This is a genomic window from Pseudomonas sp. 58(2021) (genome assembly GCF_017491585.1).
GTDB classification, from domain to species: Bacteria; Pseudomonadota; Gammaproteobacteria; order Pseudomonadales; family Pseudomonadaceae; genus Aquipseudomonas; species Aquipseudomonas fluorescens_BT.
In genome coordinates, this window is record NZ_JAFGYZ010000008.1 from 1 (window position 1) to 57035 (window position 57035).

The 57035-nt window shown below is 57.5% G+C and carries 52 protein-coding genes and 1 pseudogene (1 of these 53 running past the window's edge); 30 read left to right on the forward strand and 23 right to left on the reverse strand.

Annotation, left to right across the window (positions count from 1 at the left end; genetic code table 11):
- The first annotated feature begins 98 nt into the window (after window positions 1–98).
- The 7 genes from J5M72_RS10915 to J5M72_RS10945 all read left to right on the forward strand — a co-directional run bounded on the left by J5M72_RS10915 (window position 99) and on the right by J5M72_RS10945 (window position 7576).
- On the forward strand, window positions 99–968 hold the full coding sequence (locus J5M72_RS10915; protein WP_207865453.1) for an SDR family oxidoreductase: 870 nt from the start codon (window positions 99–101) through the stop codon (window positions 966–968).
- Between the two features lie 3 nt (window positions 969–971).
- Window positions 972–2588, forward strand: coding sequence for a geranyl-CoA carboxylase subunit beta (gene atuC / locus J5M72_RS10920; RefSeq protein ID WP_207865454.1), 1617 nt, complete (start codon window positions 972–974; stop codon window positions 2586–2588).
- Between the two features lie 28 nt (window positions 2589–2616).
- Window positions 2617–3774, forward strand: coding sequence for a citronellyl-CoA dehydrogenase (atuD, locus tag J5M72_RS10925; RefSeq protein WP_207865455.1), 1158 nt, complete (start codon window positions 2617–2619; stop codon window positions 3772–3774).
- Window positions 3771–4568 (forward strand): enoyl-CoA hydratase-related protein, encoded by a 798-nt coding sequence (locus tag J5M72_RS10930; protein WP_207865456.1) that lies wholly within the window; start codon window positions 3771–3773, stop codon window positions 4566–4568. Before atuD ends, J5M72_RS10930 begins: the two co-directional genes overlap by 4 nt.
- A gap of 68 nt (window positions 4569–4636) precedes the next feature.
- Window positions 4637–6598 carry an acetyl/propionyl/methylcrotonyl-CoA carboxylase subunit alpha gene (locus J5M72_RS10935; protein ID WP_207865457.1) on the forward strand — a complete coding sequence of 654 codons (1962 nt, stop codon included), beginning with the start codon at window positions 4637–4639 and terminating at the stop codon, window positions 6596–6598.
- 69 nt (window positions 6599–6667) lie between these two features.
- On the forward strand, window positions 6668–7210 hold the full coding sequence (locus J5M72_RS10940) for an exonuclease domain-containing protein (RefSeq protein ID WP_169431291.1): 543 nt from the start codon (window positions 6668–6670) through the stop codon (window positions 7208–7210).
- Between the two features lie 81 nt (window positions 7211–7291).
- Window positions 7292–7576, forward strand: coding sequence for a pyrimidine/purine nucleoside phosphorylase (locus J5M72_RS10945; RefSeq protein WP_007940055.1), 285 nt, complete (start codon window positions 7292–7294; stop codon window positions 7574–7576).
- Window positions 7577–7647: 71 nt separating this feature from the next.
- Here J5M72_RS10945 and J5M72_RS10950 read toward each other — a convergent pair whose 3' ends face one another.
- Together J5M72_RS10950 and J5M72_RS10955 are read right to left on the reverse strand one after the other, a co-directional pair.
- Window positions 7648–8454: an MOSC domain-containing protein gene (locus J5M72_RS10950; RefSeq protein WP_169431292.1), complete on the reverse strand. Its 807-nt coding sequence runs from the start codon at window positions 8452–8454 to the stop codon at window positions 7648–7650.
- Window positions 8455–8544: 90 nt separating this feature from the next.
- Window positions 8545–9480: a chemotaxis protein CheV gene (locus J5M72_RS10955; protein ID WP_085710725.1), complete on the reverse strand. Its 936-nt coding sequence runs from the start codon at window positions 9478–9480 to the stop codon at window positions 8545–8547.
- Window positions 9481–9937: 457 nt separating this feature from the next.
- On the opposite strand from J5M72_RS10955, the gene J5M72_RS10960 reads away from it, so the two are divergent.
- The 3 genes from J5M72_RS10960 (at window position 9938) to J5M72_RS10970 (ending at window position 12450) form a co-directional block, all read left to right on the forward strand.
- Complete coding sequence (locus J5M72_RS10960) at window positions 9938–10408, forward strand: hypothetical protein (RefSeq protein ID WP_207865458.1); 471 nt, start codon at window positions 9938–9940, stop codon at window positions 10406–10408.
- Window positions 10409–10900: 492 nt separating this feature from the next.
- Entirely contained in the window at window positions 10901–11794 is an 894-nt protein-coding gene (locus J5M72_RS10965; RefSeq protein ID WP_207865564.1) for a sensor histidine kinase, read from the forward strand.
- Window positions 11791–12450 carry a response regulator transcription factor gene (locus J5M72_RS10970; RefSeq protein WP_096821098.1) on the forward strand — a complete coding sequence of 220 codons (660 nt, stop codon included), beginning with the start codon at window positions 11791–11793 and terminating at the stop codon, window positions 12448–12450. Before J5M72_RS10965 ends, J5M72_RS10970 begins: the two co-directional genes overlap by 4 nt.
- Here J5M72_RS10970 and yegS read toward each other — a convergent pair.
- A complete protein-coding gene (yegS, locus tag J5M72_RS10975) occupies window positions 12434–13351 on the reverse strand; it encodes a lipid kinase YegS (RefSeq protein ID WP_207865459.1) in 918 nt (305 codons plus the stop codon). The two genes, J5M72_RS10970 and yegS, sit on opposite strands and share 17 nt — an antisense overlap.
- A gap of 316 nt (window positions 13352–13667) precedes the next feature.
- On the opposite strand from yegS, the gene J5M72_RS10980 reads away from it, so the two are divergent.
- Window positions 13668–13976: a hypothetical protein gene (locus tag J5M72_RS10980; RefSeq protein ID WP_169431295.1), complete on the forward strand. Its 309-nt coding sequence runs from the start codon at window positions 13668–13670 to the stop codon at window positions 13974–13976.
- Window positions 13977–14018: 42 nt separating this feature from the next.
- Here the strand turns inward: J5M72_RS10980 and glp are convergent, their stop codons facing one another.
- Together glp and moaB are read right to left on the reverse strand one after the other, a co-directional pair.
- Complete coding sequence (gene glp / locus J5M72_RS10985) at window positions 14019–15245, reverse strand: gephyrin-like molybdotransferase Glp (RefSeq protein WP_169431296.1); 1227 nt, start codon at window positions 15243–15245, stop codon at window positions 14019–14021.
- Window positions 15229–15768: a molybdenum cofactor biosynthesis protein B gene (gene moaB, locus J5M72_RS10990; protein WP_207865460.1), complete on the reverse strand. Its 540-nt coding sequence runs from the start codon at window positions 15766–15768 to the stop codon at window positions 15229–15231. The genes glp and moaB overlap by 17 nt, the downstream gene beginning before the upstream one ends.
- 81 nt (window positions 15769–15849) lie before the next feature.
- On the opposite strand from moaB, the gene mobA reads away from it, so the two are divergent.
- Together mobA and J5M72_RS11000 are read left to right on the forward strand one after the other, a co-directional pair.
- Complete coding sequence (gene mobA, locus J5M72_RS10995) at window positions 15850–16452, forward strand: molybdenum cofactor guanylyltransferase MobA (protein ID WP_207865461.1); 603 nt, start codon at window positions 15850–15852, stop codon at window positions 16450–16452.
- A gap of 78 nt (window positions 16453–16530) precedes the next feature.
- Complete coding sequence (locus J5M72_RS11000) at window positions 16531–16752, forward strand: YgdI/YgdR family lipoprotein (RefSeq protein ID WP_085710733.1); 222 nt, start codon at window positions 16531–16533, stop codon at window positions 16750–16752.
- A 70-nt stretch (window positions 16753–16822) separates the two neighbouring features.
- Here the strand turns inward: J5M72_RS11000 and J5M72_RS11005 are convergent, their stop codons facing one another.
- From J5M72_RS11005 to J5M72_RS11015, 3 genes are all read right to left on the reverse strand, one after another.
- Entirely contained in the window at window positions 16823–17716 is an 894-nt protein-coding gene (locus J5M72_RS11005; RefSeq protein WP_207865462.1) for a pseudouridine synthase, read from the reverse strand.
- 67 nt (window positions 17717–17783) lie between these two features.
- Window positions 17784–18101: a transcriptional regulator gene (locus tag J5M72_RS11010; RefSeq protein WP_085730606.1), complete on the reverse strand. Its 318-nt coding sequence runs from the start codon at window positions 18099–18101 to the stop codon at window positions 17784–17786.
- A gap of 155 nt (window positions 18102–18256) precedes the next feature.
- Window positions 18257–18493, reverse strand: a complete 237-nt coding sequence (locus tag J5M72_RS11015) for a glutaredoxin family protein (protein WP_169431300.1) — start codon at window positions 18491–18493, stop codon at window positions 18257–18259.
- A 202-nt stretch (window positions 18494–18695) separates the two neighbouring features.
- Between J5M72_RS11015 and J5M72_RS11020 the strand changes: the two genes are divergently transcribed.
- Window positions 18696–20408, forward strand: a complete 1713-nt coding sequence (locus J5M72_RS11020; protein ID WP_207865463.1) for a monovalent cation:proton antiporter-2 (CPA2) family protein — start codon at window positions 18696–18698, stop codon at window positions 20406–20408.
- Here J5M72_RS11020 and J5M72_RS11025 read toward each other — a convergent pair.
- Window positions 20405–21613 carry an ammonium transporter gene (locus J5M72_RS11025; protein ID WP_207865464.1) on the reverse strand — a complete coding sequence of 403 codons (1209 nt, stop codon included), beginning with the start codon at window positions 21611–21613 and terminating at the stop codon, window positions 20405–20407. The genes J5M72_RS11020 and J5M72_RS11025 overlap by 4 nt on opposite strands.
- A gap of 316 nt (window positions 21614–21929) precedes the next feature.
- On the opposite strand from J5M72_RS11025, the gene J5M72_RS11030 reads away from it, so the two are divergent.
- The 6 genes from J5M72_RS11030 to J5M72_RS11055 all read left to right on the forward strand — a co-directional run bounded on the left by J5M72_RS11030 (window position 21930) and on the right by J5M72_RS11055 (window position 26595).
- A complete protein-coding gene (locus tag J5M72_RS11030) occupies window positions 21930–22244 on the forward strand; it encodes a YqjD family protein (RefSeq protein WP_134827653.1) in 315 nt (104 codons plus the stop codon).
- Window positions 22245–22246: 2 nt separating this feature from the next.
- Window positions 22247–22633, forward strand: a complete 387-nt coding sequence (locus J5M72_RS11035) for a phage holin family protein (RefSeq protein ID WP_065257074.1) — start codon at window positions 22247–22249, stop codon at window positions 22631–22633.
- Window positions 22630–22968 carry a hypothetical protein gene (locus J5M72_RS11040; RefSeq protein WP_169431304.1) on the forward strand — a complete coding sequence of 113 codons (339 nt, stop codon included), beginning with the start codon at window positions 22630–22632 and terminating at the stop codon, window positions 22966–22968. Before J5M72_RS11035 ends, J5M72_RS11040 begins: the two co-directional genes overlap by 4 nt.
- A gap of 124 nt (window positions 22969–23092) precedes the next feature.
- A complete protein-coding gene (locus tag J5M72_RS11045; protein ID WP_207865465.1) occupies window positions 23093–24256 on the forward strand; it encodes an EAL domain-containing protein in 1164 nt (387 codons plus the stop codon).
- A gap of 68 nt (window positions 24257–24324) precedes the next feature.
- A complete protein-coding gene (locus J5M72_RS11050) occupies window positions 24325–25653 on the forward strand; it encodes a deoxyguanosinetriphosphate triphosphohydrolase (RefSeq protein WP_169431306.1) in 1329 nt (442 codons plus the stop codon).
- 360 nt (window positions 25654–26013) lie between these two features.
- Window positions 26014–26595, forward strand: coding sequence for a response regulator transcription factor (locus J5M72_RS11055; RefSeq protein WP_207865466.1), 582 nt, complete (start codon window positions 26014–26016; stop codon window positions 26593–26595).
- 116 nt (window positions 26596–26711) lie between these two features.
- Here the strand turns inward: J5M72_RS11055 and J5M72_RS11060 are convergent, their stop codons facing one another.
- The 5 genes from J5M72_RS11060 to J5M72_RS11080 all read right to left on the reverse strand — a co-directional run bounded on the left by J5M72_RS11060 (window position 26712) and on the right by J5M72_RS11080 (window position 34128).
- On the reverse strand, window positions 26712–27590 hold the full coding sequence (locus J5M72_RS11060; RefSeq protein WP_207865467.1) for a hypothetical protein: 879 nt from the start codon (window positions 27588–27590) through the stop codon (window positions 26712–26714).
- 667 nt (window positions 27591–28257) lie between these two features.
- Complete coding sequence (locus tag J5M72_RS11065) at window positions 28258–31179, reverse strand: cold shock domain-containing protein (RefSeq protein WP_207865468.1); 2922 nt, start codon at window positions 31177–31179, stop codon at window positions 28258–28260.
- 773 nt (window positions 31180–31952) lie between these two features.
- Complete coding sequence (locus tag J5M72_RS11070; protein WP_207865565.1) at window positions 31953–32495, reverse strand: recombinase family protein; 543 nt, start codon at window positions 32493–32495, stop codon at window positions 31953–31955.
- Window positions 32496–32644: 149 nt separating this feature from the next.
- Window positions 32645–33418, reverse strand: coding sequence for a hypothetical protein (locus J5M72_RS11075; RefSeq protein ID WP_207865469.1), 774 nt, complete (start codon window positions 33416–33418; stop codon window positions 32645–32647).
- A 488-nt stretch (window positions 33419–33906) separates the two neighbouring features.
- Window positions 33907–34128, reverse strand: a complete 222-nt coding sequence (locus J5M72_RS11080; protein ID WP_243433287.1) for a helix-turn-helix transcriptional regulator — start codon at window positions 34126–34128, stop codon at window positions 33907–33909.
- A gap of 112 nt (window positions 34129–34240) precedes the next feature.
- Here J5M72_RS11080 and J5M72_RS11085 point away from each other — a divergent pair, with 112 nt between their 5' ends.
- Window positions 34241–34549, forward strand: coding sequence for a hypothetical protein (locus tag J5M72_RS11085; RefSeq protein ID WP_207865470.1), 309 nt, complete (start codon window positions 34241–34243; stop codon window positions 34547–34549).
- A gap of 30 nt (window positions 34550–34579) precedes the next feature.
- On the forward strand, window positions 34580–34996 hold the full coding sequence (locus J5M72_RS11090) for a hypothetical protein (protein WP_207865471.1): 417 nt from the start codon (window positions 34580–34582) through the stop codon (window positions 34994–34996).
- A 395-nt stretch (window positions 34997–35391) separates the two neighbouring features.
- Here J5M72_RS11090 and J5M72_RS11095 read toward each other — a convergent pair whose 3' ends face one another.
- Entirely contained in the window at window positions 35392–35925 is a 534-nt protein-coding gene (locus J5M72_RS11095; RefSeq protein WP_207865472.1) for a helix-turn-helix domain-containing protein, read from the reverse strand.
- A gap of 461 nt (window positions 35926–36386) precedes the next feature.
- The gene (locus J5M72_RS11100) at window positions 36387–37952 is read right to left on the reverse strand and encodes a recombinase family protein (RefSeq protein ID WP_207865473.1); all 1566 of its coding nucleotides are present in this window, start codon (window positions 37950–37952) and stop codon (window positions 36387–36389) included.
- A 50-nt stretch (window positions 37953–38002) separates the two neighbouring features.
- Here J5M72_RS11100 and J5M72_RS11105 point away from each other — a divergent pair.
- The 3 genes and pseudogenes from J5M72_RS11105 to J5M72_RS11115 all read left to right on the forward strand — a co-directional run.
- Window positions 38003–38086, forward strand: a pseudogene (locus tag J5M72_RS11105) (DNA-binding response regulator); the annotation flags it as partial.
- Window positions 38087–38094: 8 nt separating this feature from the next.
- Window positions 38095–41751 carry a transporter substrate-binding domain-containing protein gene (locus J5M72_RS11110; RefSeq protein WP_207865474.1) on the forward strand — a complete coding sequence of 1219 codons (3657 nt, stop codon included), beginning with the start codon at window positions 38095–38097 and terminating at the stop codon, window positions 41749–41751.
- Between the two features lie 48 nt (window positions 41752–41799).
- Window positions 41800–44745, forward strand: a complete 2946-nt coding sequence (locus tag J5M72_RS11115) for an HD domain-containing phosphohydrolase (protein ID WP_169431309.1) — start codon at window positions 41800–41802, stop codon at window positions 44743–44745.
- Here the strand turns inward: J5M72_RS11115 and J5M72_RS11120 are convergent, their stop codons facing one another.
- Together J5M72_RS11120 and J5M72_RS11125 are read right to left on the reverse strand one after the other, a co-directional pair.
- On the reverse strand, window positions 44746–45228 hold the full coding sequence (locus tag J5M72_RS11120) for a GAF domain-containing protein (protein WP_169431310.1): 483 nt from the start codon (window positions 45226–45228) through the stop codon (window positions 44746–44748).
- Complete coding sequence (locus J5M72_RS11125) at window positions 45225–46115, reverse strand: ATP-binding protein (protein ID WP_085710747.1); 891 nt, start codon at window positions 46113–46115, stop codon at window positions 45225–45227. Before J5M72_RS11125 ends, J5M72_RS11120 begins: the two co-directional genes overlap by 4 nt.
- Before the next feature lie 166 nt (window positions 46116–46281).
- Here J5M72_RS11125 and J5M72_RS11130 point away from each other — a divergent pair, with 166 nt between their 5' ends.
- Window positions 46282–48603, forward strand: coding sequence for a response regulator (locus J5M72_RS11130; protein ID WP_169431311.1), 2322 nt, complete (start codon window positions 46282–46284; stop codon window positions 48601–48603).
- Here the strand turns inward: J5M72_RS11130 and J5M72_RS11135 are convergent.
- From J5M72_RS11135 to msrB, 3 genes are all read right to left on the reverse strand, one after another.
- Window positions 48587–49048 carry a MarR family transcriptional regulator gene (locus J5M72_RS11135; RefSeq protein WP_169431312.1) on the reverse strand — a complete coding sequence of 154 codons (462 nt, stop codon included), beginning with the start codon at window positions 49046–49048 and terminating at the stop codon, window positions 48587–48589. The two genes, J5M72_RS11130 and J5M72_RS11135, sit on opposite strands and share 17 nt — an antisense overlap.
- Complete coding sequence (locus tag J5M72_RS11140) at window positions 49045–49530, reverse strand: glutathione peroxidase (RefSeq protein WP_085730592.1); 486 nt, start codon at window positions 49528–49530, stop codon at window positions 49045–49047. Before J5M72_RS11140 ends, J5M72_RS11135 begins: the two co-directional genes overlap by 4 nt.
- A 101-nt stretch (window positions 49531–49631) precedes the next feature.
- The gene (msrB, locus tag J5M72_RS11145) at window positions 49632–50027 is read right to left on the reverse strand and encodes a peptide-methionine (R)-S-oxide reductase MsrB (RefSeq protein WP_085730678.1); all 396 of its coding nucleotides are present in this window, start codon (window positions 50025–50027) and stop codon (window positions 49632–49634) included.
- A gap of 225 nt (window positions 50028–50252) precedes the next feature.
- Between msrB and J5M72_RS11150 the strand changes: the two genes are divergently transcribed.
- A complete protein-coding gene (locus tag J5M72_RS11150; RefSeq protein ID WP_169431313.1) occupies window positions 50253–51464 on the forward strand; it encodes a pyridoxal phosphate-dependent aminotransferase in 1212 nt (403 codons plus the stop codon).
- Window positions 51465–51768: 304 nt separating this feature from the next.
- Window positions 51769–52656 (forward strand): protease HtpX, encoded by an 888-nt coding sequence (gene htpX, locus J5M72_RS11155; RefSeq protein ID WP_169431314.1) that lies wholly within the window; start codon window positions 51769–51771, stop codon window positions 52654–52656.
- Between the two features lie 54 nt (window positions 52657–52710).
- Here htpX and J5M72_RS11160 read toward each other — a convergent pair whose 3' ends face one another.
- On the reverse strand, window positions 52711–53367 hold the full coding sequence (locus J5M72_RS11160) for a thiopurine S-methyltransferase (protein WP_207865475.1): 657 nt from the start codon (window positions 53365–53367) through the stop codon (window positions 52711–52713).
- Window positions 53368–53470: 103 nt separating this feature from the next.
- Here J5M72_RS11160 and J5M72_RS11165 point away from each other — a divergent pair, with 103 nt between their 5' ends.
- Window positions 53471–54238, forward strand: coding sequence for a class III extradiol ring-cleavage dioxygenase (locus J5M72_RS11165; RefSeq protein ID WP_207865476.1), 768 nt, complete (start codon window positions 53471–53473; stop codon window positions 54236–54238).
- An 89-nt stretch (window positions 54239–54327) separates the two neighbouring features.
- On the opposite strand, the gene J5M72_RS11170 is transcribed toward J5M72_RS11165, so the two are convergent.
- The gene (locus J5M72_RS11170; protein WP_007955707.1) at window positions 54328–56001 is read right to left on the reverse strand and encodes a DEAD/DEAH box helicase; all 1674 of its coding nucleotides are present in this window, start codon (window positions 55999–56001) and stop codon (window positions 54328–54330) included.
- Between the two features lie 421 nt (window positions 56002–56422).
- Between J5M72_RS11170 and J5M72_RS11175 the strand changes: the two genes are divergently transcribed.
- Window positions 56423–57035: the 5' portion of a crotonase/enoyl-CoA hydratase family protein gene (locus J5M72_RS11175; RefSeq protein ID WP_169431317.1), read on the forward strand. The gene runs 179 nt beyond the window's last position; only the first 613 of its 792 coding nucleotides appear in the window; it begins with the start codon at window positions 56423–56425; its stop codon lies off the right edge, out of view.

Below are 57035 nucleotides of genomic sequence, written 5' to 3' on the forward strand. Positions count from 1 at the left end.
TCGACCCGCAAGGCAAGGCTTTCGCCCAACAACTACTGGAAATCCAGATCCCGGTGCCGCAGAGCATCGCCGAACAGTTCGACTAGAGGATTGGCACCATGGCGTATGAATCGATTTTCAGGGCTGACCTGTTCAGCGGTCAGACCGTGATCGTCACCGGAGGCGGCAGCGGCATCGGGCGATGCACCGCCCATGAACTGGCCGCGCTCGGAGCTACCGTGGTGCTGGTCGGACGCAAACCGGAAAAGCTGCAAGCCGTTGCCGCCGAAATTGCAGAGGACGGTGGTCGTGCGCACTGGAAAGCGTGTGATATCCGCGATGAAGAAGCCGTGAAGGCACTGGTCAGCGAACTGATCCGCGAACACGGGCCGATCCACGGGCTGGTCAACAATGCCGGCGGCCAGTACCCGTCGCCCCTGGCCTCGATCAATCAGAAAGGCTTCGAAACCGTGCTGCGCACCAATCTGGTCGGCGGTTTCCTGATGGCCCGGGAAGTGTTCAATCAGTCGATGAGCAAACACGGCGGCAACATCGTCAACATGCTCGCCGACATGTGGGGCGGCATGCCCGGCATGGGCCACTCCGGCGCCGCCCGTTCGGGCATGGACAACTTCACCAAAACGGCGGCGTTCGAATGGGGTTACGCCGGTGTCCGGGTGAATGCGGTGGCACCGGGCTGGATCGCTTCCAGCGGCATGGACACTTACGAAGGCGCGTTCAAGGCCGTGATCCCGACCTTGCGCGAACACGTGCCGCTCAAGCGCATCGGCACGGAATCGGAGGTCAGCGCGGCGATCGTGTTTCTGCTCAGCCCGGCTGCCGCGTTCGTCAGCGGCAGCACCTTGCGCATCGACGGCGCCGCCAGCCTGGGCAGTCGCGCCTGGCCGCTGCACAAGGCGACCCACAGCGAATCGTTCAACGGTTTTCACCGGGCCTATATACCGGATGTCTTGAAGGACAAGGAGTAAGCCATGCCGGTCATTCAATCCCAGCTCGATCCGCACAGCGAAGCCTTCGCCCGCAACCGCGCAGCGATGCTCGCCGCCATCGAGCAAGTCCAGCAGCTGGAACAGAACCTGCTGAACAAGGCTGCCGAAGCCAAGCCCAAATTCGACAAACGCGGACAATTGCTGCCCCGTGAGCGTCTGAATCTGTTGCTCGACCCGGGCGCGCCATTCCTCGAACTGGCGAGCCTGGCCGGCTACAAACTCCACGACGACAAGGACGGCAGCTCGGCCGGTGGCGGCTTGATCGCCGGCATTGGTTACGTGTCCGGCGTGCGCGCCTTGATCGTGGCGAACAACAGCGCAATCAAGGGCGGGACGATTTCCCCGTCGGGCCTGAAAAAATCCCTGCGCCTGCAACAGATCGCCCAGGAAAACAAACTGCCGGTCATCACCCTCGCCGAAAGCGGCGGCGCCAACCTCAATTATGCGGCGGAGATTTTCGTCGAAGGTGCGCGCAGTTTTGCCAATCAGGCGCGCATGTCCGCCATGGGTTTGCCGCAGATCACCGTGGTGCACGGCTCGGCCACCGCTGGCGGTGCCTATCAGCCGGGGCTGTCGGATTACGTGGTGGTGGTGCGCGGCAAGGCCAAGCTGTTTCTCGCAGGTCCCCCATTGCTAAAAGCAGCGACCGGTGAAGTTGCCACGGACGAAGAACTGGGCGGCGCCGAGATGCACGCGCAAGTCGCCGGCACCGCCGAATACCTGGCCGAAAACGATGCCGACGGCGTGCGTCAGGTGCGGGAAATCGTCAGTCTGCTGAACTGGAACGAGCAAATACCATGGCTGCCTGAGCCGCAATTCAAGGAACCGTTGTACCCCATCGACGAGCTGCTCGGCCTGATCCCGGACGACCCGAAAAAACCTTACGACGTGCGCGAAATCATTGCACGGATCGCCGACGAATCGCGCTTCCTGGAGTTCAAGGGCGAGTTCGATCAACAGACCGTTTGCGGCCACCTGAAAATTCAGGGCCGCGCCTGCGGTTTCATCGGCAACAACGGCCCGATCACGCCCAACGGCGCGAGCAAGGCCGCGCAGTTCCTTCAGCTGTGCGACCAGAGCCAGACGCCGCTGCTGTTTTTCCATAACACCACCGGGTTCATGGTCGGCACCGAATCGGAACAGCACGGCGTGATCAAGCACGGCTCGAAACTGATCCAGGCCGTGGCCAATGCGCGGGTGCCGAAACTGACCATTGTGGTCGGCGGCTCCTATGGCGCGGGCAACTACGCAATGTGCGGACGCGGGCTTGATCCGCGCTTCATTTTCGCCTGGCCCAACAGCCGTACCGCCGTGATGGGTGGCGCCCAGGCCGGCAAGGTGTTGCGTATCGTCACCGAAGCCAAGCAGTTGAAGGACGGCCTGGCGCCCGACCCGAAAATGCTCGACATGCTGGAGCAGGTCACCGCACAGAAACTCGACAGCCAGTCCACCGCCCTCTATGGCAGCGCCAACCTGTGGGACGACGGTCTGATCGATCCACGCGACACCCGCACCCTGCTCGGTTACTTGCTGGACATCTGCCACGAAGCCGGCATCCGCACGTTGCAACCCAACAGCTTCGGCGTCAGCCGGTTCTGATCGCCACGGACTCAAGGAGAACAATAAAATGATCTTCACCCCGGAACACGAAGCCCTGCGCCGTACCGTCCGCCAGTTCGTCGAGCACGAGATCAACCCCCACGTCGATGAATGGGAAAAGGCCGGACGTTTTCCGATCCACGAGATTTTCCGCAAGGCCGGCGACCTCGGCCTGTTGGGGATTTCCAAGCCGGAGAAATTCGGCGGCATGGGCCTGGATTACAGCTATTCGATCGTCGCGGCCGAAGAGTTCGGCACCATCCATTGCGGCGGCATTCCGATGTCGATCGGCGTGCAGACCGACATGTGCACTCCCGCCCTCGCCCGCTTCGGTTCCGATGAGTTGCGCGAGGAATTCCTGCGCCCGGCGATCACCGGTGAACAGGTCGGTTGCATCGGCGTGTCGGAAGTCGGTGCTGGTTCAGATGTCGCCGGGCTCAAGACCACCGCACGCAAGGACGGCGACGACTATGTGATCAACGGCAGCAAGATGTGGATCACCAACTCGCCGAGCGCCGACTTCATCTGTCTGCTGGCCAACACCTCGGACGACAAACCGCACGTCAACAAATCGCTGATCATGGTGCCGATGAACACACCGGGCATCAGCCTCAGTTCGCACCTCGACAAGCTCGGCATGCGCAGCTCGGAAACCGCCCAGGTGTTTTTCGACAACGTGCGCGTGCCCCAGCGCAATCGCATCGGCCATGAAGGCGCCGGGTTCATGATGCAAATGCTGCAATTCCAGGAAGAACGCCTGTTCGGCGCGGCCAACATGATCAAGGGACTGGAATATTGCATCGACAGCACCATCGAGTACTGCAAGGAACGCAAGACCTTCGGCAACGCGCTGATCGACAATCAGGTGATCCACTTCCGCCTCGCCGAATTGCAGACCGAAATCGAATGCCTGCGAGCGCTGGTCTATCAGGCCACCGAGCAATACGTGAAAGGCCAGGATGTCACCCGACTGGCCTCGATGGCCAAACTCAAGGCCGGGCGCCTCGGCCGCGAAGTCAGCGACAGTTGCCTGCAATACTGGGGCGGCATGGGCTTCATGTGGGACAACCCGGTGGCCCGCGCCTACCGCGACGTGCGGCTGGTATCGATTGGCGGGGGCGCCGACGAAATCATGCTCGGGATCATCTGCAAACTGATGGGCATCCTGCCGGGGAAAAAGAAATGACCACCCTGCCCGCTTGCCAGACGCTGTTGCTGGAACCCCATAACGGCGTGCTGCACGTCACCCTCAATCGCCCGGAAAACCGCAACGCCATGAGCCTGCAGATGGTCGCCGAGCTGCGATCGATTTTCGCCGCCGTGCGCGATGACCGCAGCGTGCGCGCGTTGGTGCTCAGCGGCGCCGGCGGGCATTTCTGTGCCGGTGGCGACATCAAGGACATGGCCAACGCCCGCGCTCAGGGCAGCGATGCCTATCGCGAGTTGAACCGTGCCTTCGGGTCGATGCTGGAAGAAGCCCAGCACGCGCCACAAGTGTTGATCACCGTGCTGCAGGGCGCGGTGCTCGGGGGCGGTTTCGGACTGGCGTGCGTGAGCGATATCGCGATGGCCGATCATCAGGCGCAATTCGGCCTGCCGGAAACCAGTCTCGGTCTGTTGCCGGCACAGATCGCGCCGTTTGTAGTGCAACGCATCGGCCTCACCGAAGCCCGGCGCCTGGCGCTGACCGCTGCACGATTCGACGGTCATCAGGCACGGCGTCTGGGGCTGGTGCATTTTGTCGAAGAGGATCCACAGGCGTTGGCCGAGCGGCTGGACGAGGTGTTGCAGCATGTCCTGTGCTGTGCTCCCGAAGCGAATGCCACCACCAAGAAACTCTTGCTGGCCAGCGCCGGCCAGCCATCGAACGAATTGCTGGATGAAGCGGCGCAGTGGTTCAGCGAAGCGGTGACCGGTGCCGAAGGCATAGAAGGCACGATGGCGTTCGTGCAAAAGCGCAAACCCGGATGGAGCACCTGACTCTGTGGGAGCGGGCTTGCCCGCGATGAGGCCCTTCAATCCACCGCCAACATTCAGGAAAAACCACCATGCCCGTCATCCACAAAATCCTGATCGCCAACCGCGGTGAAATCGCCTGCCGCATCCAGCGCACCGCCCAGGCTCTGGGCTATCGCACGGTTGCGGTGTTCAGCGACGCCGACGCCAATGCGCTGCATGTCCAAATGGCGGATGAGGCGGTGAACATCGGCCCGGCGTCCGTGCAGCAGTCCTACCTGAACATCCCGGCCATCCTCGACGCCGCCCGGCGCAGCGGTGCCGACGCGATCCATCCCGGTTATGGCTTCCTCTCGGAAAACGCCGAATTCGCCCGTGCCTGCGAACAGGCCGGCCTGACGTTCATCGGCCCCAGCGTCGAAGCCATCGAACTGATGGGCAGCAAACGCCAGTCGAAAATCGCCATGCTCGCCGCCGGTGTGCCGTGCATCGCCGGCTATCAGGGCGCCGAGCAGGATGACGCAACGCTGACCCGCGAAGCCGAACGCATCGGTTACCCGTTGATGATCAAGGCCAGCGCCGGCGGTGGCGGGCGCGGCATGCGTCTGGTGCACAGCGCCGAGGAACTGCCGGCGCAGTTGCGCACGGCCCGCTCGGAAGCCTTGAACGGCTTCGGCAGCGACGAACTGATTCTCGAACAGGCGCTGATCGAACCGCGTCACGTCGAGGTGCAGTTGTTCGGCGACCACCACGGCAACCTGATCTACCTCGGCGAGCGCGACTGTTCGATTCAGCGCCGCCACCAGAAAGTGATCGAAGAAGCGCCTTGTCCGGTGATGACCGAAAAACTGCGTCAGGCGATGGGCGAAGCGGCGCTCAAGGCCGGGCGTGCGGTGAACTATGTCGGCGCCGGCACCGTGGAGTTTTTGCTTGATGCCGATGGCCGGTTCTACTTTCTGGAGATGAACACCCGGTTGCAGGTCGAGCACCCGGTGACTGAATTGATTACCGGGCTGGATCTGGTGGTTTGGCAACTGTCGGTCGCCGAAGGCCAGCCGCTGCCGCTGACCCAAGCGCAGGTGAAGCTCGATGGCCATGCCATGGAAGTGCGCCTCTATGCCGAAGATCCGGCCCAGGATTTTCTGCCGCAGACCGGGCGTGTCGAAGTCTGGGCGCCGGCACTGGATCGCGGTGCGCGGATTGATCACGGCCTGATCGAAGGGCAGTCGATCTCACCGTTCTACGACCCGTTGCTCGGCAAACTGATCGCCCACGGCGCAACCCGCGAAGAAGCCCGGCGCAAATTGCTGCGCGCGGTACAGGACAGCGTGTTGCTGGGTGTGCAGAGCAATCAGCGACTGCTGGCCAGTCTGTTGCAGCATCCGCAGTTCATCAGCGGCGAATTCGGCACCGGGTTTATCCCGCAGCATTTCGCCGACCATCCTTGTCTGCATCCCCATAAACCGAGTGCCGAAGAACTCGCGGTTGCAGCGTTGCTGTTTTATCAATCCTGCGCCGGGGCGCATCGTTCCCCCTTGGCCGGTTGGCGCAACAATGCCGGGGCGCCATTGCACTATCGGCTGGGTCTCGACGATCAGGCGTGGAGTGTGCAATTGCTCGTCGCCCCGGATGGCATCGTTCGGGTTCAAGTGGCTGAACGAGCCTTCGAACTGAAGCTCATCGAATACAGCGAACGCTCGATATCCCTGGAAATCGAAGGCCTGCGCCAGCGCCACGCCTATCGCCTGCACGACGACCAGCTCTGGCTGTTCACCCGCCCCGGCAGCCTGCGCCTGGTGGATCGAACTCATGCGGTGATCGACAGTCAGACCAGCGTCAGCTCCGGCACCTTGAAAGCTCCGATGGATGGCGCAATCATCGACGTGCTTGTCAGCGAAGGCAGCCCGGTCAGCAAAGGTCAGTTGCTGGTGGTGCTGGAGGCGATGAAAATGGAGCACCCGCTCAAGGCCGGCATCGACGGCGTGCTCAAGCGGGTGCAGGTCAAGGTCGGCGATCAGGTCAAAAATCGTCAGGTTCTGTTGCAGGTCGAGTGAGTGGTCAAACGCATCCGCAAGGTTTGACTACGCTCTGACTATCAGGACGCGGAAATCAGGAACCCTGCGATGCCCCATTGGCTGGTCATTGATCTGGAAGCCACCACCGATGAGGGTGGCTGGCCGGTTACGGAAATGGAAATCATCGAGATCGGCGCCACCCTGGTGGATCGCGCCGGTCGCGAGCAGGACCACTTTCAGCGCTTCGTCAAACCGGTGCGTCGGCCCCTGCTGACGCCGTTCTGTCGCGAACTCACCCACATCACCCAGGCCAATATCGACGCCGCGCAACCGCTGACCGAAGTCTGGCCGGCGTTCGAGCGCTGGCTCGGTCAGCACCAGACTCGTCTTGAAGGCTGGGCCAGTTGGGGCGACTACGACCGCAGGCAATTGCTTCAGGAATGGCAGCGCCTGCAACTCGACAGTGCGCTGAACCGTGTGCCGCACATGAACCTCAAACAGCGTTTTGCCAAGGCCCGACGCCTCGAACGGCCGCTGGGCCTCAATGGCGCGCTGCAACTGGCGGGTATGCAGTTCACCGGTCAGCAGCACCGGGCGCTGGAAGATGCGCGCAATACCGCACGATTATTACCGCTGGTGCTGCCGCTCTAGCGCAGGTGACGGCGCCATGAGCCTTGTGCATACTGGCCGACCTTTTTGACCCTTTTAAGCCCTTTTCGAGAGGAATCGCCCATGTTTAAAGTCAACGAGTACTTCGACGGCACCGTCAAGTCGATCGCTTTCGGCACTGCTGAAGGCCCTGCGACCATCGGCGTCATGGCCCCGGGCGAATACGAATTCGGCACCAGTCAGCGTGAAATCATGCACGTGGTTTCGGGTGCACTGACCGTCAAACTGCCGGACAGCAGCGACTGGGAAACTTTCGCCGCCGGCAGCCAGTTCAACGTGCCAGCCAACAGCAAGTTCCAGCTGAAAGTGGCCGTCGACACCGCTTACCTGTGCGAATACCGCGGCTGAGATCCCGGTTTTCTTCGGCCATGAAAAATGCCCGTGTCCAAGGACACGGGCATTTTTCGTTTCGGGGCAGATTACTCGAGGATTTCCACAGGCATGCCGACTTCGAGTCGGCCATTGCTGTCATTGACCAGGTTTTGACCGAACATTGCACCGTCGGCCTGGGCGCGGGTCTTCTGCAGCGTCGCCAGTGGCTCGCGATCGGCGCTGCGCTCGCCTGTCTGCGGGTCGATGGTGGTGAGAATGCAGCGTGAACACGACTTGACAACGCGGAACTCGACATCACCGATGCGAATGCGCTTCCAGCCATCCTCGGCGTACGCCTCGCTGCCCTCGATCACCAGATTCGGCCGGAACCGCAGCATTTCCAGCGGACGTCCGACTTCCTGCGACAAATGCTGCAGCGATGCCTCGCCAATCAGCAGCAGCGGGAAACCGTCGGCGAAGGCCACCTGGTCGTCATCGTTGCCATATCCGGCCTGAGTCGTCCGGGCGCGGTCCAGCGGCACTTGCACCAGCCGGGTCGGTTTGCCAATGAACTCGCTGACCCAACGGGCTGCTTCTTCGCCGGCATCCGGCACACGCAGGGTGTCGCGCCAGATGGTCACGCCGCGCAGTTCGGCTTCGTTGCCAGGCAGCGCGATATCAATCGCCGAATGCCCCGGCGCCTCGAGGTTCAGGCCACCGTCGGCATTCCACAGCGCCGACAATTGGCTCATCTTCGCTTCGGCACGCTGAGTCAGGAACCGCCCGCTGGCCTCATCTACCAGCATCCAGCGTCGGTCGCCCTCAAGCCCCAGTTTATCCAGGCCAATCCCTTGCAGGACCTCGCCCTTGGCGGATTTCAACGGGTAACGATAAAGCGCGCTCAGACGCAGCATGGCCAGCTCCCTGGTGGGTGAAAAACGCCACCCTATATGAGCTTTGTCGCCGAATCAAAGTCTGACGCCGGATCAGCCTCGACAAGTTGATCAGGCCGGTACTTCGTCGAGCATCAGACGCTGGCGCACCACATCGACCAGTTTGTCCGGCTGGAACTTGGAGAGGAAGTTGTCGCAACCGACCTTCTTCACCATCGAATCGTTGAAGCTGCCGGACAGCGAGGTATGCAGCACCACATACAGGCCACGCAGACGCGGGTCGTTGCGGATTTCGGTGGTCAGGCGATAGCCGTCCATTTCCGGCATTTCCGCGTCGGTGAAGATCATCAACAGCTTGTCAGTCATGTTGACCCCTGTATCCGCCCACGCCTTGAGCATGTTCAGGGCTTTCAGACCGTCACTGGCAATGTGCATTTTCACGCCCAACTGGCCGAGGGTGTCGCGCAGTTGCGACAGGGCCACATTGGAGTCGTCCACCAACAGCACCTCACGACCGCGAGCCCGCTCCAGAACCGGGTCTTCGAGCTTGTCGCGGGACACCTTGGCGTTATAGGGAACGATTTCAGCGAGGACTTTCTCGACGTCGATGATTTCCACCAGTTGATCGTCGACCTTGCTGATGGCGGTCAGGTAGTGCTGTCGGCCGGCACTGGTCGGTGGCGGCAGGATGGCTTCCCAGTTCATGTTGACGATGCGATCCACGCCACCGACGAGGAACGCCTGCACCGAGCGGTTGTACTCGGTGACGATGATCGTGCTGTTGGGGCCCGGCACCAGAGGACGCATGCCGATGGCCTGCGACAGGTCGATCACCGGCAGGGTCTGACCGCGCAGGTTGACCACACCGCAGACAAACGGATGACGCTGGGGCATCAGGGTCAGCTTGGGCAGTTGCAGGACTTCCTGGACCTTGAACACGTTGATCGCGAACAATTGGCGCCCGGCCAGTCGAAACATGAGAATTTCCAGGCGATTCTCACCCACCAGTTGCGTGCGTTGGTCTACCGTATCGAGAATGCCGGCCATCAAATGACTCCTGGGGCTTGTACTGGTGAATTCATTAAAGAGGGTTATCGGCTGACTCCAGCCGATCTTGATCCCCATACAAATCACCTACAAAATGCCATGAGGAAGCATTGATGTCACATTAACATCATGCTTTACTGGCCCCGTGACTTCATCTGCTACATTCTCTGCGGCGCGACCACGGTTTGCGCGGCAGGTTCCCGTGCCTAAGGGATTCCCCTAGGAACAATCAGGCCCAACCTGATGTTCGCAATATCCAATAGCCATTAATGTGACGCCATTCTCATTGCATGAACGGAGTCAGGCTTTTGTGTGCGATCGCAGGTCAGTGGAACCCTCTCCTCTCGAAACCCCCGGCACCAGCCTCCTCGGCACTGCAGGGCGCGATCTCACGACGGTTCATGATCGTCGACACACACGACATTCGCTCATCAGACATGACGTTGTGGAGATAAGCATGCCGAACGACCGTAAAGAGTGGGCACAGCGGTTCCCCGAATTTCTCGTCGAGGCTGAAATGCTCCTGGCCAAGTCCGAAGAGTGCCTGAGTCACTTGCAACTGATCAGCAATGACAGGGACGCCATTGACTGCATGCTCAGCACCCTCCTCAAGCTGGCGAACAAGGCCGATGCCCTGGCGCTGGAGGCGGTCTCCGAATTCTCTCTGCACCTGCATGGCCTGCTCAGCCAGGCACAGGACCATGTCGACCTGCATGCCGAGGCCCTGGATGCCCTGAAGGACTGCTTCACCTTGATGGCCTGGCAGCTTGAATTGATCGACCCGAGCACCGGCCAGTTGAGCCTGGACGACAGCGAGCAGACGTCCCTCATCGAAGCGTTCGCCTTTCAGGTCGGACAGAGCCAGTTTCAGCCACCACTCAAAGGCAAACCCCTGTCCCTCGTGTCTTACTCGGAGCGACAAGCTTAAACGCGAGCACCTGGCGTCCTTTGCAACACCGTTAGTTTGAAGCATCGAATGTCGCAATTGATTAACTCATGCCTGCCCGCGACACCTCCAAACAAATAATCATGTTTCACACATCCAGACTCACCACCACTGAAGTCAGGGTTTACCCGTGTATGAAAAATGAAAACTTCGGATTACATGGATAATTATCGGGTTCGGCAAATCAACTTTTTCCATTATGGAACTCGCGTCCAACATGGCGTATTTCCTGACTCTTCGGACATATAGGGTGAACGCGACCAACGGTATGTTAAGTGGTATTATGCCGCCCGTTAGTTGCTTTCACTTAATGGCACAGTGACTTCAATGACCGGTCTGCAGCAAAGTTGGCAGTCAATTACCGATCACTGAACCTTGTTGAATCAACAGCCTGAACCACAGTATTTTCAGACAGAGACCGCCAGTCACTCAGACCGGTCTGCCCGCAGCGAACATCCATTGGCTCCATCCGCTATGTACGCCAGCCTCAAGTCAATCATCACATGGCCTCCCTCCCGAGAAAACGCACGCCGGTTCACGCTCATGCTCTGCATTGGCGCGGCGGCCGGCAGCCTGTTGACTTATGGCTTGGCCGCACCGGTGTCGATTGGTTTGCTGCTGATCAATGTCGCAGCCGCAGGTTGCGTCTGGATACAGCATCGCCTGTCGCGAAAATCGATCAAGTTCCAGCCCCAGGAGCTGGCCGACCGCTTGCTCGAAGTGCAGGAAAACGAACGTCATCGTCTCAGTCGCGAACTGCATGACGACATCGGTCAGCTGCTGACCGCCGCCAAACTGCAGAGCGAATGGCTCAGGCGACGCCTGCCGGACGATCTCCAGGAACAGTGCTCGGCACTCTGTGACACCCTTGAGGAAACCCTCGACAAAGTCCGCGACGTTTCGGCCATTCTCAACCCGCGGCAACTGACCAGCCTCGGCCTGGAAGCCAGCCTGCGCGCGCACTTGCTCAAGACCCTGGCCAATACCTCGATTCACTGGAGTCTCGACTGCCAGCAGCGACTCAATGGCATTCCTGAAGAAATGGCGGTCGCGGCCTTTCGAATCACTCAGGAAGCGGTGACCAACATCCTGCGTCATGCGCAGGCCAAAAACCTGCTGATCCGTGTACAGCGTCTTCACCAAGGCCTGAGCCTGCTGATCAGCGATGACGGTCTGGGTTTTGCCCCGGCTGCCGATCCCGGTCGTGAAGGGCAACGAGGGATGGCCGGGATGGCCGAAAGAATCGAGCAACTGGGCGGCACCCTGAACGTGACGAGCGAGCCGGACAAAGGCACTCAAATCGAAGCACTATTCCCCTGGGCGCCAAGGGCACTCGAGCGGGCCAGTACGAATAAGGTTATGCGTTGACTTGTAACTTACTTCTGGTGGATGACCACTCGCTGATCAGAGCCGGCGTGCGCGCTCTGGTGCTGGATATTCCGGGCTATGCGGTAATCGGCGAGGCCAATGACGGCTCGCAGTTGCTTGAAATGGTCGAGCAACTGAATCCCGATATCGTCCTTCTGGACATTTCCATGAAAGAAACCGGCGGCCTCGAAGCCTTGCAGCGGCTCAGACGAGTCCGCCCGCACAGCAAAGTGCTGATCCTTTCGATGCATACCGACCCTGCCCTGATCATGCAGGCGCTGGAGTCCGGTGCCCATGGCTATCTGCTCAAGGACACCACCGCCACCGAACTGGAGCATGCACTGGAAGCGCTGCGCAACAACGAACGCTACCTGAGCCCCGCCATCGCCCACACGGTGATCAATCAGGCGCTGACCCGCAACCAGAAGCTGCAACCGGAAGTCGCCGACTCGCATAACCTCACGGCCCGCCAACTGGAAATTTTGCGCCTGATCGTGCGCGGCAAGTCCACACGCGAGATCGCCAATGGCCTGGGCCTGAGCATCAAGACCGTGGAAACCCACCGCTCGCAAATCATGAAACGCCTGCAGATCTACGACGTGGCAGGACTGGTGCTGTTTGCCGTGCGGGAACAGATCATCAGCCTGGACGACTGACCCGCCGCGTACCGCTCAACAGCGGTGAGTTCTCCGGCAAATGCATACGCAACGCCGCCGGGCGCGCGGCAAACCGCAGATTGTCACCTTCCAGCGGCTCGCCATCGAGATTGATGCAGAGCCCTTCGGCGGCCTTGATTTCAACCCAGGGCAAACGCGCGCGCACAAACATGTTGTCGATGCCGAAACCGTCGCTGAGCAGGCTTTTCAGTGTCCCGACCAACTCCTGCGGTGCCGGCAGGATACTGATATCCAGCAGACCATCGTTCACCAGCGCCTCCGGACACAAGACATGCCCTCCCCCCGCCTGGCGACCGTTACCGATGCCCAGCGCGAGCATTTCACCGCTCCAGTGGAAGCCCGGTCCCTGTAATTCGCCATAGGCGGTACGCAGTTCACTGAATCGCGACAGTCCCGTAAACAGATAGGCCGCGCCCCCCAGCACTTTTTTCAGATCCTCCGAGGTGTTGGCAGTGACCTGGCTGCCAAATCCACCGGTGGCCATGTTCAGGAATATCTGCCCGCCCACTTCGCCAAGATCGATGTCACTTGGAGGTCTATCGAGCAACTCGAGCGCTTCGGCCGGCTCCAGAGGAATACCGGCCGCGTGGGAAAAATCGTTGGCGGTTCCCAGCGGCAACAACACCAGACTGGCCTTGTGTGAATGAGCCGCCAACGCCTCGGCGATATCGCGCAAAGTGCCATCACCGCCGCCGGCGATGATCTGCCTGTATCCGGCCGCCAGCGCTTCTTCCACCAGACGCTGGGCATCACCGGCCTCCCAGGTCAGACGTACCGCCAATTCCCAGCCCTGCTTGCGTTTGTGTTCAACGGCGGCGCGAACCGCTTCGTTAAGTGCCTGCTTGCCATGCAGAATCAGCAATGCCCTGCGCTCATCCATCTTGGCCACTCCCGTTATTAAATCAGTTCGGGACATCTTGACCTTCACAGCACGTAAAAGAGCCGCCGCAATCCCAAGTATTTCCAGCGGCGCGGCTTACTCGTCCTACAAGGCGGTATTTTTTCGTACGAAATGTAAGGAATCGGCTCAATTGACCCGTCCTGACCATTCGTACACTGTGGTTCTGAGGCAGTAATCTTTAACCCGATAACACACAAGGACGTGCAGGTAATGAGTCAAAACATCACCCGGACTTTAGATCATTCGAGAAGCAGTTTCTGCCGGCAGAAACTCATGGCGGCAGGCGGAATTTTCCATGCACAGTCATGAAGCAAGAATGACAGCAAGTCCGGTTGCCCCCCTCTCCGGCAGTCGCGCCTGCCATCAATCCGAATTCAAGAGCAGCGCCAAAAACACTGGAGAAAAAATCATGGACCCTCGTGTCACCGAGCTGGAAACCCACCTCAAATATATCCGCCGTGACATGGACGAAGTAAAAGGAGACGTCAAAGCCATCAAACACCGTCTCGCCTACTCTGCGGGCGCCACAGCAGTGGTCCTTGGATTGTTGGGCTGGGTTGCCAATAGCCGCTTCGACCAGCTCGTGACACTGATCAGCCGATGACTTACAGAAATGCAGGCCCCCGCCGGGCCTGCATTTCAATGTTCAGCCGAGAAGGTCACTCAGAGGAATAAAGGGCACCATCTCTCCCTGGATCAGGGTGCGCCCCTCCTGCACTTCTACCAACCCATCAGCCCAGGCGGCGCTACGCAGAACACCTGAACTCTGGTTTCGGTAGATGGTTGCGTGCCCCTGTTCCATGCGTCCCCGCAGGAACTCACGCCGATTGCCGGCCTGGGGCCAGACGAATCCAGCCGGTACTGGAAACTTGAGAGGTTCTACATCCTGCACACCCTGGCGACGCAGCAGATAGGGCTTGGTCAACAGCGCAAAGGTCACCAGGGTGGATGCCGGATTACCAGGCAGGCCGATGACCGGAACACTTCGAAAGTGACCGACAGTCAAAGGTTTCCCGGGTTTGATTGCCAGCTTCCAGAGTGTCAGCTCTCCCTCTTCCCTCAGCGCAACGCCAAGGAAATCCGCTTCCCCAACCGATACGCCTCCGGTCGACAGAATCAGATCGGCCTCCTTGAGCTCCCCAAGACGTGCGCGGGTGGTGGGCAAGTCATCCGGAAGAATCCCGGCATCCAGCACTTCACAGCCCAATCGCTGCAGCCAGCTGCACAGCACCACCCGGTTGCTGTTGTAAATCTGCCCCGGACCCAGTGCCGTTCCCGGTTCGACCAGCTCATCACCAGTGGACAATACTGCCACGCGGATCTTGCGGACCACATCAAGGCCGGCGCAGCCCAAAGACGCCGCCAGCCCCTGCTCGATCGGACCGAGACGGGTTCCGGCAGACAGGATCAACTCGCCGACGGTGGTTTCCTGTCCCTGCGGACGGATATTCTGACCGGACACCATGGGCTCGATAAACCGCACTCGTCCGTCGGACTCGATCACGGCGTTTTCCTGCATCTCGACGCAATCGGCGCCCGGCGGAACGGGTGCCCCTGTAAAGATACGGGCACAGGTGCCCGGCTCCAGCGGTTCAGGCGCCTGACCGGCAAAAATCTTCTGACTGACAGGCATCGTCTCACCGGTCCGGTCGGCCAGGTTCAGGGCATAACCGTCCATGGCACTGTTGGGCCATGGCGGCAGATCCAGTGTCGAAACCAGATCCTGTGCCAGCACCCGGCCCTCGACCTGCGCCAGTGGCAGATACTCGGATTCGACAATCCGCGAGGCGTCCGCCATTTCCAGCAGACGCGCCAATGCTTCCTCGACCGGCATCAGGCTGCCGGTCTTGCCAGGCTTACCCGCGGGATTCACAGGGAGCCGCCTGTTTCAGATGAGGGACGAAATTGCACGGGCGGTGCCGTGAATCCAGTTGCTCGGCCAGGATGCCGTCCCATCCGGTGCGTACCGCATTGGTCGAGCCCGGCAGGCAGCAGACCAGCGTACCGTTGGCCAGCCCCGCCAATGCCCGCGATTGCACAGTGGAAGTGCCGATATCGGCCACCGAAATCTGACGGAACAGCTCACCAAAACCATCGACTTGTTTGTCGAGCAGGCATGCAACGGCTTCCGGCGTGCTGTCTCGACCGGTAAACCCGGTGCCTCCAGTGATCAGCACCACTTGCACAACGTCTTCGGCGATCCAATGGGCGACTTGTGCACGGATTTTGTAGAGGTCATCTTTGAGCAATACCCGCTCAGCCAGGTTATGGCCGGCAGCGGTCAAACGGTCGACGAACATCTGGCCGGAGGTATCGGTTTCCAGCGTACGGGTGTCACTGACTGTGAGTACCGCGATATTGAGCGGTGCGAAAGGTACATCAGCCTTGGCTTTCATAGGCTCGTCCAGTTGTAGGGGAAACAGCCCGGTGTTATATCACAGCGCTCCATTTTTTCGCCGAACCTGCGGAGAGTCGCCATGACTTCGAATACGCTATTGCCACCCTGCTCCGTCCTCTTGCTGGCCGGCGGGCGCGGCCAGCGCATGGGCGGCCAGGACAAGGGACTCGTCGAGTGGCAGGGCGAACCGCTGATCGCTCATCTGCAGCGCAAGGTACGCCCCATGACGGATGACCTGATCATCTCCTGCAACCGCAATCATGAACGTTACGCATCTTTCGCAGATCAACTGGTGAGCGATGACGTGGAGGACTTTCCGGGGCCGCTGGCCGGTATTCGCGCAGGTTTGCGCGCTGCCCGCCACACCCACTTGCTGGTCCTGCCTTGTGATGTACCGCGAATCGACCTCCCCTTGCTCCAGGAAATGCGCGAGACCGCCAGCCTGCACCCTGAAAATCCGTTGATGCTGCGTCATGATGACCACTGGGAACCCTTGCTTTGCGTCATCCCGGTGGCGCTGCTGCCAGCGTTCGAAGACGCCTGGCACGAAGGAGAACGCAGCCCGGGTCGGCTCATGCGTAGCCTTGGCGCCCAGGCTCTGATCTGCCCGGACAACGACCCGCGACTGGCCAATCTCAATACCCCGGAACTGTTAAGCTCTCATAACACTGTGTCAGACTGACCGCATTCAAGGAACTCTCACGCCTTGCATACGTCTACAAGTTCAGTAACCAAAAGAATTCCCTTCGGAGACAAACACATGACTCAACGGACTCTCGCCACTTTCATGCTCGCACTGGGCCTGGCCACCCTCGCCGGTTGCGCTTCGCCAACGGTGATCACCTTGAATGACGGTCGCGAAATCCAGGCCGTCGACTCGCCTAAATACGACAAGGATTCGGGCTTCTACGAGTTCGAGCAACTGGACGGCAAGCAGACTCGCATCAACAAGGATCAGGTTCGCACCGTTAAAGAGCTGTAAGCGCCCCCTGACACGAAAAAGCCCGCATGATGCGGGCTTTTTCGTGGGCGGTAGAATGTTGCTCTACAGATCACCAGTCCAGAGTGATCCGGCTTTCAAATTCACGTACCTGTCCCGTCACCGGATCGATGAACCGCAAACCCTGCGCCAGAAGCTTGAGTGGTTTTGAGTAGTCATCCTCAACGTCCTTGAGCACCTCGGGATAGAACGGATCATTGCAGATGCTCGCGCCCAGCGCCGTCATATGCACCCGCAACTGATGTTTTTTTCCGGTCACTGGAAACAGGCCATAGCGCCAGAGCTCGCCGTTGCGTTCCCGAACCTCCACTGCAGTCTCGGTATTACTGACGCCCGGAACCTCCTGCATGCGGAAAAAAGGCTCTCCATCAACCAGCCGGCTTTTGTGCACCAAAGGAAAGTCCAGTCCCGGAAGCGCGGCTGCAATCGCCTCATAACGCTTTTCGATTTGCCGTGTCGGGAACAATGACTGATAGGCCGAACGACTCTGGGGATTGGCCGAGAAAATCACCAAACCGGCGGTGTGCCGGTCAATTCGGTGCAGCGGCACCAGATGCGGATTGTCCAGACGGCGAATCAACCTGCGCAGTAACGTCTGCTCCACATATTCACCCGCCGGAGTCACGGGGAGAAAGTGCGGCTTGTCCGCCACGACCAGATGCTCGTCCGCATACAGAATCGACTCGATCACCGGAATCGGTTTTTCATCCGGGACTTCACGAAAATAGTGGATACGCATGCCTTCTTTGTAGGGCAAGTCCACTGCTATCGGTTGCCCCTGACCGTCCAGTACACGCCCCCGGGCAATCCTGTCGAGCCATTGCTCACGCCCGATGGCACTGAAATGATCGCAGAGACAATCGAACACCGTCCGCCAGTCACCGGGGGGCAGATAAAGCGTGCTGGCCTGATTCTGTGCGGCGGAAAATGTTGGTGCGCTGGACATACGGAAAACTCGAACCCTCAAAACAGAGCGGCATTATCCAGCACAGCACACGACGGGCCTAGCGGAATCAGGCAGGGATCGACTTGAGGGCCGCCGCTTCAGTGAATTCCTTCAACCAGCGCAGCACATCGACGGCCTCCCAGCGACCCGGGTCATACAACGCGTACAGCAATCCCTGATAGCCGACCACATCCAGTTGCTTGTGGTAGCCGGCGCGCTGAAACAACGCCTCGATCTCGGCAAAGCAGGTATTGAAATGGAGCTTGTTGAACGGCGTCTTGCCTTCCGTGACCAGACCGTCCAGACGCAACTCGTGGACCGCCTCGCGCACCACGTCGACCGACATCCGGTTCACGCTGCTTTTCAACTGTTCGACATTGACCACGATTCATCCCTCTGGCGTACCGACTGCCCTGCACATTGCCCAGAGAGGACACAGCATGACCAGCCACACTCAATTACTGTATGCGCATACAGTAACCGAATAATCCGGCCAGTGCCAAGGATGGATGATCGCCGCGATGAATGGGCGCAAGAGGATCAACGCAGGAATGCCACCACCTGATCGGCGCTGAATGGCCACCCCAGTTCCGCGCCGGTATCGGTTCGTCGCAGAACCGGAATTCGCAGACTGTAGGCCTCGAACCAGGACTCATCCTCAGCGATGTCCACCAGTTCCACCAGCAGGCCATGCTCGACAAATGGCATCAACTCGGCTTCGGCGACTTCACACAGATGGCACCCCAGGGTGCCGAACAACTGGCATTCAGGAAGCATGTGCGCTGTATCCAGAAATTTGAGTGGTCATTCTAGGCCCGACCCGCAAACCCGTCGAGCGATCGGAAGCTTCAAACCTTCGAGCAGAATCATCCTCGTAAAACCCTGACGCAAATCAGCCCGGGAAAAGGCGAATTGCATGATGCTCCAGTGTTTTTTGCCTCTACGCTTGTTTAGCTCGCCACCATTGCCGGAGTGTCTTGTGTTCGCCAACCTGTTGATCATTCTCGCCTCGTCCCTGGTAGTGATTGCCCTGTTCCGACGCCTGCGTCTGCCGCCAGTGCTGGGATATCTGTGTGTGGGATTGATGGTCGGCCCGCAGGCGTTCGACTGGATCAACGAAAGCGAGCATCTGCCTGACCTTGCCGAACTGGGTGTGGTGTTTCTGTTGTTTTCCCTGGGACTGGAATTCTCCCTGTCGAAAATGATTGCCCTGCGCCAGGTGGTGTTTCGCCTGGGCAGTCAGCAAGTACTGATCAGCACGGCCTTGCTGGGAGGCGTGCTGATGCTGCTGGGCATGCCCTTCACGCCGGCGTTGTTACTTGGCGCGGGCCTTTCGTTGTCATCAACGGCCATCGTCACCAAGGAACTGGGCAGCCTCGGAGAAATCTTCAGCAGCCACGGCCAGAACGCAGTGGGCGTCCTGTTGTTTCAGGATGTGGTGGCCGTGTTGTTGCTGACACTGGTGCCCGTATTTGCCGGAAGCAGCGATCAGGCCTGGTATTGGGCATTACCCCTGACACTGATCAAGACCGTGGTGCTGTTTTTCGGTTTGCTGCTGGCCAGTCGCTGGCTGTTGCCGCGCTTGTTCCAGGAAGTGGCGGCATCACGTTCGGCCGAGCTGTTTGTGCTGTTGGCGCTGGTGATCGTATTGCTCACGGCATGGCTGACTCACCTACTCGGTCTGTCGCCAGCCCTCGGCGCGTTTCTCGCCGGCATGCTGCTGGGGGAGAGTCATTACCGGCACCAGATCGAAGCCGATCTCCGGCCGTTCCGCGACATCCTGCTCGGCCTGTTCTTCGTCAGCATCGGCATGCTGATCGACCTGCAACTGTTCGCCAGCCACAGTCTGCTGATTCTCGCCATGACTCTGGGTCTGCTGGTGATCAAGGGCTCAGTGGTGGCGCTGCTGGTGAAATGGCGTGGCAACGACAATGAAACCGCCTGGCGCAGCGGCCTGGCACTGGCTCAGGGAGGCGAGTTCTGTTTCGCCCTGATGGCGCAGATGCAGCAGAATCAACTGATGCCCGCCGACCTCGGTGCCCTTCTGCTGGCCGCGACATTTTGCTCGATGCTGCTGACGCCGCTGATGCTCCGCGCTGCACCGCGCATCGCCGCCGCACTGCACCGCAAACCCAATCAGGAAGCACAGATCGAGGAAATCAGCGCCCTTAATGCCGGCCTCGACCAGCATGTGGTGATCTGCGGTTACGGCCGTGTCGGTCAGTCGATCGGACGCTTCATGCGCAATGCCGGGCAGCCTTATGTCGCGCTGGACAATGACCCGGTGCGCATACAGGAAGCGGCAACCGTCGAACGCGACGTGCATTACGGCGATTCCTCCCGCGCCGACCTGCTGACCGCGGTCGGCTTGCTCCGCGCCAGATTGCTGGTGATTGCCGTGGATCAGAGCGATGTCGCCTTGCGGGTGCTCAAGGAAGCCCGGCGACTCAACCCGAAAGTGCCGATTCTGGTACGCACCCGCGATGACAGCCAGTGGGCCGAACTGAAAGCCGCCGGCGCCAGCGAAGTGGTGCCGGAGTTGTTGGAATCAAGCCTGATGCTTGCCTCTCATGCCTTGATTCTGCTTGGTCTGCCGGCACACCAGGTGCAGGAGAAAGTCGATCGGGTGCGCATCGACCGCTATCGCCTGCTGCATGGTTTTTACCCGGGTGCCGAAGATGAAGAGACCTAGTCCTGGCTCACCGCGCCGATCTTGTGCAGCGAAAGATCAGCGCCGTAATACTCCTGCTCCTGGCTGAGGCGCAGACCATGCATCGCCTTGATCGAACCATACACGGCGAAACCGCCGACCAGCGCGACCAGCACGCCCAACGCCGTGCCGATCAACTGGCTGATCAGGCTGACGCCGCCAAGCCCGCCCAACGCGGTCGAGCCGAAGATCCCGCAGGCGATGCCACCCCACACGCCACACAAGCCGTGCAACGGCCAGACACCCAGCACGTCGTCGATCCGCCATTTGACCTGCGCTGCCGTGAAGCACCAGACAAACAGGGCGCCAGCAATCACACCGGTCACCAGCGCGCCCACCGGATGCATCAGGTCAGAGCCGGCACACACCGCCACGAGACCGGCCAACGGGCCGTTGTGCAGAAAGCCCGGGTCATTGCGCCCGACGATCAGCGCCGCCACCGTGCCGCCCACCATCGCCATCAACGAATTGACCGCCACCAGCCCGCTGACGCCTTGCAGGGTTTGCGCGCTCATCACGTTGAAGCCGAACCAGCCGACAATCAGGATCCACGAGCCCAGCGCCAGAAACGGAATGCTCGAAGGCGCGAAGGCCACCAACCGGCCATCGCGATAGCGGCCGTTGCGCGGGCCCAGCAACAGCACCGCCGCCAGCGCCAGCCAGCCGCCCATGGCGTGAACCACCACGGAGCCGGCGAAATCATGAAACGCGGCGCCGAATCGCGGGGCCAGCCAGGCTTGCAGACCATAGTTGCCGTTCCAGATCATCCCCTCGAAAAACGGATAGATGAATGCAACGATCAGCGCCGTCGCGCACAACTGCGGAACGAACCGTGCCCGCTCGGCAATGCCGCCGGAAATGATTGCCGGAATCGCCGCTGCGAACGTCAGCAGGAAGAAAAACTTCACCAACCCGTAACCATGATCGGCGCTGAGCACCGCCGCCGGTTGCAGGAACGTCACCCCGTACGAAATCCAATAGCCTATAAAGAAATAGGCCAGCGTCGACACTGCGAAGTCGCTGAGAATCTTCGACAGGGCGTTGACCTGATTCTTCTGTCGAACCGTTCCGACCTCCAGAAAGGCGAAACCGGCGTGCATGGCCAGCACCATGACCGCGCCGATAAGAATGAACAACGTGTTGGAACTGTGAACGAGCGTATCCACCGCGCTTTGCAGATTTTCCATGAAGAGGCAGACCCAAGGCTGAAAAAGGCACCAAATCGGTTCATGCAGACATTTCATGCACCAAGTTGCGACCGCGCAGTCACGAACCCAAGGGGCCGCTGAACCGCTTTGGCGCACGAGGTCGATGTCCTGAGCTGAACCCGTATCATCCGGGCTATGATTTCCCGGTGTCGCGCCCGGCAACAGCGCACTGATGCCGTATGACGCACCACGACACAGCAAAAGATGTACCAGTCATTTGTACTGAACCTTCACGCAAGGCTCATACTCGAAAGTTTCAGAAGCCGCTTCAGACCGCCACTTACGGAGATCCCCAATGGCCAGCACCAAGGCAAAGACTGCTCAAGAAATCCTGATGAACGACTTCCAGACCCTGGTCAGCGACACCGAACGGTTGCTGGAACACACCGCCACGCTGGCCGGTGACCAGGCTGATGAGTTGCGTGAACAGATCCATGAAAGTCTGCTGCGCGCGCGGGAAACCCTGAAGCTGACCGAAGACACCCTGCGCCAGCGTGGACAGGCTGCGGTCACCGCCACTGAAGATTACGTGTCGGCCAATCCATGGCAATCGGTGGGCATCGCCGCCGGGGTAGGCTTTCTGATCGGCCTGCTGGCCACGCGGCGCTGATCATGTCGATCGGTGAATCGGGCCCGACTGCGGGCACTGCCTCTTCCACACGGCGCCTGGGTGCAGCCGTACTCGGTCTATTGCACAGTCACGTCGAATTGTTCGGCATCGAGCTGCAGGAACAGAAGGCACGAACCGTCAGCCTGTTGCTGTTCGCCGGCCTCGCGCTGGTGTTTGCACTGCTGTTGCTGGTGGGCCTGTCGACCCTCGTCCTGATCGTGTTCTGGGACACGTATCGACTTGCCGCCATCATCGGCCTGTGTGTGTTCTACACCCTGGCGGCGATCTTCTGCGGGCTGCGTCTGAAGGCTGCGATCTTCGATGAATCCTCGCCCTTCCACGGCACCCTGGAAGAGCTGGCCAACGACCGGGAGCGCCTGCTGCCATGAGCCTGCCTGAACTTCCGCACAACAGCTCACGCCGGGAAATGCGCAAGGCCCTGATCCGCCTGCGCATGGAAATGCATCGTCAGGAAATCCGCCACGAAACCGGCCAGGTGCTGCAGCCCTTGCATCGCATGCGTGGCATGACGCAAAACCTGCAGGACGGTTTCGGCATCAAGCACGCGCCTTTATGGGGCGTGGCGGCGGTGACGCTGCTGGGCTTTCTCACCGGCAAGGGTGCGAAAAGCGGTGGCGTCGGCGGTCTGAGTCGGTTGATCCGCCTCGGCACCAGCCTTGCGCCGCTGATCAAACTGGTGATGCAGAACTCGGGCAAACGCTGAGCTCCACATCTGGCTGCATTCTTGCACTGCTGGCGGGATTGAATCTCTTCACACGGAGATTCAATCCCGTTCGCCTTTCTGGCGGGCAGGACTCGACCAGAACAACAATGACCAAGGAGGCCCCGTGATCGACGGGCAACCGCTCGCCTGCTTTCAGCCTTTCATCGATACCGCTACCGGACGCATTGCAGGCGTCGAGGCACTGGGTCGATTGCGCCAGACGCAGGGGCAACTGACATCGGTCGGGCCGCTGTTCGCCGACCCGCGAACCCCCGCTACCGCTTTGCGCCGCCTTGACCGGCAGATTCGTGACAATGCGTTGAGCCGATTTCACGAAGCACCGCCGGACTGGTTTCTCAGCCTCAACATGTCACCGCGCTGGATCAGCCGCTTGCGCGCAGACCAGGCGCTGCCCAGTCTCAAACAACTCGCCCGGCATGGCGTCGATCCGCAGCGGATTGTCTTCGAGATCACCGAGCTGGGCGGCAACAGTCAGCGCCTGTCCGAAGTGGTCGCGCGCTATCGGGATGCCGGGGCGCGGATCGCTATCGACGATTTCGGCGCCGGGTATTCACAGCTCGATCGCGTGCTGGCGTTGCAGCCGGACATCCTCAAGCTCGACATGCGTCTGTTTCAGGCCGCAGCTCTCGGCGGACCCAGCAGCGATGTGGTCAAGGCACTGGCGCAGATGGCGGAAAAGACCGGTTGCCGGATCATCGCCGAAGGCGTGGAGACCGCAGCGCAGCTGAATTTCGCGCTGGAATGTGGTTCACGCTACGTGCAGGGTTTTCTGTTCGCCCGGGCACAGGAGGCATTTTTCGCGACGGACGCTTTCGTCCAGCGCTTCGCCGAACTGCGCCAGGCCTATGTAAAGCAAAAACTCGTCGAACGCGGCAAGTTGATGACCATGCGTCAACAGCTCAGCGAATTGATGACGATCCTGCAGACCTGGGCCCAGACCCATGCACCGCTCAGTGCGTTGCCGCAACTGGATGCCTTTCCGTGGTTGCTGCGGTTTTATCAGTGCGATCGCCAGGGCACGCAACTGACACCGAATCTGGAATGGCGCCAAAGTGGTTGGGTCGCCGACAACCGTTATCTGGGCCACAACTGGTCCTGGCGCCCCTACTTCTACCATCTTCTGGCCGAAGGCTGGGAAGAACGCCGGCTGACGCTTTCCAACACCTACCGCGATGCCACCAGCAACCAGTACTGCCTGACCGCCGGACAGTTTTTCGACAATGGCGAGCGCCTGCTGTTGATCGACATCGACGCCGCCGGGTTGTAGTTGCGCTTGCAGACACTCGCCCGAACCGGGAAGCTAGGGCACCAGTCACCCGACGGAGAGAATCAGCCTTGGATTGGCAAACCCTGCTCAACCGCGAACGTCTCGGCAAGCCGCTGCACAGCCCGCAGGAACTCGGCCGCAGCCCGTTCCACAAAGATCATGACCGCATCATTTTCTCCGGCGCCTTTCGCCGCCTGGGCCGCAAGACTCAGGTGCATCCCGTGTCGAGCAACGACCACATCCACACACGCCTGACCCACTCGCTGGAAGTCAGTTGCGTCGGTCGTTCATTGGGCATGCGCGTCGGTGAAACCCTGCGTCGCGCACTGCCCGAATGGTGCGAACCGAGCGACCTGGGCATGGTCGTGCAGTCCGCCTGCCTGGCCCATGACATCGGCAATCCGCCTTTCGGCCATTCCGGCGAAGACGCCATTCGCCATTGGTTCCAGCAGGCCGCCGGACGCGGCTGGCTGGATGCGATGAGTGATGCCGAGCGCGGGGACTTCCTGAATTTCGAAGGCAATGCCCAAGGGTTCCGGGTTCTCACGCAACTGGAATATCACCAGTTCGACGGGGGCACCCGGTTGACCTACGCGACCCTCGGCACTTACCTCAAGTACCCGTGGACCGCCCGTCACGCCGACTCTCTGGGTTACAAGAAACACAAGTTCGGCTGCTATCAGAGCGAGCTGCCTCTGCTGGAGCAAATAGCCCACAAGCTCGGCCTGCCGCAACTTGAGGAGCAACGCTGGGCCCGTCATCCGCTGGTCTATCTGATGGAGGCGGCGGACGATATCTGCTATGCGCTGATCGATCTGGAAGATGGCCTGGAGATGGAGTTGCTGGAATACGCCGAGGTCGAGTCGCTGCTGCTCGGTCTGGTCGGCGATGATCTGCCGGAAACCTATCGGCAACTGGGTCCGCTGGATTCACGCCGGCGCAAACTGGCGATCCTGCGGGGCAAGGCCATCGAGCACCTGACCAACGCCGCCGCCCGGGCCTTCGTCGAGCAACAGGACGCACTGCTGGCCGGGACGCTGCATGGTGATCTTGTGGAGCACATGCATGGTCCGGCCAAACGTTGCGTGCTGAATGCCAAGGACATCGCCCGAAAGAAAATCTTTCAGGACAAACGCAAGACCCTGCATGAGATCGGTGCCTACACAACACTGGAAATTCTGCTCAACGCGTTTTGCGGCGCCGCCCTTGAACAGCACAACGGCCGTACACCGTCCTTCAAGAGCCGCAGGATTCTCGATTTGCTGGGCAACAACGCACCAGATCCACACGGCCCGTTGCACGCATCGTTCCTGCGCATGATCGACTTCATCGCCGGCATGACCGACAGCTACGCCAGTGACATGGCTCTGGAAATGACGGGGCGTTCCAGTCATTGAGTCGCTGCCCGACCGTTCAAAGCCTTGACCGGTCGGGCGCGAATTGCGGGAGCGCAACAAGCTTCCTGCTTCAAGTTGACAGTTGCACTCTATGTCGCCGTCAAAACCCGAAACAACAATCCACGGATGGACGACAAACATTAAACAAGCTGCTTCTTCAAAATGGCACTGTCTTGCAATATGAAAGCCGAACTTGAAACCCTACTCTCTACCTAAGCCAAAACTAGTTCACGCGTAGTCTTATTCCTCTTTACTTGTAGGAACAATCCTAGATTGCCACTGAAGCACTGGGGCTTCATGCGACCGCTCATCCAACTGAGCTAAGGTGCGCCCTTTATTCGCGCCCGCATGGAACTTTATATGAACTCCGTTTTTATCGTCGACGATCATCCCGTTATTCGTCTTGCCGTTCGAATGTTGTTGGAACATGAAGGTTACAAAGTCGTCGGTGAAACCGATAACGGGGTCGATGCCATGCAAATGGTTCGTGAATGCGCCCCCGACCTGATCATTCTCGACATCAGCATTCCGAAGCTGGACGGTCTGGAAGTTCTGGCCCGTTTCAATGCCATGAGCTCTCCGTTCAAGACACTGATACTGACCGCGCAGTGCCCCACACTGTTCGGCATTCGCTGCATGCAGTCCGGCGCATCGGGTTATGTGTGCAAGCAGGAAGACCTGAGTGAACTGGTCAGCGCCATCAAGGCTGTTCTTTCCGGTTACAACTACTTCCCCAGTCAGGCCCTGAACCCGGTGCGCAGCGATGATGTGCGCTACACGGAGCTGGAACTGTTCAAAGCCGTTAATGACCGGGAATTAATGGTATTGCAACTATTTGCCCAAGGTCGCACTAACAAGGAAATCGCCAAAGGCATGTTCCTCAGCAACAAGACCGTCAGCACTTATAAGCAAGAATTCCATATGTACACAAGGACACCCTAAGCCTTCCAGGGCTTTGTAGCAGCATCGCCCTAGAGCGGTACTACCAGAACCCTAGCCTTGGTAGTGTCGTGAATTGCCCAATTCAGGCTAGGGTGTGAATATAGAGTAGCCCAGCCCTACAACAAGCTATCTCCCATGACAAAAGACAACTCAGACTTTATACCATTTTCCTTGCACTTGAAGTGTTTCCTAGCTTTTGGAGTAAGTTGATAGCGAGGGCGCCAACCAAACTTAATCGCTTGAACATAATTATTATTGCTCAATATTTTAAGACATGACTCAAGCTGTTGTACGGGCAGGCTGGTTAATTTTTGAATATCCTCAATACTGGCAGCTGATTCTTTAATTGTACACAACATCACATTATCTAGAATATCTGCACAGTCGAGCTCTTGCCTCTCTTTCTCAGACAGAACCCTAATACCTCTCGGAAAACTTGTTCCAAGGATCGTCGAGCGCGGACTCTGATCATGAGGAGCTGCGGAAGCGAAACCCTGTAGCAGGCTTGGACTTTTACTCTTAAGACGCTTCACTTCATTAAGCGCATCATCACGCTGGCTTTTCATACCGGCTAGAGAACCAGATACATCTGCATGGGTTTTCCTCAAATCTGAAAGTTCCCTCGCAATAGCTTCCTTCGCCTCTTTCAGCGTATTATGCTCCTGCATAAGTTCACTATTACTGTGGTGGAGAGCGTCGAACTGATGTTTAATTCCTCGATACTTTCTACCAACGATAAGGACAGAAAATCCCGCACCTAACGCTACTAGGCAGCCCATCAGCAACACAAACCAAAGAGGGAAGGTCTTTGCCATGAGGACACTAGCTGCTGATGAAAGCTTAGGAGAAATCCATGAAATCGAATTAGACAGCCAGTTAGGAAGACTGCCGGTTTGAATAACGGTGGAAGCGATTTGGCCGACGACGAACAAAAGCCCGGCTCCAATTAATTGCCCCCACCATGGCAGTTTTTTCAAATATTCCTTGATACCCACAAGCTTCCCCAAGCACGGCAAAACTCTATATTACCATGCCGAACGCTGCATCTGGAATGGTGAGGGACACCGTTAATCCCTGACGCACGGGCTCGAAGACTCACTAAATATAAGCTGGTCTTTCATTTCAAAAAAGACCATTGGTCATCTTGCTTGGCTCGAAATTTATCTTTTGCCCTAAAAAAGAGACGAGGAAGCAGCAGAGGAAATCGTTAACTGGTGATACTTCCAGAGCAAGACCTAACACAAGAACCCAACTATAAAACAGACACAACTCTCAATATTTAGCTGCTGCTCGCAAGACTCTTGACCAGATTACTGACACTTGGAACATTCGACAGCAAGCATTTCCCGTTACTGGTACATCTATGGAAGATAACAAGGAACTTAACAAACAGCTGGGCTAGATGGCGGCAGGCGGTACTAGCGCTGCCTCTGACGTCAACATCATTTACGACAGAATGCCGATGCTTACACCTTGGTTGTACGCGAGTACATACAGAACAAAGGCATCCCCTACTATAAGCAACTGAGCACAATAAACCGTGACGGATGACGCTTAACAACGCCTTTGATTGAATTTAAACTCCAGCAAATTTTACTACTGAGCCCCCAATTCCTCTTAAGAAATAGGGGGCTTACATCTGAAAAACAAAACACACGCGATTCAGAGCAACCCAATGCAACGCCTAACTTGCAACTTTCCATCCTCTTTCGATCTTATCTCCGCCATAAACTCTACTCCTACCTTAATCCGCTCGTAAAAGTTTTGTGGAAAAGCTGTTCGATGAAAGAATGCCTCGTTAGAGGACTCGCCCACCAATACAAAACCGAAACCACGCTTTGAGTCATAAGCCTTAATTACGCAACCCTCTTCTTGCAGGTTATTCCTGCCCTCAACAAGACTCTCGATGGTATCAATCACAATTCCTTTTGGCCCTTTACCCAAGGTACAGTGCACGACATCCGAATCGTAAATATCATCTACACTATCCACCTTAAGATTAGCTCTCTTAAAATAGACGTCCTGCCCAACCTCCTTGATAGACATAAATCCAAAATCTTTTTCAGGATCATAATTGGCTACCTGCCCAATCAGTTGCTTCCCAAGCAGTTCAGTAAACCTTTCGATCTCACTACCCTGACGTGCAGCTCTACCAATACCGAAATACTTAATATCTCTAAGCAATTCTCTTTGACAGTCAAACTGCTCTCTATCCTGCGTGGAAGCTATAAACTTTACGTCTTCGCTCAGCAAGTAGAACGAGAAGAGCTTCTTAACTGCGGAGCTCTTATCTACGAAAGATCGGCTAGATTTGTAAACTTGCCGGATATTCGATGCGGTCTCTGGATCAGCTATACCAGTGGTGACAGCCATCTGATAAAAATACACATTATTCCTAGTGGATAGATCATAATGAGCTAGCCCCCTGTAAGTAATAGCCAGCTTTTGATTGTCGCTAAGCACACTAACGGATGGGTCGTAGGGCTCAGCTAGTTTAAGAGAGACTAGCTCCGTTAGACACCTTTGCAGGTCTACTACGTCTGCCCCAATTGCTTCAAAGTACTGCACCACAGAATGAACTGTTAAATGTCTTTCCTCCACATCCCTGCCAGTGATTCTTGTTGCTTTTAACAAGGCAAGAATTCTCAGCATCAAAAGCGGGGAGTGAACTTTTGAAGAATTGACCTTAAATGTCGATATGACCCCACCGTCTTCGCCCGTCACACCCCGATAGGCTTCATAATCACCACGTATTAAAGCATCGATAAACTTATTATAGCTTATTGGCTCAGTTGTTACGTAAGTAGCAATCAGGTCTTCAATCTTCATAACAGGTGATGTTATGATTCTTTTAGAAAGACTCATGATTGATCTGATGTTGTAGTTTGTTAGCTCACCCAGCGTTTTAGCAGTAAAATCATTCTCAACAAAGACATCTTCCAAAACCTGAGCAAACTTATTGACATCCTTCAGCTCGATCTTAATACCTTTGCTAGTTAGATATTCTTTTTTCTCCGCAACATCAGCAGTAACTAGCTTCTTATTAAGGAACTCAATTCGCTTTCTAAAGACCTCCCTTGGAGATGGTGTCGGCAAAAAGAAAGAACGAGATTGGTGAATTGTGAATATATCAGTTTTGGAAAAGCTCCAGGCTGACTTGTCCGTAACAGGAAACATAAGCATACAATACTTAACTTTTCGCCTATAAGAGTTGCAAAGCTGGAATACTTTAGTCTTGAACTCTAGCGAAAATTCGTCTGTATTATCAACAATTATGATCGGAAGCTTTTTTCGATTGTGAATCGCAAAATGAAGTAAGCTTTCAAGATAACCTTCGCGATTTGCTCTTACCTCTCCTTCAAGAAAAGCGGAAAACTTCTCATCAAATAACTCTCTGTTATTTTCGTAGATTTTCTTAAAATGCCCAGCAGCCATCCTTCTATAGTGGCTAAAGTACATACCAAGAAGATCATTGTATTCAGGATATCCTTCTTCAAATAAGATTTTCTCTAAGGATACTATAGTCTCCTCAGTAATCCAGGCCGCGACAGTTCCCTCATCACCAGTCGCATCTAAGCAATTAATGCTCAATGTTAAACAATTTTCTCGAGTTACAGATGGAAGAATTTTTGAGAAAAACCTATTTATATAGGTTGTTTTTCCCGATCCTGTAGGGCCAACAATAAACACCGACATGTCGGAATCCGAGGCCAACTCAGCTTGAACATTGCCCTTAATTAGTTCACTTAGCTCACTGCCGACGCGGTTATTATCAGTCGGCATATTGTTTAAAATGCTATTGGTTATTTTTTCCAGAGAGTAGTCTGCAATTCGACTTTCATTCGACTCAACAAAACACTCATTCATGATTTCAGAGTTTTGATCGCCGGTTAGCTGAGTAAAAAAACCATTAAATATCTTTTCTAAATCAAAGGCAATGGACGACTTTTGAAGAATACCGATTTCATCCACTTCAACAGGTGCCTTGAGAGGCAGGCTCAGATTTTGACGGCTATTATGAACACCATCAAATAATAGATTATACGTCTTATCCACAAACGAGCTATAAGACAGCAAATCATAAAAAGTACTAAACGAATTCTCTACTGCTTCCAAAGACGGGAATACAAAAGCTTCTTTTTCCTTGTAGCTTGAACCTTGCACCCAAGTTTTGAATACAATCCAACGAAGGCCATCAGTCACGACTGCAACAGGGATACCCGCGTCGCTGGCATACATAAAAGCCTGCTGTATCCCGGGCATCGATTTCTTTAATGATGTACCAGAAATCTTAAGAGTTCGTAGCTTATCAATAACCGCTGAATCTATTTCAAGAATGCCAATTCTCTTAGCCTCAACTATCAACGATGGCTCTTCGCCTATCCTCATCAAATAATCAGAAAAACCAGATGCGTGCTCTTTCTCACATGAAAATTTAGTGAAAGACCAACCCAGACATTCATTAAACATCCTGTTTATGATTTGGACCTTAGCATCCTCCTCACTCTCAATCGATGCTATATTCGCTCTTATATCGGAAAGCAAAACCTTTAATTTCTCTTCGGCATTATCAACATTGCTCATAAAACTGGTCTTCCTTTCCTGTTTTTTGCCCTCATGCATACTGTTGTACGCCAAGAACTCCGAATTTAGAATAATATTTTGGAGACTTTTGTCAATGCTCCCCCGCTCATTATTACGATGAGTTAAGGATCATCCTTATCTAGTTAAGCTGGCATTTTTTGGATTCCCTGCAAGGCACTGATTTAAAATGAGAAATTCCCATTGAGGTTCATGTAAAGACGCCCCAGAAAAGTGACAGACCCACCTTCCGACACCTAGGCCGCCCTCCGCTAGCAGTGTCCAATTTCGGTGTTGGCTGACTTTCTCACCGGATAAGTACTTTAGTGATGCGGATTACTCGCAAAGACTATCTCCAGGACAGATGTTAGAAATTGCGTTGGGAGAACGAGATGTGGTGCTGTAAATCAAGACCTGTGCACACCAAAGTACTGCCACCATGCACGGCGGTTAATAAACTGAAGGTGTGAGCAGGCGACGTATTCTACATCACTCGATCCAGCCAGTTCCTGGCCCCGCCGATTTCTGGGAATGGCTAGAGGGTGGGGTCGATTTTGTAGCAGCCAGAAAAAGTAAGTCTGTTCCATATCCATCGCCCCATCAGAGCTGCTTAACACAATGCGATGGTAGTAAATAGAAACCCACGAAATCGACAAATAAGTCACTGCCACCACAAGCCGTAGAAGGCCGTACGAAGCGTGCTACCTCAAGCCGCCCCACTGGCATCTTGAGCACTGAAGCCCGCCTTAAGCGAGCTTGCAGGGCCGTCAGGGAGACTAATTTTTCATTGCTCGCTGTACGCTGCTCAAACTCACTCCAAGAGCCTTTGCCACCTTGCGAAATGATGCCCCTTCTTCAGCCATTGCTTTACGAATAGCGGCGTCATCAACAGTCTTCACACGCCCTTTATAGACGCCTGCTGCCTTGGCCTTCTGGATGCCTTCTGCCTGACGTTCCCGGATCAATGCACGCTCAAACTGAGCGACGCTGCCCAACAGGCCCAACATGAGTTCCTGCATAGGGCTGGCTTCGCCAGTGAAGTGAAGACCTTCCTTGTGGAACTGAACAGCAACCCCCTTTGCAATCATCCCTTTCACCAGAGACAACAAATCTTCTAATGAACGAGCCAGACGGTCGATGCTGTGGACGTGAAGAACGTCACCCTTGCGGATGTGGCGAAGCATTGCCTGTAGCTCAGGACGGCCTGTTGTCGCTCCTGACACCTTGTCAGTGAACACTTCATCCAGTGCAACGCCGTCTAACTGGCGACCAGTGTTCTGATCGACCGATGAAACCCTGATGTACCCGATGCTTGCCATAATGCTCACCCCCGTATTCATTTGCCTCTAGAGGCTAGGAGTATGAATGTACTCATTACCCAATAGCAACCCTAATGAATACAGAATACGTATTCACCGACAAGTGGTCGCAAGGGTGTACCTAATTGAATACAGAAAAAAGGGGCAGTCTACTTTTCCTCCTCAGGTAGAACGACGGCACGAGAAACAATCGTTCTTGCGTTCCCGCTTCCTTGATCAATCTCCTCTCTGGGCTGGGTGAAGAGACCTATTCTGGATTCCAGATGGTCAAACCATCTGCGCCCCAAATCATCTATGAAGGTTACGAGCGTATCGGAGGCGCGGTCGCTGTACTTCGGTATCCAGAGCAGTCGCGGCACATTGCTTCCTTCCACTTCGACGCATCGATTCACTGTGACGTAAACAAAACAATCTATTGAAGAGTAAGAGTGGGCAAGAAGGTCGCATGCGATGGCTTGAACAAAATGTGGTTCTAAGGCAGTAAATCCATCATTCACCAACACAAGCGTGCCTGTGGGGTTACCGATCTTAAAGTGCTTCTTGGTTTCTTTGATCTGACTGTTCGCCTTCTTGAGAATTCGCGAAAGCGGGGGGCGAAAAAGACGTATCACCTCACTTGAAAACCACTTCGGATAATCGCCAGTTGGGTGCCAACTAGGGTCTTCATCGATCAAACGATGGATAAGTAACTCGAAGCCTTTCGTGAAGGCTTCTGATTTCTCGAACTCTGTCTTGATTTCCTTGAGTTCTACTACCGCCGGAACTGCGGGAAAGAGAAAGTCCGCGTTCTCAAACGTCCTAGGATGGCGTACCAAGTCTTCAATGACGTGGCCGTTAACTGATCTCACAAACTCTTGCCATATCGATTCAACGTCGACAGGATCGTGAGGGCCAACATCCCAAAACCCGGGAATCGTAGTCATAACTGTCGAAGCCCTCATTCATTAAATTTTTGTTGAGCACAGACTACTGACTACCCCCAGCCTAGTCGAACCACTTGAGAGATATGACACGTACTCGCTGTGACATTCTTTTGGCTGACAGGCGACCGACGACATTCATTTTCGCAGGGAGCGTCATGTTCGCGATAGCCCTCAAGTCATCCGCCTTCAGTAGTGATGGCTGACGGAACAGCTTGCCGGCGTCTACTGCTTTGATAGCGATTATTGCCGGAGCTTGAGAATCCCAGCGGTGATGGCTGATGCGTTAGCATCGAGAGTCTGCAATGCGTTGAGTGCATTGTTGTAGGTGTCACTTGCCCCACTAGCTTTAGCCCAACGGGACAACTCTTCGATTGCAGCAGCTATGGCGTGCTGGTTGTGCCAAAGTAGGGTTAATACGTCCGCTGTGGCTATGTGGGCGTCTGGATTGTCTGTCACGGCTCATTCCTTGAGTTTGCGTTTGTAGATCGCTAGAGCCCATGTAGGAGCTCTGACAGGGTCATTCCCAACCCATCAGCAAGTACCTTGGCCGCATCTAGGCTGGGGTTGGCTGTGCCCGTCTCAATTCGTGACATGTACGTACGAACGAACCCGCACCTATCAGCGAAAGCCTCCTGACTGAAGCCCTGACTGGCGCGTAGTTCTCGAATGCGTTGGCCGAAGCCCTTTCTCAGATTCTGATTTGGCTGCATCCCCAAATGATGGTCGGATGTACCCCAATCGTGAACACACCAAATGATGACACACCAAATGATACATTGGTATCCTCGCTGCTCACCCAGCTAGCACCGAACAGGGACGCCCATGAACGAAAAACTGTTTGTACTCACCAACCAGAAGAAGACGACGAATCACATCCTGCACGTGATCATGACAGTGCTGACAGGAGGGCTATGGCTGCTGGTATGGGGGATAACCATGCGAAGCAATGACGCCCACAACAAGAGAATCGACAAGCAGATTAATCAGATCATGCTTTACAAAACACAGGGGCTGAGTGACACCGATACGTACCAGCAGATCAAGAAAGACGAACTAAACTACGACGTACTTCAGGGGCGAGTGATATTCGTGATTCTGGTTGTCGCGTTCCTCTACTTCTATATCCGGTAAGCCAGCACCATCGAAAGGACACATGACTCTATGAAAAAACTGACTCTTTCAGCAGCCCTGCTTGCACTCAGCACCTCCTGCCTTGCAGGGGGACTATCCGAAGAAGAAAACGACATCTCGAAATGCGTTGGTTTCCTCGCCTCACAAAAGTACATAAACGCAAAGATGATGGACAGTTCTAGCGATATCGCTGGAGTCAAGATGAAAGCAGTTGCTGCGAAGAATAAGTACCCATCAACCACGCTAAGGATAATGACAGACACCTCAAGCAATACCGCCAGCATATTAGTCAACTACTTCACGACAGCCGTTAAGAACAATGACAAAGAGAAGATCAACGACCTTTATCGGCGAGGTATTGCTACCTGCAAGAAGTCGGGACTAACCATCAACCAAGCAAACGAAAAATTCACCGTCACAGTAGATGACATAGATGATGCACTGTAACTACACAGCACCAGATGTAACGCTCTCAGCACACTGATCAGCTTTACTGATAATGGTATCAGCCAAGCGGAGCTTGAAAGGTTACTACTTTCTGGCTTCGCCACTGTTCTCGCACTGAAAACGTAAGTTTTCAACAATTCATACGCACATGCAAATCATCCCATGACCTACCGGTCAAGCAACACAACAAAACACTAAAATCAAATCAAGCTCTTGTCTTTGATCTTGACTCTATTTTTTGGTGCAAGGTTCTTGTTAATCGTTTTTGCTATTCGTTCTTGTTAAATATCGTTCTTACTACAAGCTCATCCTGACCTACCCCACGAGGTTCAATGTGACCTACCGCAGGTGTCAGAATGAGCTGTGACAGGTATCAGGACGAGCTACGGCAGGTGTCAACCTGAGCTTCGGACTACCCACTGTGGCTCATCATCCGAATAGTCTTGTACGCTCGGATGGAAGCTCACCGGTTCAGGAGGTACGACCACTGGCTTCGTGTATGTCACCGATACAGGGAATATGATTGGTGCATATTCTGAACGCTCTTCCTGCATCTGCTGCACCAATGGCAGTGGCGAAGGCGTAGCTTTTACAACAGGCGCCAGCATCAAGTCTTGGACGATGGTGTAACTGTTGGAGTGAGCACACCCATGCATCCGACGCTGAGTCTTTTTCATGTAACCATGTTTACTCAAGAGACCAATGAATCGCTTCACCGTGCTGACACTGCAACCAGTGAGCTTGGCTATTTCATCTTGGTTATCAAACCAGTCTTTGCGTTGGGCGGTGAAGAAGTCGTACCGGTCTTTCATCCACACCCAAAGAATTTTGTCTTGTCCACTGAGTGGCAAGTGCTCCCCAGTTGTTAAGCTAACCCATTGCGTGGCAGCCATAAGGGGGCGTGGCATTTTGCAGAATGATTCGGTCATGAGATTGTTCTCCTTATTCAAGTTCGTTTCAGTAGGCAATTCCCTCGGGGTTGTGCCGGTTAGTTTGGTAGATCGCAGACAACACTCTACCGATCATCTGGCACTGTATGGGTGCGGGACGTAGTCGGCATGTTTGGCTGAGGGTCTGAACTCTACACGAGGCGCCACTTTCTGTCAATCTAAAAGGTTGACGCAGCGTGAACTTGTTGATCTAGGAGATGGGTCTTGCAATACCTGACTCAATCGATTTCTCGCCCATCGGTGGGCAAATCTTTGATGAAAACTGATTTACGTCGCGGAATACGCCCTGTGCTTGGTTGGGAAACCAGTTAAGTCCCGTAAACATTGGAAATGTCTGGCATGGAGGATTGAAAAGTTGCAAAAGCAGCTAAGGTTTTTTCCGAGTTTTGGGAGGTTTCGAAGGGGTTTCGAGCCCCCCTTCGACCAACCTACCATCCAATTCACTCTGATGTTTCGTACTGGCGTCTCAGGTTTTCATAATCCGCCTCATCCCACGTCGATTCCCCTGCCACGTCCTCAAAAGGCTCCCAGTACGGGTAATCCTCATCTGGCCCTTTCAGGATTAACATGAGCTTGTCGCCCTGCATCAGTCTGTATCGGTTTTCCTTTCGATCAACACCCGCATACCGATACGAACCAAAGTCCGATACTAGACGACCGTCAGGATGAATCGTGATTGTGTAACCAACACTCCGAAGCATAGCGGAAAGGCGCTGAGGATCGTTTCGCTCAAGCGCCCACACTTTGCCCTGCTCGATCCATCCGTTAGCTGACGGAACTACAGTTGCCTTGAGCACTGCTAATTGTCGCTCGGTTGTTTCCCGTGAATCCTGCACTTGCTGGAGCTGTGACAACACCTCTGGAATGGCACCTACAGTGAGAATTGCAGAGGATAGCTCCTGCATCTGTTTTGAGATTTCAAGTAGCTTGGCCTCAGCCGCAATGATTTCCTTCTCATTCACGCCGTTGTGTTCACGATTCACAACCTCCAAGGCAGGAGTGACGGATGTGTATTTGTAAACCGTATCAATGATTTCCTTCGGAATCACTTTCTTGTTGTCGCAGCCTTTAAGCTCCTGCCGCTTCCTACACCTCATGGAAACCTGAACACCTCCAATGGTGCGCATGATGAAGTTGTTGCCACAGCATCCACACTTCACCAACCCCACAAGAAAATGCGCGGCTGTCTTTGCCCGTGGGGCAGTCTTGCGTTTCTCGCCCTCGATCTGTGCTAGTTGAAACAGTGAGATGTCGACGATTGGTTCGTAAACCTGACAGCCATTCCAGCGCCCTATCGCAGCCTCATTACGAAGCCAGCCTTCTACACCTGGACCAGACGTTTTAGCTAGTGCAGCAATACCAGACTCACGCATCCGTTTTGCAATGACTGCTTTACCAAGTCCTGACGCGTACAACTCAAAGGCTTGTTTGACCTGATCAGCGATCTCTTGGATCACTACACCGTTAGAGGTAAGCCATACGGGCGTAATTCTTTTGGGCGTCTTCCCCTCAGCCGCAAGCCTACGGCGAGAGTCATAGGATGCCGTGAGACGACGGCTCAAATTATCGCTGTACTGGCGAGCAGCTTGGATTTTGCCCAGCAGAATGTAGATAGAACCGCCATCCAAGCTCTGGCGCGTGTAGACGACATTATCATCAAGGGTAATGATGGATACGCCAGCGTCCAGAATCGGAGCGATCACTCTTGTAAGCATATCCAGAGTGTCTAAGCGGCCGGCCCTGTCGATAGACTCAACCAAAACAGCATCCCCCGCCTGAATCACGCCAGCTTTCACAGCGGCCAGCAACTCAGCAAAACCACCGCCGTCTTTGATGTGATCGCCCTTCCAACCGCTCTTGCCCAAGTCTTGGAACGTGATGTCACCCAAATCGTAATTGGGGTGTCGAAGCAACCAGCTGCCGACCATTGCCTGCTGACGCTCAAGGCTTGAGCCTTTCTTTTGAATGGCACTGGAGAATCGTGCATAGCTGAATGCTATAGGCATGGCGCCCTCTGACCGGTAATTGAGCTCCTATTGTATACATCTGAAAACCTTACAAAAAACGGCTGATGCAGAAACTCAAGGCCAAGTCCCTTGTAGAACTTATCGAAATGGCCAAACGTAACGCACTCGTGTGAGAGCCAACATGCCCAGCCGTCTAAAGAACTGTCTGATTGTAGTGAGTGCATGTCTGGGGCTAATCACGCCTGCAAGCGCCATGTCCGTCACTTCACAAGACCTGACCCTGATCAGCCGTGCGACCGAAAGGCTGCTGCCGGACGTGCTTGAACCTTCGCAACGAGGCTGGTTGCACAAGCGCAACGAGTTGATTCTGGGTACATCCGCTCCGGACTATCCGCCTTTTGACATGACCTCCAGCGGCCGCGACTACGAAGGTTTCACGGCCGATTACGCAGGCCTGGTCGGCCAGGCAACCGGTCTGCCTGTCAGGGTAAAGCGTTTTGCCACACGAGATGCCGCGATACAGGCACTGATCGATGGCAGCATCGACATGCTCGGGACGTCCAATGGGCTGGAAGCGGAAAACGCCAGCCTCGTCCTGTCCAGACCCTACGCCATCGATCAACCGGTACTGGTGACCCGCGAAGGCGAAACCCGCTCACTGAGCGAGGGACTGGCCGGTCTGCGGCTGAGCATGCTGTATCACTATCTGCCGCTGGACGAGGTCAAGGCCTTGTACCCCAAAGCCCTTATCACGGCCTACCCGTCGTACCAGAATGCAATCAACGCAGTGGCATTCGATCAGGCCGATGTGTTTCTCGGCGACACCATTTCCACTCACTACATGATCAGCAAGGGATACCTGAACAACATCCGCATGGCCAACTTCGGCAAGCACGAAGCCCATGGTTTCAGTTTTGCCGTGCGTCGCGACAACCCTCAATTGCTGGGCATCATCGATGCCGTGCTCAAGGCCGTCCCGGCCAGCGAGCGGGAAAACATCGCCAAACGCTGGAGCGCCGGCAGCGACACCTTGCTGACTGACCAGAAACTGCAACTGACCCACCGTGAAGAACAATGGTTGAAAAGACATCCGGTGGTAAGCGTGGTCGTCAACGAGGCCTTCGCCCCCCTGACGTTCTTCGACACCGACGGCAATTTTCGCGGCATCAGCGCCGACCTGTTCGAACTCATCCGCCTGCGCACCGGCCTGCGCTTCGAAGTCCACCGCAGCCGCAGTGACGCCGAGATGATCAAACAGATCGAAAATCATCAGGTCGACCTGATCGCCGCCCTGCTGCCCACGCCCCAACGGGAGGAAACCCTCAGGTTCAGTCGTCCTTACCTTGAAAACTCCTACGTCCTGCTGACCCGCAAAGCTGCCGACAGCCCGACGCATCTCGGGCAGCTCAAGCGCAAGCGCCTTGCCATAGCCCAGGGCAATCCGATGATCGGCTACTTGCGCCGCGAGTTTCCGCGCATCCAGTTGATCGAAACGCCGGACACCTTCAGTGCGGTGGCATTGCTCGACGAAGGCCAGGTCGACGGGGCGGTGAACTCGCTGGTGATCGCCAACTATTTCATCGCCTCACACATTTTCGAACAGCCACTGCAGATCACCACCACCATCGGCACGAGTCAGGCGGCATTTTCCGTGGCAACAGCCCGTGACAACCCGGAGCTGAGTTCGATCATCGACAAGACTTTGATGAGCATCACGCCCGAGGAACTGGGCATCATCAATGGTCGCTGGCGCGGCTATTCAAGTCTTTCCCAGGGCGCCTGGCACCAGTATCGGCGTCTGTTCTACCAGGTCATCGGCGGAGCCGGCCTGCTCCTGCTGCTGTCACTGCTGTGGAATGCCTACATGCGCCGCCAGATCAGGCAGCGCAAAGCAGCCGAACGCGCCCTGAACGATCAACTGGAGTTCATGCGCTCCTTGCTCAACGGTACGCCACACCCGATCTACGTACGTGATCGACAGGGACTGCTGCAAAGCTGCAACGACAGTTACCTCGAAGCCTTCAATGCCCGGCGCGAGGACGTCATTGGCAAAAGCGTCATGGAGGGCGCACTGAACAACGCCTTCGAAGCCCGGGTCTTTCAGGCCGATTACCAGCGAGTGGTGAGTGAGGGCAAGCCGCTCGTGCTCGACCGGCCCCTGCACATCGGTAACCGGCGCCTGACGATCTACCACTGGATCCTGCCGTACCGCGACTCCAGCGGTGAAGTTCAGGGCATCATCGGCGGCTGGATCGACATCAGCGAGCGACATGAACTGTTCGACGAACTTCGCGCCGCCAAGGAACGGGCGGATGAAGCCAACCGGGCCAAGAGTACGTTCCTGGCGACCATGAGCCACGAAATCCGCACACCGATGAACGCGGTGATCGGCATGCTCGAACTGACCCTCAAACGCCTGGACAAGACACATCCGGACCGCTCCAGCATCGAAACCGCCTACAGTTCGGCCAAGGACCTGCTGGGGCTGATCGGCGACATTCTGGATATCGCCAGAATCGAATCCGGGCGCCTGAGCCTGAGCCCCGAGCGGGTCAACCTCGTTGCAACCATCGGCTCGGTGATCAGGATATTCGAAGGCCTGGCTCGCCAGAAGCATCTGAGCCTGGTGCTGAACCTCTCCCCTCCCGAACTGGACGTCGACGTGCATCTGGATCCGCTGCGCTTCAAGCAGGTGTTGTCGAACCTGATCAGCAATGCGATCAAGTTCACTGAACATGGGCAAGTGAGGATCACGCTGGAGCTTGTGGCCGGCGAGCCCCCTGAATGTTCACGGGTGCAGTTGACCGTACAGGACAGCGGCATAGGTATCACTGCCGAGGATCAACGGCGTCTCTTCGAGCCTTTTGCCCAGGCTCGCCATGGAAAGTGCCGGGCAATCAGTGGTGCCGGCCTGGGCCTGGTCATCAGTCGCAACCTCTGCGAAATGATGGGCGGAACACTGCAACTGAGCAGCCAGTCGGGGATCGGCACACAGGTGAGTGTGTCGTTGCCACTGACAATCCTGCCCGCCGAAGTGACGAACCCGAAACAGGAACCGCAGATCCAGACCGCCCTGACGCCACTCAACGTTCTGGTGGTCGACGATCATCCAGCCAATCGCCTGCTGATGTGCCAGCAACTGGAGTACCTCGGCCATCGCTTCAGCATCGCCGAAGAGGGGCGCAGCGCACTGGAATTATGGAAAGACAACGAATTCGACCTGGTCATTGCCGATTGCAACATGCCTGTCATGAACGGCTACGAACTGACCCGTGCGATCCGCCGTCACGAAAGGCTCACGCAGCGTCCGGCCTGCGCGGTGCTCGGGTTTACCGCCAATGCCCAACCGGAAGAGATCCTTCGCTGCAGACAGGCCGGCATGAATGAGTGCCTGTTCAAACCCCTGAGCCTGAGCGTCTTGAGCCAGTGGGTCGACAGCGTACGGCCACTGTTCCGCACACCCGCGTTCAACCTGCAGGGAATGCACTCGCTGACGGGTGGAAACCCGGCACAGGTCCGGCGACTGCTGACCGAACTGCTCAACAGCAGTCGCCTGGACCGCCAGGACCTGCAAGCCCTGTCCCGAGGAGGAAACCACCAGGCACTGGCCGAGATTGCGCACAGGATCAAAGGCGCCGCACGCATTGCTCAGGCCACCCGCCTGATCGACAGTTGCGATGCACTTGAACAGGCCTGTCTGCAGACATTGCCGCAGAGCGAGATCGCGCGCCGTTGCGAAGACAGCCATGACGCCATCCTCGAACTGGAAAATGCGTTGGAGAAAGCACTTGAGCAACGACAGATGACATCCGACCAGAGCAGAGTGAGCGGGCCTTAACTATGCTTGAACGCTGAGCAGTGTGTTTATCAACACGGAGAGTCCGCAATGCCCAGCCCACTGCGCCCGGAACAACGCCGGTTCCCATTGCACGTGCACATCAGCGTCATGTTCACCTTTCTGCTGTTGCTCACCGGCGTGGTGCTGGGATTGTTCAACTACCGGCAGACCACGCAGATCATTCTGTCGAGCGGCGAAAAGCTCTTCGAACGCATCGAACAGGATGTACGCGTCGATCTGCAATCGACCTATGCACCGATCCGGCATTTGTTGAGTCTGCTGGCAGACACTCCGGGATCCCGGGCCACCACCCTCGAACAACGCCTGACCTTGCTCAAGCCGTTCAGCCAGTCACTGGCGGACAATCCGGACCTCGCTTCGCTGTATCTGGGTTACGACAACGGTGACTTCTTCATGGTGCGGCCATTGCGCACCGCATCACTGAAAGCCTTGCTCAAGGCGCCGGATGCAGCGGCGTATCAGGTCTGGAGCATCGAGCATGACGCCAGCGGCAAGGCCCGCTCGCAATCGCTGTTCTTCGACCGGGCGTTGACCGCGCTCGGTCGCACCGACAATCAGGACGACGCCTACGACCCGCGCGGCCGGGCCTGGTACACACTCGCGCAGCAGCAGGACGAGCAAGTCACCACCGAGCCCTACGTATTTTTTTCCACCCGAAATGTCGGCACTACTCTCGCCCGACGCAGCGGTGAACACGCGGTGATTGCTGCCGACCTGACCCTCGACGCGCTGTCGGCGACCCTGACCAAGCATGTGGTGACGCCGGCGACCGAAATTGTCCTCTTCGATGCCGATGGCAACGCCGTGGCGTATCCCGACAGCAGCCGGCTGATCGTCGACGACCGGACCGCCCGCCTGGCCCGGGCGGCCGACCTGAGCCCGAGCCTGCATGCCCTGTTGTCCAGTGAACACCAGAGCAATCGACTGAAAGCCGACGGGCGACGCTGGATCGTCGCCCGCAGCCACTTGCAGGAAGGCGGACCGACAGGCCTGCAGTTGGCCTTGCTGGTCCCGGAGGATGAGTTACTGGTCGATGCCTATCGCATGCGCTGGCAAGGCGCACTGATCACCCTGGCCACGTTGTTGCTGTGCCTGCCACTGGGCTGGCTGATCTCGCGGATTCTGGTCAAACCTCTGCATGCACTGGTCAGGGAGGCCGATGCAATCCGCAGTTTCGATTTCAACTTCCCGGTGACCCGGCGCTCGCTGGTGCTGGAGATCGATCAGTTGAGCCTGTCGATGGCACGCATGAAAGACACCCTGGCCAGCTTCTTTCGCATCACCGACAGCCTGACCGCCGAAACCCGCTTCGCCCCTTTGCTGCAAAGGGTTCTGTTCGAAACGGTGCAGATTGCCCAGGCCCAGGCGGGCCTGATTTATCTGCGCGAAAACGATGGCAATCGCATGGAGCCTTACGGTCTGGTGATCGATGGCAGTTCCCGGACACTGGCCGAGTTCGATGTTCAAGGCTACAACCTTGATGCCACGCAAAGCCCCGAGTGGTTCGAGCAACTGGGGCGTGCCGACAACGCCGTGAGCAGCCTGGGCTTCGAACAGGCCGCCGACCTGCAAAAGGTCCTGCTGGCCATGGCCACGCCACGGGTCCATCTGATCGGTCTGCGCCTGCACAACCGACACAACGAGACGGTCGGCCTGCTGCTGTTGCTGCTCAACGACAGCGGCACCACCCTCGACCTGGAAAAGCTGCGGCCCGACCGCATCGCTTTTCTGCAGGCGGTGTCCGGTGCCGCAGCGGTGTGCATCGAGAGCCAGCGCCTGCAAGCCCGGCAAAAACAGCTGCTCGATGCGTTCATTCAACTGCTGGCCGGCGCCATCGATGCCAAGAGCCCTTACACCGGCGGCCACTGTCAGCGCGTACCGGAACTGACGCTGATGCTCGCCCATGCCGCGGCGGCCAGCGAGGCCCCGGCCTTCAGCGACTACCAGCCCACCGAAGATGAATGGGAAGCCCTGCATATCGCCGCGTGGCTGCACGACTGCGGCAAAGTCACGACCCCGGAATACGTCGTCGACAAAGCCACCAAACTGGAAACCCTGAACGATCGCATCCATGAAATCCGCACCCGCTTCGAAGTGCTCAAACGCGATGCGTGGATCAGCTACTGGCAAGCGCTGGCGTCGGGGGGTGACGAAGGACAACTGGCCCGCCTGCGCGACGCGACATTGACGGCTCTGGATGACGATTTCAGTTTTGTCGCCCGCTGCAACCTGGGCAGTGAGACCATGGCCGATGCCGACCTGCAGCGTCTTGAAGGTATTGCACAACGCACCTGGACACGCACGCTGGATGATCGCCTGGGCGTTTCATGGGAGGAAAACCGACGCCAGGCACGCACGTCGACGCCGACGCTGCCGGTCAGCGAAAGGTTATTGGCGGACAAGCCCGAGCACTTGCTCGAACGCGCCGACAGCGAGCTGATTCCGGAAGACAATCGGTGGGGATTCAAACTCGACGTCCCGCGCTACAAATACAATCGCGGCGAACTGTACAACCTGAGCATCCCCCGTGGCACCCTGACCCGCGAGGAGCGTTACATCATCAATCACCACATAGTGCAGACGATCCTGATGCTCAGCCATCTGCCCTTCCCCGGGCATCTGAACAACGTGGCGGAAATTGCCGGCGGCCACCATGAGAAAATGGACGGCACCGGTTACCCGAAACGTTTGAAGCGCGAAGAAATGAGCCTGCCGGCACGGATGATGGCGATCGCCGATATTTTCGAAGCACTGACCGCCGCCGACCGCCCCTACAAAAAGGCCAAGACTCTCAGCGAAGCGCTGGGAATCATGGCCACCATGTGCCGCGAGGCGCACATCGATGCCGAGCTGTTCGGCCTGTTCATCCGCGAGGGCCTGTACCTGCAGTACGCCAGCCGTTTCCTCGACCCGCAACAGATCGATGCGGTCGACCCCGCTGGCGTGTTGCACAAGGCGGGGCTTGCGGCGTGATCAGCAGTCGGTCAGGCGCAGGAAAATCGCCGCCAGCCGTTCGATACCGGCCTGATCGTCTGCACCGAAACGCGAAAGCTTCGGGCTGTCGAGGTCGAGCACACCGATCAGGCGACCTTCCTTGACCAGCGGTACCACCAGCTCGCTGTTCGATGCGCTGTCACAGGCGATGTGACCGGGAAACGCGTGAACATCCTCGACCCGTTGGGTCTGCAGGCTGGCCGCCGCAGCGCCACACACGCCGCGACCGAACGGTATGCGTACGCAGGCGATCTGGCCCTGAAACGGGCCGAGCACCAGCTCTTCATTACGATTGAGGTAGAAACCGGCCCAGTTCAGATCATCGAGCTGGTTGAACAGGAATGCCGAAAACTGTGCGGCGTTGGCGATGAAATCGCGCTCGTCCGCCAGCAGCGACTCCAGTTGCGCGGCCAACATGCCATAACCTTCGAGGCCCTGGCCGCTTTGTTGCAAATCAATCATGCCTTGTGCTCCAGCAATTTGAGTCCCACCCAGTAGCGGGCGAATTGGTACGCGCAACGTCCGTTGCGGTTGCCACGGCCGGTTGCCCAGCGCACGGCGAGAATGTCCAGTTGTTCGTCGCGCTGCCAGGTCAGCCCGGCCTTGGCGGCCAACTGGCCGATCCAGTGTTCGACGACATTGAGGAAATGTTCCTGGGTGAACGGATAGAACGACAGCCACAGGCCAAAGCGATCCGACAGGGCAATCTTGTCTTCCACCGCTTCGCTTGGATGCAGCTCGCCGTCGACGCGTTTCCAGTTTTCGTTGTCGCTTTCCTTTTCCGGCACCAGGTGGCGACGGTTGGAAGTGGCGTACAGCAACACGTTGTCCGGTGCCTGCTCCAGCGAGCCATCCAGCACGCTTTTCAGTACCCGGTAATCACCCTCACCGGACTCGAACGACAGGTCATCGCAAAACAGCACGAAACGTTGCGGCAGTTTGGCGATCTGCTCCACCACACGTGGCAGGTCGGCCAGGTGATCGCGCTCGATCTCGATCAGACGCAGGCCTGCCTTGGCGTGCTCAGCCAGCAATGCCCGCACCAGCGAGGATTTGCCGGTACCGCGCGAACCCCAGAGCAGCGCATGGTTGGCCGGCATGCCGTCGAGGAACTGCTGGGTATTGCGCCCCAGCTGTTCCAGTTGCCGATCGACACCGATCAGGTCTGACAGGCGCATGTCGAGACTGACTTCCAGTGGCAGCAGGTAGCCGCTGCGTCCATCGCGTTGCCAGCGGGCGGCCAGGCAAGTGCCCCAGTCGATGACCGGGCGTGGTGCCGGCAGCAGCGGTTCGATCCGCGCCAGAACCGACTCGGCGCGCTCAAGAAAAGCATTCAATCGGGAATCCACGTCTTCTCCTCGGGCTGGTTCACAGTGATGATGGCGATACAGCGACAACCGATAGCGTTCGACACCCGTCCCGGCCCTTGTTACAAGGCGATGCGGGAACTCCGGTATCCATGCATGATCGACTATGCTTGAGCAGCGAAGGGAAACGTAAGTGGTTCAACACCCCATGGATATCAAATTCACCCACCGGCTGTCTTATAAGCAAGCCAGGCTTACCGTGCTGGTCGGGTTCATTCTGGGCACGCTGCTCAGTCTGCTGCAAATTGGCATCGATTATGCCAGTGAAGACGCCTCCATCAACCGTGAAATCCTTTCTCTGCTGGAAATCAGCCACAACCCGGCGTCACGCATCGCCTACAACATTGACGCCGAGCTCGCCCAGGAACTCACATTGGGCCTGTTGCGTTCACCGGCGATCATTTCCGCGCAACTGACCGACAACAACCAGACGGTGCTGGCCAGCGTCAAGCGGCCGGAGCTGCAAAGCGGTTACCGGGTCATCAGCGACTTCCTGTTCGGCGCCAAACGCGAGTTCGAAGACCGGCTCTATCTCGACCACTTGCCCAATGAGTCTCTCGGCACCCTGAGTCTGGAAGTGGATACCTACGCCTTCGGCAGCCGCTTCCTGCGCCGGGCCGAAGTCACGCTGCTCAACGGTTTCGCCCGTAGCCTGATCCTGACCGGCATCCTGCTGGCATTGTTCTATGTGATGCTGACCAAGCCGCTGGTGCGGGTGATCCGCGAACTCAGCGGGCGCGATCCGCGCAGTGCCGAACCGACCACGCTGGAATGTCCGGGTGGCCACGCCAACGACGAGATCGGCGTGCTGGTGAAGGTCGCCAACCAGCAGTTCGAGAACATCGCCACGGAAATCCAGCAACGGCGCACCGCGGAAAACCGCCTCACCGACTACCTCGCTCAACTCGAAGACATCGTGTCGGCCCGCACCGCCGAACTGAAGGCCATCAATGCCCGCCTCAGTCAGTCCAACGAGGAACTGGAAGTGGCCCGCAGCACGGCGCTGGACATGGCCGAAGCGCGCTCGGCGTTCCTGGCCAACATGAGCCACGAGATCCGCACCCCGCTCAATGGGCTGCTGGGGATGATCGCGCTGTCCCTCGACGGCCCGCTGACCGGCGAACAGCAGCAGCAACTGTCCATCGCCCACGACTCGGGCAAGGTGCTGGTGGAGTTGCTCAACGATATTCTTGATCTATCGAAATTCGATGCCGGGCAACTGGAGCTCGAACACATCCCGTTCGATCTGGGCTCGCTGATCGAAGACACGGCCAACCTGCTGTCGCAGAACGCCGCACCCAGCGTCGAGCTGACGTGTCTGATCGATCCGCACTTTCCGGCGCTGGTACTCGGCGACCCGACCCGGGTCAGGCAAATCGTCAGCAACCTGCTGTCCAACGCACTGAAATTCACCCGCTTCGGCCGGGTGGATGTGCGTCTGTCGACCTGGAAGGACGGCGTGCGCATCGAGGTATGCGATACCGGTATCGGCATCGCCCAGGAAGCCCAGGTGAAGATATTCCAGCCCTTCACCCAGGCCGGGGCCGGTATCACCCGCCAGTACGGCGGCACCGGTCTGGGCCTGGCACTGACCTACAACCTGTGCGAAGCCATGGAGGGACGCCTGACGATCAGCTCCGAAGTCGGTTTCGGCAGCCAGTTCTGTGCCGAACTGCCGCTGCCCTGTCATACCCGCGCCGTCATTCCGGCACCGCTGCATGGCAACGTTCTTGCCATTTCCACAGCGGCCAGCGGCCTCTCGGAACTGCTTCGCAGCCTGCTGCCGGTCTGGGGCCTGACGTACGAACAGCGCACGATGGACGACTCGCTGATTGGCCTGAAGCCGGACATCATCATCACCGACTGCCCCGAATGCCTGTTCGGTCTGCGGCCGACCATGACGGCACCGATCCTGCTGGTAACAGCCTACGGCAGCTTCATGCCCGGCGAAGAAGCTGCCGCCCTCGCTCCACTGCAACAGCAGGCCCGCCCACTGGCACGCAACGCGCTGTACCAGAATCTGCGCAGAACCCTGCAACCGGACATCATCACCATCGATCGTGCGCGGTTCGAAAGTACGCCGTCACAACGCCGCGGGCGGGTGCTGCTGGTGGAGGACAACCCGGTCAACCAACTGGTGGCCAAGGGCATGCTCGGCAAACTCGGCTGCGAGGTCATCGTCGCGGCCCATGGTGCAGAAGCGCTGGATCAACTGGAACACCACGAATTCGACCTGGTGCTGATGGACTGCAACATGCCGGTGATGGACGGCTACGAAGCGAGCCGGCAGATCCGCCAGAGCGGCCGCTGGCCCCACTTGCCGATCGTGGCGCTGACCGCCAACGCCATGTCCGAGGAGCGTGAACGCTGCCGGGCGGCAGGCATGAGCGACTACCTGGCCAAGCCGTTTCGCCGCGAGGAACTGGCAGCGCTGCTGGATCAGTGGATACCGACTACGACAGCGCTTTGATTTGCCCTAACAGATGGTCAAGTCCGGTGCGCAGTTCGTTGAGTCGATCCAGGTCCACACCGCTGTCGCACAGCAACCGGTCCTTCAGCGGCCCGACCTGCTCGCGCAGCGCCTGGCCCTCAGGCGTGAGGCTCAAGTGAACCTCACGCTCGTCCCGCGCCGAACGCTGTCGCTGCACCAGTTGCAACTGCTCCAGACGCTTGAGCAGCGGCGTCAGTGTCCCGGAATCCAGCGCCAGGCGCTCGCCCAGCGCCTTGACGGTCGGTTGCTCCGGTGCCGCTTCCTGCCACTCCCACAGCACCAGCATCGCCAGGTATTGCGGGTAGGTCAGGCCGAGCTGGTCGAGCATCGGCTTGTAGGCACGGATCACCGCTCGGGAGGCGGCATACAACTTGAAGCACAGCTGACTGTCGAGCTTCAGGGCATCGGTTGACAGTTCATTCATTTGAGCAGGGCTTCGATCTCGCGGCTCAAGTCCTGCGGCTTGGTGGCCGGGGCGAAGCGCTTGACCAACTGGCCGTCCTTGCCGATCAGGAATTTGGTGAAGTTCCACTTGATACCCTGGGAGCCCAGCACGCCCGGCGCGCGTTTTTTCAGTTGCACGAACAGCGGATGCGCACCGTTACCGTTGACTTCGATCTTCTTGAACAGCGGGAAGCTGACGCCGTAATTCAACTCGCAGAACTCGCTGATCGCCCCCTCGTTGCCCGGTTCCTGCTTGCCAAACTGATTGCACGGGAAGCCCAGCACCACCAGGCCCTGATCCTTGTAGGTCTGCCACAGCTCCTCAAGGCCCTTGTACTGTGGGGTAAAACCGCACTTGCTGGCGGTGTTGACCACCAGCACAGCCTTGCCGGCGAAATCGGCCAGGGTCTTTTGCTCGCCCTTGATGGTGGTGCACGGGATGGTCAGCAGGTTATCGCTCATGGTGCGCACTCTGGAAAGTTGAGAAGCTGCAAAAATAGCGAGCAATTGAATTGTGTGCAATTCAATTATCCGACAGGCGATCCGTCGATCGCCCGCATCGGTTACTCGCGCGGCACCAGATCCAGGCACACCGAGTTGATGCAGTAACGCAGCCCGGTCGGCGGCGGGCCGTCGGGGAATACGTGGCCCAGGTGCGCATCGCATCGGGCGCACTTGACTTCGGTGCGGATCATGCCGTGGCTGGTGTCACGGATTTCGGTCATCGCGCTCTCGCCGATCGGTGCGTAGAAGCTCGGCCAGCCGCAACCGGAGTCGAATTTGGTCTTGGAATCGAACAGCGGCTCATTGCAGCACACGCAGTGATAGACACCGTCGGTCTTGGTGGCGTTGTATTTGCCCGAGAACGGTCGCTCGGTGGCACTGAGACGACACACGTTGTATTGCTCCGGGTCGAGCATCGCGCGCCATTCTTCCAGGGTCTTTTCTATCTTTTCCATCATCACACCTCAGCGGCTGAAAAAGCCCGATCTGTACCTTTTCCACGGATCGGGCGGCACGTATGATTGCGCCTCGTCACACGCCAGTCTGGCAGCGGGATCCTGCGCATTCAAACGGATTGTTGGAAACCGCCGCTCAAGACGCCTGCCTGTGTGAAGACGCAGGATTCCCAGCACGGTTGTCCATTCGCCGCCTGGATCGTTCATTTTCGGGATCACATCGCCATGCAGTTCAGCAAATCGAACAAGCTCGCCAACGTCTGCTACGACATTCGCGGCCCGGTGCTCAAGCACGCCAAACGCCTGGAGGAGGAAGGCCATCGCATCCTCAAGCTGAACATCGGCAACCCGGCGCCCTTTGGTTTCGAAGCGCCGGACGAAATTCTCCAGGATGTGATCCGCAACCTGCCGACCGCCCAAGGCTACAGCGACTCCAAAGGCCTGTTCAGCGCGCGCAAGGCCGTGATGCAGTACTACCAGCAGAAGCAGGTCGAAGGTGTCGGCATCGAAGACATCTACCTGGGCAACGGCGTGTCCGAGCTGATCGTGATGTCGTTGCAGGCGCTGCTCAACAACGGCGATGAAGTGCTGGTGCCGGCGCCGGACTATCCGCTGTGGACCGCTGCCGTGAGCCTGGCCGGCGGTAACGCGGTGCATTACCTGTGTGACGAAGGCGCCGACTGGTTCCCGGACCTGGCCGACATGAAGGCCAAGATCACCCCGAACACCAAGGCCATGGTGATCATCAACCCGAACAACCCGACCGGCGCGGTGTATTCGAAGGAAGTGTTGCTGGGCATGCTGGAACTGGCCCGTCAGCACAACCTGGTCGTGTTCTCCGACGAGATCTACGACAAGATCCTTTACGACGATGCCGTGCACATCTGCACCGCGTCCCTGGCACCCGATCTGCTGTGCCTGACCTTCAACGGTCTGTCGAAGTCGTATCGCGTGGCAGGTTTCCGTTCCGGCTGGATCGCTATCTCCGGACCGAAACACAACGCCCATAGCTACATCGAAGGCATCGACATGTTGGCCAACATGCGCCTGTGCGCCAACGTGCCGAGCCAGCACGCGATCCAGACCGCACTCGGCGGCTACCAGAGTATCAACGACCTGGTGCTGCCACAAGGCCGCCTGCTGGAGCAGCGCAACCGCACCTGGGAGTTGCTCAACGACATTCCCGGCGTGAGCTGTGTGAAGCCGATGGGCGCCCTGTATGCATTCCCGAAAATCGACCCGAAAGTCTGTCCGATCCACAACGACGAGAAATTCGTGCTCGACCTGCTGCTCTCCGAGAAGCTGCTGGTGGTGCAGGGTACGGCGTTCAACTGGCCGTGGCCGGATCACTTCCGTGTCGTGACCCTGCCCCGTGTCGATGACCTGGACATGGCCATCGGACGCATCGGCAACTTCCTCAAGTCCTACCGCCAGTAACCGGACATCGGTGCGTAACGAGCCTTTCGTTGCGCACTGTCTGATTCAGCAACACTTCTGCCCTGCCCCCTTCCGTACGCCTTCTACACTTTCGATTCGTATCGATCACGCGAGCTTGACGCAATGGCCGTGGGCGGCGCATGGCTGTCGTCCATGTCGGCTCAGGGGGTGGGAAATGTCCCGCACACTGCAGAACCCGATGTAGGACACAGTTTGAAATAGTCACCCGGTTGAATCGCCCGGTGCCGCACCTTATATACCCCGCAGTACGCTACATCTTTAGCTTGAGGAGATTTCTACAACCATGATGCGCATCCTGCTGTTTTTGGCCACTAACCTGGCGGTCGTGCTGATAGCCAGCATCACCCTGAGCCTCTTCGGCTTCAACGGGTTCATGGCGGCCAACGGGGTTGACCTCAACCTCAGTCAGCTGCTGGTTTTCTGTGCAGTCTTTGGTTTCGCCGGTTCGCTTTTCTCGCTATTCATCTCCAAGTGGATGGCGAAGATGAGCACCAGCACCCAGATCATCACCCAGCCGCGCACCCGCCACGAACAATGGCTGCTGCAAACCGTCGAGCAACTGTCCCGGGAAGCAGGGATCAAGATGCCCGAAGTCGGGATCTTCCCGGCCTACGAAGCAAACGCCTTCGCCACCGGCTGGAACAAGAACGACGCACTGGTTGCCGTCAGCCAGGGTTTGCTGGAGCGTTTCTCGCCCGATGAAGTGAAAGCGGTGCTGGCCCACGAAATCGGCCACGTCGCCAATGGCGACATGGTCACCCTGGCGCTGATCCAGGGCGTGGTGAACACCTTCGTGATGTTCTTTGCGCGGATCATCGGTAACTTCGTTGACAAGGTGATCTTCAAGAACGAGGAAGGCCAGGGTATCGCGTACTACATCGCGACCATTTTCGCCGAACTGGTTCTGGGTATCCTGGCCAGCGCGATCGTGATGTGGTTCTCGCGCAAACGGGAATTCCGTGCCGACGAAGCCGGTGCCCGCCTGGCCGGCACCAGCGCGATGATCGGCGCTCTGCAACGCCTGCGTGCCGAACAGGGCCTGCCGGTGCACATGCCTGACACCCTGAACGCCTTCGGCATCAATGGTGGCATCAAACAGGGGTTCGCCCGTATGTTCATGAGCCACCCGCCGCTGGAGGAGCGTATCGACGCCCTGCGTCGTCGCGGCTGATCAGCCCGGCTACAAACAAAAGGCCCGCAGTGATGCGGGCCTTTTTTGTGCCTGTTACTGAGCGGCCAGCCGGTACACCCGCTCCTCCAGCCTTGTCACTCCCGCCTGCAGGAACTTCCCGCTTTCGCTCAACACATCCTGTCCCTCCAGCGCCTCCACCGCCCAGTCGCCACCGAACAGCTGCTGCACCTCACCATCTGTCACCGCAAACGGTGGCCCAGGCATCTGAGCCTGATCGTAATCCAGCGTGATCAGCAAACCACGCAGGCCCGTCGGCAGGATGCTCAGCAAATGCGCGGCATAGCGCTCGCGCATCGGCGCCGGCAAGGCAATCAGCGCGGCCCGGTCATACAGCGCCGTGCAATCAGCCACATCGCTCGCGGACAAGGCAAAGAAGTCCCCACACCACAACTCGATCACCCCGGCCCGATAAACCTTGAAGCCACCCTCTTCGCTGATTTGCGGCTGTAGTTGCTGCTCGCGGAAGAAATCCTCGACAGCCTTCTCGGACAACTCAACACCGAGAACCCGATGCCCCTGACCGGCCAGCCACAACAGATCCAGGCTTTTCCCGCACAACGGCACCAGCACCCGCGACTGAGGCGGGATTGCCAGACCGGACCAATGTCGCTGCAAATAAGGGTTCACTTCGGGCTGATGAAAGCCGATCTGGTTCGACTCCCACTTCTTGTGCCAAAACTCCGGCTGCATGCTTCCCCCCTAAGAATTCGATCAAAAAGCATTAAAACTTATATTGGAATTAGATCAATGAACTGACTGAAGATGAACCATCTTAACGCTCAGGAACCCTTCCATGTTTCCCAGCCTGTTTATCTCCCACGGCTCGCCCATGTTGGCGCTGGAGCCCGGCGCCAGCGGCCCGGCCCTGGCGCGTCTGGCCGCCGAACTGCCACGCCCGAAAGCCATCGTCATCGTTTCCGCCCACTGGGAAAGCCATGAGCTGCTGGTCAGCAGCCATCCGCAACCGGAAACCTGGCATGATTTCGGCGGTTTCCCCCGCGCGCTGTTCGAAGTGCAGTATCCGGCACCGGGCAATCCGCAACTGGCCCAAGCGGTCGCTGAACGGCTGACCGCCAACAACCTGCCCGCGCGCCTCGATCCGCAACGGCCCTTCGACCATGGCGTATGGGTGCCACTGTCGCTGATGTATCCGCAAGCCGATATCCCGGTGGTTCAGGTCTCCCTGCCCAGCCGTGGCGGCCCGGCACTGCAGACACGTGTCGGCCAGGCGCTGGCAGGCCTGCGCGAACAAGGCATTCTCCTGATCGGCTCCGGCAGCATCACCCACAACCTGCGTGAACTGGACTGGCATGCCGGCCCGGAAAGCGTAGAGCCGTGGGCACGGGATTTCCGCGACTGGATGGTCGACAAGCTCGCCGCCAACGATGAAGCCGCCCTGCACGACTACCGCCAGCAAGCGCCGAGCGCCGTGCGCGCCCATCCGAGTGACGAGCACCTGTTACCGCTCTACTTCGCTCGTGGCGCTGGTGGTGATTTCGGCATTGCGCACCAAGGGTTCACCATGGGCGCGCTGGGCATGGACATCTACCGCTTCGGCTGACGAGCTCGGTCCCGGCTCGAATCGCAGGCAAAAAAAATCCCCGAACCAGTCGGGGATTTTTTTGTTCGATCAATCAGCCCAGAGGCGGATCAATCTTCGCGGTAGCGACGCAGCTTCAACTGCTTGCCGGCAACGCGAGTGTCCTTCAGTTTGGTCAGGAGTTTGTCCAGACCATCTTCCGGCAGCTCGACGAGGCTGAAGCTGTCACGCACCTGGATGCGACCGATGGCTTCACGCGCCAGACCACCTTCGTTGAGGATGGCGCCCAGCAGGTTTTTCGCCGCGATACCGTCACGCGCGCCCAGCGCGGTACGGCAACGGGCACGGCCTTCGCCCAGCGGCATCGGTGCACGACGCTCACGATCACCACGGTCCGGACGATCACCGGAACGCTCAGGACGGTCGCCACGTGGCGCGCTGTTCGGCACCAGTGGACGTTCCTTCTCGATAGCTGCCAGGTTCAGCGCCTGACCATTGGTGGCCTTGCGCAGCAGAGCGGCAGCCAGGGCACGCGGGGTGCAACCGATGTCGGCGGTCAGGCGATCCAGCAGATCACCGTGAGTCGATTCGGCGTCAGCCACCAGCGGCGACAGGCTGTTGGTCAGTTTCTTGATGCGGGCATCGAGAACGGCCTGAGCGTCCGGCAGACGCACTTCGGCAACTTTCTGACCGGTTACACGCTCGATAACCTGCAGCATGCGGCGCTCACGCGGAGTCACCAGCAGCAGCGCGCGGCCTTCGCGACCGGCACGGCCGGTACGGCCGATACGGTGCACGTAGGATTCCGGATCGTACGGCATGTCCACGTTGAATACGTGGGTGATGCGCGGAACGTCCAGACCACGGGCGGCTACGTCGGTCGCCACAACGATGTCCAGACGGCCATCCTTGAGCGAGTCGATCACGCGCTCACGCTGGTTCTGGGCGATGTCGCCGTTCAACGCTGCGGCTTTGTAGCCTTTGGCGTCGAGGGCGCTGGCCAGATCCAGGGTCGCTTGCTTGGTGCGCACGAACATGATCAGAGCGTCGAAGTCTTCCACTTCCAGCAAGCTGAGAACGGCAGAGGTCTTCTGGTCAGCGTGAACCAACAGGTGAGCCTGTTCGATCGCGGTAACAGTCTGAGTCTTGCTCTGGATCTTCACGTGCTTTGGATCGCGCAGGTGACGCTCGGCGATGGCACGGATCGATTGCGGCAGGGTCGCCGAGAACAATACGGTCTGACGGGTTTCCGGCATGGCCTTGAAGATGACTTCGAGGTCGTCCATGAAGCCCAGTTTGAGCATTTCGTCTGCTTCGTCGAGAACCAGGTGGTTCACGGTCTGCAGTACTTTTTCGTCGCGACGCAGGTGGTCGCACAGACGGCCCGGAGTGGCGACAACGATCTGTGCGCCATTACGGATTGCTTTCAATTGTGGGCCCATCGGCGCGCCGCCGTAGACAGCCACAACAGTTACGCCCGGCATTTGCTTGGCGTAGGTTTCGAAAGCGGTTGCAACTTGTAGCGCCAACTCACGAGTTGGGGCCAGGATCAGAGCTTGCGGCTCGCGCTTGGACGGATCAATGCGGTGCAGGATAGGCAGGGCAAAGGCAGCGGTTTTACCGGTACCGGTTTGCGCCTGACCAATCATATCGTGACCGGCGAGGATGATCGGGATCGACTGCTGCTGAATGGCCGAAGGCTCTTCATAGCCGGTAGCGACTACTGCAGCGACAATATTGGGATGAAGTTCAAGAGCGGCGAAGCCGCCGATTTCCTGGGTCATGGGTCTGCCTCTAAGTGCATCCGCAAAGACCCATGCTCCAAAGCTGCACATGCCGTGTTGAGACTCAAGAGTCGCCCTGGCAGCTTTGTCGGCGGGGATTTGCGAAAACGAATGAATGAAAAAGAATCGTCAAGGAAGAGCCCGCAGTGCGGACGTGCAGCCGAAGCTGACTTCGGGGAATTGCGCTACCTAAACGCGGCCCGGTTAAAGGCCGGCGCGCACTATACCGGAATTTGCCCGAAAAGGGAGCTTTTTTTATCGAGAAAAAACAGTTGTCACCGCTGTGTAACGGGGTTTTGCGGATAATCGTGCGACGGTCTATTTTTCAAAGGCCCGGCCCTGCGGGCGATGGCGCTTAAACGATTCACCGATGTGCGGCATGTGGTCGCTGCACCCTTTCTTCCCCTCCGAGGAAACACCCATGAATCAGCCCTGCCCCGGCCGCGTCAGCCGCGAGCGCCATGGTCACGTGCATTTGATCGGCCTGGACCGAGCAACCAAGCGCAATGCCTTCGACCTTGACCTGCTCAACGACCTGGCACTGGCCTACGGCGAATTCGAAGCCGACAGCGATGCGCGGGTGGCCGTGGTGTTCGGGCATGGCGAGCATTTCACCGCCGGGCTCGATCTGGTCAACGCCAGTTCCGCCCTCGCCCAAGGCTGGCAGGTGCCGCCCGGTGGTTGCGATCCATGGGGCGTGTTCGTCGGACCGAGAGTCAGTAAACCGGTGATCGTCGCCGCGCAGGGCTATTGCCTGACCATCGGTATCGAGCTGATGCTCGCCGCCGACATCAACCTGTGCGCCAGCAACACCCGCTTCGCCCAGATGGAAGTGCAGCGCGGGATCTTTCCGTTCGGCGGTGCGACTTTACGCTTTCATCAGGTCGCCGGCTGGGGCAATGCGATGCGCTGGTTGCTGACCGGCGATGAGTTCGATGCCCATGACGCCTTGCACCTGGGCCTGGTGCAGGAAGTCATGGCCAGCGAAGACTTGCTGCCTCGCGCCCTCGAACTGGCCGAACGGATTGCCCGAC

What these genes read in the sequence shown, in the direction of transcription:
- J5M72_RS10915 (WP_207865453.1), top strand. Translation starts at nt 99, where the DNA reads ATGGCGTATGAATCGATTTTCAGGGCTGACCTGTTCAGCGGTCAGACC.
- atuC (WP_207865454.1), top strand. Translation starts at nt 972, where the DNA reads ATGCCGGTCATTCAATCCCAGCTCGATCCGCACAGCGAAGCCTTCGCC.
- atuD (WP_207865455.1), top strand. Translation starts at nt 2,617, where the DNA reads ATGATCTTCACCCCGGAACACGAAGCCCTGCGCCGTACCGTCCGCCAG.
- J5M72_RS10930 (WP_207865456.1), top strand. Translation starts at nt 3,771, where the DNA reads ATGACCACCCTGCCCGCTTGCCAGACGCTGTTGCTGGAACCCCATAAC.
- J5M72_RS10935 (WP_207865457.1), top strand. Translation starts at nt 4,637, where the DNA reads ATGCCCGTCATCCACAAAATCCTGATCGCCAACCGCGGTGAAATCGCC.
- J5M72_RS10940 (WP_169431291.1), top strand. Translation starts at nt 6,668, where the DNA reads ATGCCCCATTGGCTGGTCATTGATCTGGAAGCCACCACCGATGAGGGT.
- J5M72_RS10945 (WP_007940055.1), top strand. Translation starts at nt 7,292, where the DNA reads ATGTTTAAAGTCAACGAGTACTTCGACGGCACCGTCAAGTCGATCGCT.
- J5M72_RS10950 (WP_169431292.1), bottom strand. Translation starts at nt 8,454, where the DNA reads ATGCTGCGTCTGAGCGCGCTTTATCGTTACCCGTTGAAATCCGCCAAG.
- J5M72_RS10955 (WP_085710725.1), bottom strand. Translation starts at nt 9,480, where the DNA reads ATGGCCGGCATTCTCGATACGGTAGACCAACGCACGCAACTGGTGGGT.
- J5M72_RS10960 (WP_207865458.1), top strand. Translation starts at nt 9,938, where the DNA reads ATGCCGAACGACCGTAAAGAGTGGGCACAGCGGTTCCCCGAATTTCTC.
- J5M72_RS10965 (WP_207865564.1), top strand. Translation starts at nt 10,901, where the DNA reads ATGTACGCCAGCCTCAAGTCAATCATCACATGGCCTCCCTCCCGAGAA.
- yegS (WP_207865459.1), bottom strand. Translation starts at nt 13,351, where the DNA reads ATGGATGAGCGCAGGGCATTGCTGATTCTGCATGGCAAGCAGGCACTT.
- J5M72_RS10980 (WP_169431295.1), top strand. Translation starts at nt 13,668, where the DNA reads ATGCACAGTCATGAAGCAAGAATGACAGCAAGTCCGGTTGCCCCCCTC.
- moaB (WP_207865460.1), bottom strand. Translation starts at nt 15,768, where the DNA reads ATGAAAGCCAAGGCTGATGTACCTTTCGCACCGCTCAATATCGCGGTA.
- mobA (WP_207865461.1), top strand. Translation starts at nt 15,850, where the DNA reads ATGACTTCGAATACGCTATTGCCACCCTGCTCCGTCCTCTTGCTGGCC.
- J5M72_RS11000 (WP_085710733.1), top strand. Translation starts at nt 16,531, where the DNA reads ATGACTCAACGGACTCTCGCCACTTTCATGCTCGCACTGGGCCTGGCC.
- J5M72_RS11005 (WP_207865462.1), bottom strand. Translation starts at nt 17,716, where the DNA reads ATGTCCAGCGCACCAACATTTTCCGCCGCACAGAATCAGGCCAGCACG.
- J5M72_RS11015 (WP_169431300.1), bottom strand. Translation starts at nt 18,493, where the DNA reads ATGCTTCCTGAATGCCAGTTGTTCGGCACCCTGGGGTGCCATCTGTGT.
- J5M72_RS11025 (WP_207865464.1), bottom strand. Translation starts at nt 21,613, where the DNA reads ATGGAAAATCTGCAAAGCGCGGTGGATACGCTCGTTCACAGTTCCAAC.
- J5M72_RS11030 (WP_134827653.1), top strand. Translation starts at nt 21,930, where the DNA reads ATGGCCAGCACCAAGGCAAAGACTGCTCAAGAAATCCTGATGAACGAC.
- J5M72_RS11035 (WP_065257074.1), top strand. Translation starts at nt 22,247, where the DNA reads ATGTCGATCGGTGAATCGGGCCCGACTGCGGGCACTGCCTCTTCCACA.
- J5M72_RS11040 (WP_169431304.1), top strand. Translation starts at nt 22,630, where the DNA reads ATGAGCCTGCCTGAACTTCCGCACAACAGCTCACGCCGGGAAATGCGC.
- J5M72_RS11055 (WP_207865466.1), top strand. Translation starts at nt 26,014, where the DNA reads ATGAACTCCGTTTTTATCGTCGACGATCATCCCGTTATTCGTCTTGCC.
- J5M72_RS11065 (WP_207865468.1), bottom strand. Translation starts at nt 31,179, where the DNA reads ATGAGCAATGTTGATAATGCCGAAGAGAAATTAAAGGTTTTGCTTTCC.
- J5M72_RS11070 (WP_207865565.1), bottom strand. Translation starts at nt 32,495, where the DNA reads ATGGCAAGCATCGGGTACATCAGGGTTTCATCGGTCGATCAGAACACT.
- J5M72_RS11075 (WP_207865469.1), bottom strand. Translation starts at nt 33,418, where the DNA reads ATGACTACGATTCCCGGGTTTTGGGATGTTGGCCCTCACGATCCTGTC.
- J5M72_RS11080 (WP_243433287.1), bottom strand. Translation starts at nt 34,128, where the DNA reads ATGCAGCCAAATCAGAATCTGAGAAAGGGCTTCGGCCAACGCATTCGA.
- J5M72_RS11085 (WP_207865470.1), top strand. Translation starts at nt 34,241, where the DNA reads ATGAACGAAAAACTGTTTGTACTCACCAACCAGAAGAAGACGACGAAT.
- J5M72_RS11090 (WP_207865471.1), top strand. Translation starts at nt 34,580, where the DNA reads ATGAAAAAACTGACTCTTTCAGCAGCCCTGCTTGCACTCAGCACCTCC.
- J5M72_RS11095 (WP_207865472.1), bottom strand. Translation starts at nt 35,925, where the DNA reads ATGACCGAATCATTCTGCAAAATGCCACGCCCCCTTATGGCTGCCACG.
- J5M72_RS11100 (WP_207865473.1), bottom strand. Translation starts at nt 37,952, where the DNA reads ATGCCTATAGCATTCAGCTATGCACGATTCTCCAGTGCCATTCAAAAG.
- J5M72_RS11110 (WP_207865474.1), top strand. Translation starts at nt 38,095, where the DNA reads ATGCCCAGCCGTCTAAAGAACTGTCTGATTGTAGTGAGTGCATGTCTG.
- J5M72_RS11115 (WP_169431309.1), top strand. Translation starts at nt 41,800, where the DNA reads ATGCCCAGCCCACTGCGCCCGGAACAACGCCGGTTCCCATTGCACGTG.
- J5M72_RS11120 (WP_169431310.1), bottom strand. Translation starts at nt 45,228, where the DNA reads ATGATTGATTTGCAACAAAGCGGCCAGGGCCTCGAAGGTTATGGCATG.
- J5M72_RS11130 (WP_169431311.1), top strand. Translation starts at nt 46,282, where the DNA reads ATGGATATCAAATTCACCCACCGGCTGTCTTATAAGCAAGCCAGGCTT.
- J5M72_RS11135 (WP_169431312.1), bottom strand. Translation starts at nt 49,048, where the DNA reads ATGAATGAACTGTCAACCGATGCCCTGAAGCTCGACAGTCAGCTGTGC.
- J5M72_RS11140 (WP_085730592.1), bottom strand. Translation starts at nt 49,530, where the DNA reads ATGAGCGATAACCTGCTGACCATCCCGTGCACCACCATCAAGGGCGAG.
- msrB (WP_085730678.1), bottom strand. Translation starts at nt 50,027, where the DNA reads ATGGAAAAGATAGAAAAGACCCTGGAAGAATGGCGCGCGATGCTCGAC.
- J5M72_RS11150 (WP_169431313.1), top strand. Translation starts at nt 50,253, where the DNA reads ATGCAGTTCAGCAAATCGAACAAGCTCGCCAACGTCTGCTACGACATT.
- htpX (WP_169431314.1), top strand. Translation starts at nt 51,769, where the DNA reads ATGATGCGCATCCTGCTGTTTTTGGCCACTAACCTGGCGGTCGTGCTG.
- J5M72_RS11160 (WP_207865475.1), bottom strand. Translation starts at nt 53,367, where the DNA reads ATGCAGCCGGAGTTTTGGCACAAGAAGTGGGAGTCGAACCAGATCGGC.
- J5M72_RS11165 (WP_207865476.1), top strand. Translation starts at nt 53,471, where the DNA reads ATGTTTCCCAGCCTGTTTATCTCCCACGGCTCGCCCATGTTGGCGCTG.
- J5M72_RS11170 (WP_007955707.1), bottom strand. Translation starts at nt 56,001, where the DNA reads ATGACCCAGGAAATCGGCGGCTTCGCCGCTCTTGAACTTCATCCCAAT.